Source organism: Trinickia mobilis (assembly GCF_017315705.1).
Taxonomy (GTDB): Bacteria; Pseudomonadota; Gammaproteobacteria; order Burkholderiales; family Burkholderiaceae; genus Trinickia_A; species Trinickia_A mobilis.
Map to the genome: position 1 here is coordinate 246303 of NZ_JAFLRF010000005.1, position 55072 is coordinate 301374.

The following is a 55072-nucleotide window of genomic DNA, read 5'->3' on the forward strand; positions in this document are numbered from 1 at the left end:
AGTGCGGGGCTTGCAATCTTGCGGGCAAGCTAAACCGCCCACGAGACCGGCAGCCGTTCCTAACCGATAACGCCGGTTCGATTCGTCAGCTGCGGGAAGATGCGGGTCCCGCGCCGGGGTCTGAGGTTGGAAAACGAACCACAAACCGTCGAACTCGAACCCTGAAGACGGAAACGCGAGCCCCCGACCGTGGAGTTCGAATGTTTGAAGGCGGAACGCGAGCCTCAGACCGGCGCATTCGACTGTTGGAGGGCCGAAGTCCGAGCCTCAGATCGACGACTTCGACGCTTTGAGGGCGGAACGTCAGCCTCCGACCTCGGAGTTCGACTGTTTGACGGCGGAACGCGGGCCTCAGACCGTGGAGTTGTCCACGCTTTGAGAGTGGAATGCGAGGCTCAGACCTCGGAGTTCGACTGTTTGAGGGCGAAGCGCGAGCGTCAGACCTCGGAGTTCGACTGTTTGAGGGTCGAGCGCGAGCCTCAGACCTCGGAGTTCGACTGTTTGAGGGTCGAGCGCGAGCCTCAGACCTCGGAGTTCGACTGTTTGAGGGTGGAGCTCACGCCTCACACCGCGGAATTCCGCTGTCCGATAGCGATGGGCGGGCGTTTGAAAGACGGATCGTGGAGGTGCGCTCGGCCGCTTGAGGAGAGGTGCCGAGTGCCGCTTGAGCATTGATCGAACGACCATTTCGAATATTGAGAAAGGGTTGGACGCTGTTGAAGTAGGATAGGAGTCCATTCTTTCTGCGCTCGTTCGATCGAATATGAATAACACCTATCGGTACGGCATACATCAAAATCTCACTCCCCAAGAACTTTTCTTCATCGTCCTGCTTGACGAAACCTGCAAGCAACTCGGGATTGATGATCTAGTGGGCATTTCAATGGTGCTGGTAGGGCAGCCTTTCATTCCCACACGCGGAAAATTCAACGGCGCAGTGAAAGGAACATCGATTGCCTCGGTGGTGTCGAGACGAGTGCTTCCTTTCGAGCTTAAACATAAAGTCTTGCCCACAGTAACCTCGTTCACAAGCCTTGCTTTGCTAAGAATCAAGTTCACGAATAATCTCGGCGCTTTTGTTGGGCGAACGATTCCGGGCGTAGGCTGGGTTCTTCTCGCATCTGATGTTTCGATTATTATTTTTCGATCGGTTGCTGCTTATCAAAAGATGGTGAAGCCTGAGGATCGTATCTAATGGCCGAAAGAGATGACGAGTGGACGGCCCTCAGCCGCTTTTTTGAGCCGAGAGTAGGAAGCAGGCGGGCTTTTGGGCCGAATGTGCTGTCTAGAGACATGGACCTTTATCACGATTTGGACATGCAGCCCAAGGCAATCGGAACAGCACTAAACGATTGGGCGGAGCAGTTCGGCATCGATATGTCCGAATTTAATTTGGATTTCTATTATCCAACGTACAAGCTCACTCGTTGGCAGTTCCTGATAACGGTGGGAAAAAGTCTTTATAGCAAGAAGGCGCGTGAAGTGCTCGGTGGCCGTTTGCTCACCTTGGGAATGCTTGAGGAAGCGATGATCAAACGAAAATGGTCAATCTGATTCGTTGATGAGCGCTTGCCGCTATCCACCGAGGCGCGGACGCCGCATGCAAGCCGTGAAATTGCTCCGGGTGTTGCTATTTGCGGGGGCAGCTTTGGCAAATGCTGCCATTGCATCCGACCATCCAATTACCGGAACGGGAGAATTCGTCGGGCACGGTCGACAATGCGACGGCAGGCTTCGCGTCAACGCAAAGACGATCGAATGGCGTACCCCTTTTGCAAGTTGCGGAAAGCGGCCCTATGCGGTCATCGAACGCGACTTGCAAGCGGCCAAGCCGTCAATCGTGTTTCAGCTGAAAGGCCGAGCATGCGGCTTCGGGATCATCTCTCTTCACTGGGACCCGGAATATCCCGACTACTGGATCGCAAAGGGGTATCGGAATTTGGAAGCCTACAAGAGCAATAGCACCGACTTCTTAGGCTGCAGCCTGGAGAAGCAGGGCAAGTGATCGATGAGACAGGGCCGCCGGCCCTGCTTTCGCATGCGGACTTATCGGTGACTCCCGGCCTTTCCGCCCACGCGCGTTTCAGCCTCGCCCTCCAACGCCGCCCGCGCACAAACCTCGTCCGTCACCAGCCCCGACAGCCACCCGCCTTTGAGCGCCGCCATCACCGCGCCGCGTTTTCTCTCCCCGCCTGCAAACCCGATCGTCGGCCGCTTCGGCGGCGAGTCGAGCGGAATGCTCGTGACGCGCCGCCCGGTCGGCGATTCGACGCGCTTGCCGTCGGCATCGATCGGCAGCCCGAGCATCTCCGCCACGGCGCCCAGTTCCATCAGCTCGTTCAATTCGCCGGTCGTAATGAAGCCGTCTTCATGCAGCGGACAGTGCAGCCCGATATTGCCGATCCCGACAAACGCGACATCCGCTTCGCCCGTCAGCGCCTCCACGATCCGATACAACCGGTGGTTGCACCACTGTGCGCGTTCGGCTTCGTTATCCGCGATCAGTGGCGCAGGCAGCAAGAAATGCTTGCCGCCGGTCTTCTCGGAGATATGCAGCGCGACGTCGTAGCGGTTCGACGAGCCGTCCTGAGCAATCGCCCCGACCATCGACACCAGCCGGTGCTGCGGGCGCTCGAGCTGCGCGATCTGATCGACCGCGCCCTTCAGCGTCCGGCCGCTGCTGACGGCGATCACCATCGGCTTCTCTTCGATCAGGTAGCGCTCCATCACCTGCGCGCCCGCTACGGCGAGCTTGCGATCGACGGCTTCGGCGCTGTCGTCGTCGATCGGCACGACTTCGCACATCGACAAGCCATAGCGCGCCGACAATTGTTCGGCGAGCGCAAGGCAATCGGCGAGCCGGTGGTCGACGCGCACGCGGATCAGGTTCTTCTCGACCGCGAACGCGACCAGCCGCTGCGCGACCGGGCGCGACACCTGGAGCTTTTCGGCGATCTCGTTCTGGGTGTTGCCGGCGACGTAGTAGAGCCACGCCGCGCGTGTTGCGAGATCGAGTTTTTCGTTGGATTTGGGCACGATGCCGCCGGAGTGTGAGAGGTTAGGCGAGCCGCTTGCGAGAGGGCTCGAAAAGCGGCTGCACGTGGCGATACAGCTCGCGATAGGCCGTGAGGCGCTCGCGCAGTTGCGCGTGACGCTCCGCGTTCGGCGTGAACTCCGCCTGGACCGGCGGCTTCGTCAGCACCCGTGAGGGGTCGCCGCCGGCCGCGAGCCAGCCCAGGCGCGCGGCCCCGAGCGCGGCGCCCGTCTCGCCGCCGCCGTGCTGGCGGGTTTTCGTGGCGAGCGCGTCGGCGAGCAATTGCGCCCAATACGCGCTGCGCGCGCCGCCGCCGATCATCGACAGCGCGCTCACTTCGGTGCCGGCCGCCGCGAGCGCGTCGAGGCCGTCGGCGAGCGCGAGCGTCACGCCTTCGAGGACCGAATAGCCGAGCAGCGCGCGGTCGGTCGCGTGCGTCATGCCGAAGAAAACGCCTTGCGCGTAGGGGTCGTTGTGCGGCGTGCGCTCGCCCGAGAGATACGGCAGAAAGAGCGGCGCGCTCGGAAGCGTCTCGCCGTCGAGCGCTTCGACTTCCGCGAGCAGCGTCGGCTCGTCGGTGCCGGTGAGCTTGCAGACCCAGCGCAGGCAGCTCGCCGCCGACAAGACCACGCTCATCTGATGCCAGCGGTCCGGAATCGCGTGGCAGAACGCGTGCACGGCGGACGCCGGATTCGGCCGGAAGCGGTCGCCGACGACGCACAGCACGCCCGACGTGCCGAGCGACACAAATCCGTCGCCGGGCTGCGTGGCGCCGATGCCGATCGCGCTCGTGGCGTTATCGCCGCCGCCTGCAGCGACGACGACTTCGCCGCTCAGGCCCCATTCGCGCGCGAGTTCGGCGCGCAGCATGCCGGAGGGCTCGCTGCCTTCGGCAAGACGCGGCATCTGCGAGCGGCTCATGCCGCAGGCTGCGAGCAACGTATCGGACCAGTCGCGGCGCGCAACGTCGAGCCACAGCGTGCCGGCTGCGTCGGACGGATCGGAGACCTTGCCGCCCGTCAGTTGCAGCCGCAGATAGTCCTTGGGCAGCAGCACGCACGCGGTGTGCCGGAACAATTCGGGTTCATGGCGCGCGACCCACAAGAGCTTCGGCGCCGTGAAGCCAGGCATCGCGAGGTTGCCCGCGATGCGGTGCAGATCGGGCGCGCGCTCGGTCAGTTCCGCGCATTCGTCGACGCTGCGCATGTCGTTCCAGAGGATCGCGGGGCGAAGCACGCGGTCGACGCTGTCGAGCAGCACCGCGCCGTGCATCTGGCCCGACAGGCCGATGCCGCAAATCTGCGCGAACTCGGCGGGGCGGGCTTCGCGCAATGCGGCGATCGCGGCGCGCGTGCCGTTCCACCAGTCGGCGGGATTCTGTTCGGCCCAGCGCGGATGCGGACGGGAAACCGTGAACGGCGCGCCCGCCGTGCCGATCACGCTTCCGTTGGGGGCGAGCAGCAGCACTTTCACTTCGGACGTGCCGAGGTCGATGCCGAGATACATGGGCAGGGATCGGGTCGTTGGGGATGCGCTACTTTAGCCGCGCGGCGCGCGATGCGCCAATGGGCGCTGGACCTGAGAGGGCCGCCTCATTTGCCTCGTTTCGCCAGCCATTCGTCGACGCGCCGGAGCGCCGCGCGCACTGCGTTCTCGAGTTGCGCGCCTTGCGCCATGCCGCCCCACAGCAGGCGATCGGCACAGAACGCCGCGAGCGGGTCCGGTGCCGCGAAGACCGCGCGTGCAGCGCGTTCGTCCATCACGCCATCCTGATACGCGTACGGCAGCAGGCCTCGCTGCCAGCGGTCGAGAAAGCGGAAGAACAACGCGGGCAGCACCGCCGTTGCCGCCGGTTCGGCGCCGCGCCTGAAGCATTCGACGAGCGTCGGCGCGATGAAGCCGGGGAGCTTCGAGAAGCCGTCCGCCGCGACGCGCTGGTTCGTGTCCTGGATATACGGATTGCTGAAGCGGTCGAGCACGACGTCGCGATACCGCGCGAGATCGAGCGGGCTCGGCGCGAGGCACGGGATCACGTCTTCGGTCACGTAGTCGTATGCGAAGCGGCGGATGTCGGCGTCGAGCGTGCCTTCGTGGATGTAGTCGAGGCCGACGAGCGTGCCTGCCCACGCGATGCAACTGTGCGTCGCGTTGAGGATGCGGATCTTCGCCTCCTCGTACGGCAGCACCGATTCGACGAGCTCCGCGCCGACCCGCTCCCATGCCGGGCGCCCCGCGCAGAACCGGTCTTCGATCACCCATTGGATGAACGCTTCGCCCATCACGGGGCACGCGTCGGCGAAGCCGGTCGCGGCGAGCACGCGTTCGCGCACGTCGTCGGTCGGGCGCGGCGTGATGCGGTCGACCATCGAGTTCGGACACGCCGTATTCGCATCGAACCAGGCCAGCAGTGCCGCTTGTCCGCGCTGTTCGAGAAACGCGCGCATCCCGGCGTGGAAGCGCTCGCCGTTGCTGCGCAGGTTGTCGCAGCTTTGCAGCGTCACCGGCCCCGCGTCGCGCTGCATCCGCGCTTCGAGCATGGCGGCGAGCGCGCCGTAGATCGTGGTGCGCGCACCGCCCAGATCGGCGGCGAGATCGGGGTTCTTCGCGTCGAGCCGGTCGTGCTCGTCGAGGTAATAGCCGCCTTCGGTGACGGTGAACGACACGATCTTGCATGCAGGATCGGCGCCGGCGTCGACGAGCTCGGCGAGCGACGGCGACCACGGCACGACGCGCTTGATCGAGCGGATCGTCTCGCAGGCGCGCTCGCCTTGCGGCGTCACGGTTTCGAGCGTGTAGACGCCGTGCTGGGCGGCGAGCGCTTCGAGCACCGCGTTCATGTCGCCGCGGATGTTGCCGACGGTGAGCGACCATTGCGGTTCGTGCGGCCCCGACGCCTCGTTCAGCCGGTGCAGGTACCACGCCTGATGCGCGCGGTGAAACGATCCCGCGCCGATGTGCAGGATCACGTTCGTGCCGGCGCCGTTTGCGTTGTTCATGGGGTGTCTCCTGCTGGATGGGGCGTGCCGCGTCTTCGGTCCGCGCCTTTTTGTATGACGACGATTGTCGAACAGTGCCGAGCATTTGCTCGTTTAATGAACGAATGATCGTATTCGGGTTGTCGAAAGTCAAGGCGACGGCGAGGAGATTTCAATGGCGCATTGCGGCGCGCGGGGAGGGTTCGTGCGGGTTTCGACGGAGTTCGGGCCTTGTGGTGCCGCATCGGGCGGCCGATGTTGCATCGCACAAACCGCACCGCGGCCGAGCATGCACCGTCAGCGCCCATGACGTCGGCTGCTCTATCATCGGCGGCACGGCAAAACGCACGTAACGCGGTTACCCGCAGCCTTGCATGGGACCAGAGTTAGCGCTAAAGCGCTAACTCTGGTCGACAGGAGACACGCACATGGACTACGTCATCGGCGTCGATATCGGCACGCAGAGCACGAAGGCGCTCGTCGTCGACACGCACGGCGCGATCGTCGCGCAGCACGCCAGCAGCTATCAGCCGGACACGCCGAAGCCGCTGTGGGCCGAGCAATGGCCGTCGGTCTGGTTTGACGCGGTGACCGAATGCATCGCGCGATGCGTCGAGCGGGCGCGGGCGGCGGGCGTGGCGCCGGCGTCGATCAAGGCGGTCTGCGTGAGCAGCCTGTACGGCGGCTCGGGCATTCCGGTCGACCGCGATATCGAGCCGCTCCATCCGTGCCTGATCTGGATGGACCGCCGCGCGACCGCGCAAGTGCAATGGGTGCAGGAGAACGTCGATGTCGCGCGGCTGCAGGCGATCACCGGTAACGGCGTCGACAGTTACTACGGCTTTACGAAAATGCTGTGGCTGAAGCAGAACGCGCCCGAGGTGTGGGCGAAGACGCGCTACTTCCTGCCGCCGAATGCCTACATGATTTACCGCCTGACCGGCGAGATCGCAGTCGATCACAGCTCGGCCTGCAATATCGGCGGTGTCTACGACATCGCGCGCCGTGACTGGTCGGGCGAAGCGCTCGATATGCTCGGCATTCCGGCCGGGCTGATGCCGCCTCGGCTCGTCGCGTCTTCGGACGTGGTCGGCAGGCTGCTGCCGCAGTGGTCCGCGCAGCTCGGGCTCGAAGCGGGGACGCCGATCGTCGCGGGCGGCGTCGATGCGGCCGTCGCCACGTTTGCCGCCGGTGCCGCTCGCACCGGGCAGCACGTCGCAATGATCGGCACGAGCATGTGCTGGGGCTACATCAATCAGAGTGTCGACGCGCGGCACGGGCTCGTCAGCATGCCGCATGTCTTCAACGGTGCGCACGACTTATACGTGTTCGGCGGCGCGATTGCCGCGGGTGCCTCGATCACGTGGTTTCGCGAGCAGTTCTGTCACGAGGAGACCGAAGCGGCGCGCGCGACGCCTCTCGGCGATCCTCATCGCCTGCTCGAAGAAGCGGCCGCGCGCATTCCCGCCGGCGCGGACGGCGTGATGTTCCTGCCGTATCTGATGGGCGAGCGCAGCCCCGTCTGGGATGCGAAGGCGAGCGGGGCGCTGGTCGGCTTGAGCCTCTTTCACACGCGCGCGCATTGTTATCGCGCGGTGCTCGAAGGCGTGTCGTTCGCGCTCAAGCACAACATCGAGGCGGGACGCCAAGGCGCGCAGACGCTCGACGACCGGCTGATCGTCGTCGGCGGCGCCGCGCATTCGGACCTGTGGATGCAGATCATCGCAGACGTGACGGGCTATCCGGTCTACACGATCGAGCAGGATGTCGAGGCCGCGATGGGCGCGGCCCTGCTGGCGGCGCTCGGCGCGGGGCTCGTGTCGGAAGAGGATGCCGCGCGCGGCTGGGTCACGCTCGCCGAGCGCGCGCAGCCCGATGCCCGGCGGCAGGCGCTCTACGCGCAGCGCTTTGGCATCTACGCGGATTTGTATCCGGCGCTCAAGCCGTTGATGCACCGCTTGCGGGCGACGTGAGCGGCGAGCGCAGCGGGCTTCGTGACGCGCGGCGGCCCGGTTGCCGCCGGGCCGCCGCGCCGCTCAAAGCACGGTCCGTACGTGCCACAGTTCCGGAAACAGCACGACGTCGAGCATCTTGCGCAGATACGGCGCGCCGCTCGTGCCGCCCGTGCCCTGCTTGAAGCCGATGATCCGCTCGACCGTGGTCACATGGCGGAAGCGCCATTGACGGAACGCGTCTTCGAGATCGACCAGTTCCTCGGCCATCTCATACAGCGCCCAATGTTGCGTCGGATTGCGATAGACCTCGAGCCACGCCGCTTCGACCGACGCGTCGTGCGTGGTCGGCTGGGTCCAGTCGCGCTCGAGCCGTTCGGGCGCGATCGGAAAGCCGCGCCGCGCGAGCAGGCGCACGACTTCGTCGTAGAACGACGGCGCTTCGAGCGACGCCTTCACTTCGGCGAAGATCTCCGGACGATGCGCGTGCGGCTTCAGCATCTGCTCGTTCTTGTTGCCGAGCAGGAACTCGATCTGCCGGTACTGATACGACTGAAACCCGGACGACTGCCCGAGATACGGACGCATCGCCGTGTACTCGGACGGCGTCATCGTCGCGAGCACGTTCCACGCCTGCACGAGCTGTTCGAGGATGCGCGATACGCGCGCGAGCATCTTGAACGCGGGCGCCAGGTCGTCGCGATGCACGCACGCGAGCGCCGCGCGAAGCTCGTAGAGCGCGAGCTTCATCCATAGCTCGCTCGTCTGATGCTGAATGATGAACAGCATCTCGTTGTGATCGGGCGAGAGCGGGTGCTGCGCCGACAGGATGGACCCAAGCGACAGGTAATCGTCGTAGCTCATCGACTTCGAGAAATCGAGCTGCGCGTCGTGCCAGCCTTCGTCGCCTTCCGGCACGTGCGAACCGGGCGCCGGAGCGTGCGGCACGCTCTCGCCGCCGTGTCCGAACGGGCAGCCTTGCGCGCGGCTGTCCGTCTTTGCCGCGGCCGCCTCTGCGGCGTCCGCTGGCGCATCCTCAGGCAGTTGCATATGGTCGGTCATCGCCGCTCTCCTTACGTCACCGAGCCGCGCGCGGCAAACTCGGGCGCGCGCCATGCCTCGCTCGCGAGCACGTCGCGCAGCGTCTCGACGGCGTCCCACACGTCGACGAAGCGCGTATAGAGCGGCGTGAAGCCGAAGCGCAGCACGTGCGGCTCGCGATAGTCGCCGATCACGCCGCGCGCGATCAATGCCTGCATCACCTCGTACCCGTGCGGATGCTCGAAGCTCGCGTGCGAGCCGCGCTGCACATGCGCTCGCGGGGTGACGAGCTTGAGCGACATCCCCGCGCAACGCGTTTCGACGAGTTCGATGAAGCGGTCGGTCAGCGCGAGCGACTTGCGGCGGATCGCATGCATGTCGGTCTGCAGGAACACGTCGAGCCCGGTTTCGACGAGCGCCATCGACACCATCGGCTGCGTGCCGCACAGGAAGCGGCCGATGCCGTCGTCGGGGCGGTAGCTCGGGTCCATCTCGAACGGCGCACGATGGCCCCACCAGCCGGAGAGCGGCTGCGGGAACGCATTCTGATGCCGGTGCGGCACCCAGACGAACGCAGGCGAACCCGGACCGCCGTTCAGATACTTATACGTGCAACCGACGGCGTAGTCGGCGCCGACGCCGTTCAAGTCGACCGGCACCGCGCCCGCCGAATGCGCGAGGTCCCAGAGCGCGAGCGCGCCCGCGTCGTGGATCATCTTCGTGAGCGCGGCCATGTCGTGCATGTAGCCGGTGCGGTAATTCACATGCGTGATCATCGCGACGGCCGTATCGCTGCCGATTGCCTCGGGCAGCTCGGACGGATCGTCGACCAGGTGCAGCTCGTAGCCCCGGTCGAGCTGCTCGATGAGCCCCTGCGCGATATAGAGATCGGTCGGGAAATTCGAGCGCTCGGAGACGATCACGCGCCGTTTCGGATCGCGCTCGTTCGCGAGCTTGAGCGCCGCCGACAGCACCTTGAACAGATTGATCGAAATCGTATCGGTGACGACGACTTCGTTTTCCGCGGCGCCGATCAGCGGCGCGAGCTTGTTGCCGAGACGCCGCGGCAGCGCGAACCAGCCAGCGGTATTCCAGCTTCGGATCAGGCCCTCGCCCCATTCGCTGCCGATCACGGCTTGCGCGCGCGCGGCAGCCGCGGCGGGCGGCGCGCCGAGCGAGTTGCCGTCCAGGTAGATAACGCCGGGGTGCAGCGCGAACTGGCCGCGCAAAGCGGCGAGGGGATCGTTGCGGTCGAGCGCGAGGGCTTCTTCACGGGTTTTCATGGCGGGGTTGCGACAGTGAGTCGTGCTCAGTGGGTTGGGCTATGGCGCCGGTATGGCTTCGACGCGCGGATCAGACGGCCGGCAGTGCGCGCAGCACCGCGCGCACCGGGCTCGCGTCGAGCGTCGCGAATTTGAGGGGCAGGGCGATCAGCTCGTAGTCGCCGGGCGCGATCGCGTCGAGCACGACGCCTTCGAGGATCGCCATCCGATGCGCGCGGACCCGGCGGTGCGCGTCCATCGTCTTCGAATCCTGAGGGTCGAGCGACGGCGTATCGATGCCGACGAGCGCAACGCCTCGTGCCGCGAGCAGGTCGATCGTTTCGGGGGCGACCGCGCAGAACGCGCTGTCCCAGGCGGCGAGCGGCGCGCGCTCGTAGGTGCGCAACAGCACGCGCGGCGGCACGCCGGCAAGGCTCGCGGCGACCTGCTCGGGCGTCACGACGGGCGACGCGCCGATGCAGTGAATCACGCGGCAGCGTCCGAGATACGCATCAAGCGGCACGGCGCCGATCGCGGCGCCTTGTTCGTCGTAGTGAAGCGGTGCGTCGGTGTGCGCGCCGGTGTGCGGCGACAGCGTCACGCGCGCCACATTGACCGGCGAGCCGGCCTCCATCTTCCAGACCCGCTCGATGCCGACCGGCGTGTCGCCGGGCCAGACGGGCGTCGCGGTGTCGATCGCGGGGGTGATGTCCCAGAGCGTTTCCATATCTCTCCTGTGTCGATCGGAGTCGGTGCTTTAGCGCCTGCTCCGATCCCATACCGCACAGCCCCAAGTTAGCGCTTCAGCGCTTACTTGGGGCTGTGCGTGTGCGGCGATCGATATCTCGATTTGCCGATGCTTCGGATGATAGGCAAGACCGAGTAGAAAGTGCTTGCGAAATAGTCGTCCACAGACGCCCCGACTAGAACATAATTCGAGATAAGACGAAAAGGGAGACCAAAAATGAATGCGATCTCACTTGACGCCACCGATTGCCGTATCCTCACGGTCCTCCAGAACGAGGGGCGGATCAGCAACCTCGATCTGGCCGAACGGATCGCGCTGTCGCCGTCGGCGTGCCTGCGCCGGTTGCGGCTGCTCGAAGACCAGGGGGTGATCGAGCGCTATCGGGCGTGCCTGAACAAGGAGGCGCTCGGCTTCGAGCTGGAGGCGTTCGTGCAGGTTTCGATGCGCAACGACCAGGAGAACTGGCACGAGCACTTTGCCGAGGCCGTGCGCGAATGGCCCGAGGTGGTGGGCGCGTTCGTGGTGACCGGGGAGAGCCACTACGTGCTGCGCGTGCTCGCGCACAACCTCAAGCACTACTCGGACTTCGTGATTTCGAAGCTCTACAAGGCACCGGGCGTGATGGACATCCGCTCGAACATCGTGCTGCAGACGCTCAAGGAAGATACCGGCGTGCCCGTGGGCCTGACGCCGGAAGCGGGGAAATAGCGGCCGGCGCGCGGCCGCGTTTTCACGAAAGAGAGGGGAGGCCTGCCGCTGGCGCGGCCGAGCCCTGACTTCACAGCGGATCGAGCCCGTGGAATTCGCCGCCCTGGAACACGAGCGGCTTCAAGTCGGCGGCGTTCTCGCGCACCCCGCAGCGCTCGACTTCGCCGACGAAGATCACATGATCCCCTTCCTCATAGCGGCTGCGATTGTGGCATTCGAACCAGGCGAGCGCGCCTTCGAGCACCGGCATCCCCGTAGTGCCCGTCGCGTGCGGGACGCCCGCGAAGCGGTCGCCCTTGAGCGTCGCGAAGCGCTGGCAGAGGTCGAGTTGCGACGCCGCCAGCACGTTGACCACATAGTGGCTGTTCGACTGGAACGCGGGCATCGACGCCGATTTGGTCGCAAGACTCCACAGCACGAGCGGCGGATCGAGCGAGACCGAGTTGAACGAGCTCGCGGTGATGCCGACCAGCTGGCCGGACGGCGCGCGCGTCGTGATGACGGTGACACCGGTGGCGAACTGGCCGAGCGCCGCTTTGAACGCGCGGGTATCGAAGTTCGGCGGACTGGCGCGCTTCATCGGGCGGGACCTATGGAGAGGCGCGTGACGGCGGCGCGCTGCCGGGGAATCGGAAAAGCTGAATCGAAAGTCATGTAAAGGATCGGCAAGTTGTTCGAATTTTAACGGAATCTCCCACGTGTTCGGTGCGCAGGCGGAGGCGGTGCGGGGGCATTGCGCCGGCCAGCGGAAAAACCGCTAAGCTGGTCGGCGCAGCGGCAATCAACAAGGAGCACGCATGACTCAAGCAAGCGATACCGCCACGCTGGGCGGCGGTTGTTTCTGGTGTCTCGAGGCGGTGTATCTGGGCGTCGACGGGGTCACCGCGGTCGAATCCGGCTACGCGGGCGGCACGGTCGAGCATCCGACCTACGAGCGCGTTTGCGACGGCCGCACCGGCCACGCCGAAGTCGTGAAGGTCGATTTCGATCCGGCGAAGATCGGCTACCAGGACATTCTCGAGATCTTCTTTGCGATCCACGATCCGACGCAATTGAACCGGCAAGGCAACGACGTCGGCACGCAGTACCGGTCGGTGATCTTCACGCACTCCGATGCGCAGCGCGAGACCGCGCTGCAGGTGATTCGAGCGATCGCGGCCGAGGGGCTCTACGACGGGCAGATCGTCACGCAGGTCGTGCCGCTCGACGGCAACTATTGGCCCGCGGAGGCCTATCACCAGAACTATTTCGCGCAGCATCCCGATCAAGGATATTGCGCGTTCGTCGTCGCGCCGAAGGTCGCGAAATTCCGCAAGAAATTCGCCCACCGGATGAAGCCGGGTGCGTGAGCGCGGGTGAGGCGGGCGGCGGCGCGCGCCGTGAGCCGCGCGCGAGTTTCGTCTAACGATTACTACGGTTCGTCCGCCTTGCCCGCTTCGTCGCGCAACTGCGCAAACGCTGCCGCGATCTCGCGTCCCAGCTCGACGCACGACAGCGGTGCCGACCCTTCAGCTTTGTTGTTGATCGTGATCAGCACGGGCTGCCCCGCCAGCGCATAGCGCGCCGCCAGTTCGGCGAGCGCCGAACGCGTGTTGGGATCCTCGTCGACGAGGCGGTCGAACGGGTCGTACTTCGCCTTCGCCTGCTCGTACTTGAAGCCTTGATGCAGGCTCCAGCGCACGATGAGCGGGCCGCTCGGCGTGTCGCCGTCCAACAGCGCGAGCGCCGCCGCCTGGCGCAGCGGATCGGGCATGCGCGCATGCAGACCGACGCAATAGCGCACGCCGCACGCGCGCAGCATGCGAATGAAGCGCGGCGTCAGCAAGCAGGCGTCGCGGATCTCTACCGCGTAGCACGGCCCCCCTGGCCCATCCGGCCCCGCCTGCAGTGGCGGCAGCGCCGCGAAGAACTGCGCGAGGCGCTCGATGAACTCGGCGGGCTCCGCGAGCATCGCATCGGGCAGCGGCGAGAACTGGAAGACCAAAGTGCCCGCTTTCGAGCCGAGCCCGTCGAGACAAGGCCGCACGAATTCGCCGGCGGCGATCTGCGCATCGAGAAAGCAGGGATTCGGCGCGACCGGCTCGCCGCGCTCTGCGCGCACGGTCGCGTCGGTCACGGACGCGGGCGCCTTCACGATGAAGCGGAAATGATCGGGTACCTGCTGGGCGTAGCGCAGATAGTCGGTCAGCGTGAGCGGTGCGTAGAACGAGCGGTCGATGCTAACCGTTCGCAGCAGCGGATGCGCGCCGTATGCCGTGAGGCCGTCGCGAGCGAGCTTCGTGTTGCTGTAGCCGTCGCCGTAGACAATGTTCTGCCAGCCGGGGAACGACCACGACGATGGGCCGAGGCGCACTTGCGGCGGCAGTGCGTTGGCGGCGTCGAGCACGTCGGGGGAGGGCAGAGCGGGCAGCACCTCGCGAGCACGGCGTTTGGGTTTGGGGTCGGCCGGAAAAGAAGAAGGCGCGGCGGCCTTGGCGCTACCGCCGCGCTTCGATGGCGAGCCGGCCGCTTCCGGTGACGGAACCGGCGCACCGAACAGATCGAATTGCTCGCCTTCGGTTTCGCCGGTACCTGCTTCGTTGCTCGCTTGTCGTGTAGCGTCGCGCGGCCTGCCTTCGTCCATCGATCGCTTGTGCTTGACCCGCGCGACGCGCGGGGCGCATCACAGCGGCTTTTCGTACATATAGCGCCGCGACCACGGCAGCGTTTGCGCGCTGCGGCCGGCCTTGCGGCACACCACTTGGTAAAGCGACACGTCGTCGTGCTGGAACGCGTAGGCGCAACCCGCCAGATACACGCGCCAGATGCGGAATTTCTCGTCGTCGACGAGCTTTTTCGCTTCTGCCGCTTTCGCTTCGAAATTCTCCGCCCAGATGTCGAGGGTGTGCGCATAGTGCCGACGCAGGCTCTCGACGTCAACTGCCTCCAGCCCGCCCCTTTGCATCGATTCGAGCGCGAGGCTGATGTGCGGCAGCTCGCCGTCGGGGAACACGTAGCGGTCGATGAATTCGCCGCCGCCGAGCGCCGTTTCGCCGCTGTTGTAATCGGTCGACGTGATGCCGTGGTTCATCGCGACACCGTCGTCGACGAGCAGATCGCGGATCTTGCGGAAGTAGTCGGGCAGGTTCTTGCGGCCGACGTGCTCGAACATGCCGACGCTCGTGATGCGGTCGAACTGGCCGGGCACATCGCGGTAATCCTGCAGACGAATCTCGATCTTGTCTTGCAAGCCGGCTGCCTTCACGCGCTCGGTGGCGAGATCGAACTGGTTCTGCGAGAGCGTCACGCCGACGCACTGCGCGCCGTACTTGCTCGCCGCGCGCAGCACGAGCGCGCCCCAGCCGCAGCCGATGTCGAGCAGGCGCTGGCCCGGCTGCACCTGGATCTTGGTGAGGATGTGGTCGATCTTCTTCAACTGCGCGGTGGCGAGGTCTTCGTTGCCGTTCTCGAAGTACGCGCACGAATAGACCATGTTCTCATCGAGCCACAGCTTGTAGAACTCGTTCGAGACGTCGTAGTGATACTGGATCGCCTTCTTGTCCGACGCTTTCGTGTGATTGAAATAGCGGCGCACGCGGGCCAGCTTGCTTGCGCTCGTCACCGTGCTCCTGGCGAGCGAATAGCCGATGTTGATGATGTCGGAGAGCTTGCCTTCGATATCGATCTTGCCCTTGACGTAGGCTTCGCCCAGATTGTCGAGGCTCGGCTCGAGCAACAGCGGCAGCGCCGACGCGCTATTGACCTTCAACGTGACCTGCGGCGCCGAGAAACGGCCGAAGTCGAGTTGCTGGCCGTCCCACAACACCAGGCGCGCAGGAAGGTTTGCCTTCTCCCGCACGTCCTCTACCCATTGCGCCAGCTTTTTCTCCCAGAACATGTTCATTCTCCGTGTCCGATGATATGAAAGGCAAAGCAACCAATCGACCGTTGCGCAAGCTCGCTGCGGAGACCGGCGGAACGGCTAAATCAGGCAGGGCGTCGCGGAGCAAAAGACTGTCCGCGGGGCCGCGCTTAAATCGGTTCGTGACGCTGTGCGCCGTGTTCGCGCAGCGCGGCGCCGAAACGAACGAGCGTCAAGGCGAAAGCCGCGAAATGCGCCAGCTGCCGCCGGCCTCGCGCGCGTACAGCACGCGGTCGTGCAGGCGCGACGGGCGTCCTTGCCAGAATTCGATCGTGTCGGGGACGAGCCGGTAGCCGCCCCAATGCGGCGGACGCGGCGGGTTCTCGCCGTAGCGCTCACTGATTTCGCGCTCGCGCGCTTCGAGCACCGCGCGGTTTGCGATCACCTGGCTCTGCTCCGACGCCCAGGCGCCGACGCGCGAGCCGAGCGGCCGCGACGTGAAATACGCGTCGCTTTCTTCGGCGCTCGTTTTGACGACGGCGCCCTCGATGCGGACTTGCCGCTCGAGTTCGATCCAGTAGAAAAGCAGGCTGGCGTGCGGGTTATGCGCGAGATCGCGGCCCTTGCGGCTTTCGTAGTTCGTGAAGAACACGAAGCCGCGTTCGTCGACGCCTTTGATGAGCACAATGCGTGCCGACGGGCGGCCACGCTCGTCGACGGTGGCGAGCGTCATGGTGTTCGGTTCCGGCAGCTTGGCGTCGACCGCCTGCTTGAACCACGCGTCGAATTGACGGATCGGATCGCGATCGACCTCGGCTTCGTCGAGCGACCCGAGTGCGTAGTTTTTGCGGAGTTCTGCAAGTGTGCTCATCTTCTTATGCGAACGCTTCAATTTATTCAGTATAGCGAAGGCGTAAAAATCTTGCGTCGCTGCGGCACGGTCTGCCGGCGCGGGCAAGCCGCCCGAGCCGATGCTGCGCCCCGGCAGCCCATCAATCGGCCCCGATCAGGCAAAATATCGGCTTCGAATCTTGCCTGTTTGCCACCATCGCCATGTCCAGCCCCCGCGCTACCGCGACGAGCCCCGATCTTACTACCAGCCGCGCCGCCGAGTTTGATGCGGATCGCGCGCGCCGCTTCGGCGGCGTGTCGCGCCTCTACGGCGCGCCGGCGCTTGCGGCGTTCGAGCGTTCGCACGTGGCGGTGATCGGGATTGGCGGGGTCGGCTCATGGGCCGTCGAGGCGCTCACGCGCAACGCGGTCGGCACGTTGACGCTGATCGATCTCGACAACGTCGCCGAAAGCAACACGAACCGGCAGATCCACGCGCTCGACGGCAACTTCGGCAAGCCTAAGGTCGAGGCGATGGCCGAGCGCATCGCGCTGATCAATCCGGCGTGCGAAGTGCGCCTCGTCGAGGACTTCGTCGAGCCCGACAATTTCGCCGCTGTGCTCGGCGGCGGCTTCGACTACGTGATTGACGCGATCGACAGCGTGCGCACGAAGACGGCACTGATCGCATGGTGCGTCGAGCGCGGGCAGCCGCTCGTGACGGCGGGCGGCGCGGGCGGACAGCTCGACCCGACGCGCATCCGCATCGACGATCTCGCGCTGACGATCCAGGACCCGCTGCTATCGAAAGTGCGTGCCCAACTGCGCAAGCAGCACGGCTTTCCGCGCGGCCCGAAGGCGAAATTCAAGGTGAGCGCCGTCTATTCCGACGAGCCGCTGATCTATCCGGAGGCAGCCGTGTGCGATATCGACGAAGAAGCGCAGCATGTGAGCACGTCGCCGGGCCACACGGGGCCGGTCGGGCTGAACTGCGCGGGTTTTGGCTCGAGCGTGTGCGTGACGGCGAGCTTCGGGTTCGCGGCCGCCGCCCACGTGCTGCGCGCGCTGGCGAAGGCGGCCGCTTGAGGTGCGCTTGATTCGCGCTTGATGCGAACGCTCAGTTCAGCGCCGAACTGAGCTTGCGGCGCCACTGCGACACCACTTCCGGCTGGTGCGCCGCCAGATCGAAAACCGAGAGCATCGTCTTGCGCCCGATATCGTCGCGGAACGACCGGTCGCGCTGGACGATTTCCAGCAAGTGCCCAAGCGCTCCGCCATAATCGTGCCGCGCGATCAGCGCGCTGGCCAGATCGAAGCGCGCCTCGAGATCGCCGGGGTTCGCGGCGACCTGGGCTTCGAGCGCATCGGTGGGCGGCAGGTCGGCGGCGACATCGAGCGCGTCGAGCCGTGTCTTGAGCGCGTTGTAGCGCGGGTCGATCCCTTGCGTGACCTTCGGCGACAGCAATTCGGCTTCCGCGCGCGCATCCGCGACGCGGTTTTGCGCAATCAGCAGCTCGATCAGGTCGAGGCGCGCGTCGTCGTAGCCCGGATCGAGGGCGAGCGCCGCCTGCAGGTGGTCGAACGCTTCATCAGTTCGGCCTTCTTCGAGCGCAAGCTGCGCGGCGCGCCGTTCGGCTTGGGCCGGGTCGGGCACGAGGCGATCGATGAATTCGCGCAACTGCCCTTCGGGCAGCACGCCGATGAATTGATCGACGGCCTGCCCTTCGGCGAACGCGATCACGTGCGGAATGCTGCGCACCTGGAAGTGAGCCGCGAGCTGCTGGTTCTCGTCGACGTTCACTTTCACGAGCTTCCACTTGCCTTCGTGCTCCTGCTCGAGCTTTTCGAGCATCGGGCCGAGCGACTTGCACGGGCCGCACCACGGCGCCCAGAAATCGACCAGCACCGGCTGGAGCAGTGACGCCTCGATGACGTCTTTTTCGAAAGTGGCTAGGGTGGTGTCCATTGCATCCTCGTCAAATAGTGTCCGGTGAGCGCTCCGGGAGCCGCTTTTCGCGTTGGGTATCCGGCGGGAAGCAGGAAAACCCGCGGCGGCTCGACCTTGTATTGCGAGATGGGGGCGGAGCAAGGTCTTTCAATGGCGCTTTTCAACGACATGTTTCATTCACCGTGCCGCACGCTCCGGCAGCGGAATCCATTCCGTCTCGCCCGGGATTTTGCCCATCTCCTGACGCGTCCACGCCTCCTTCGCGTGCGCAATCTTCTCGCGCGAACTCGCGACGAAATTCCATTCGATGAAACGCTCGCCCGCGAGCTTCGCGCCGCCGAGCAGCATCACGGTCGCGCCCGCTTGGCTCGCGAGCGTGGCCGTCTCGCCCGGCGTGAGCAGGGCCATTTGCTCGGTGGCGAGCGGTTCGCCGTCTATCGTCAGGTCGCCGTCGACAAGATAGACGCCGCGTTCGTCATGCTCCGGCTCGAGCGCGAACGCGCTGCCTGGCGCGAAATGCGCAGCCACGTAGAGCGTGCCCGAGAACGTCGTGACCGGCGCAGTTTCGCCGAACGCGGTGCCCGCGATCACGCGCAGCGTCACGCCGTTGCGCTCGATTTGCGGCAGGGTCGCGGCGGCGTGATGCTCGAAGGACGGCGCATCGTCCTCGTGTTCGAGCGGCAGCGCGACCCAGGTCTGGATGCCGTGCATCGTGAGGCCTTGCCCGCGGTCTTCGTCGGGTGTGCGCTCCGAATGGACGATGCCGCGACCGGCCGTCATCCAGTTCACGTCGCCAGGGACGATCTTCTGGACCGACCCGATGCTGTCACGATGCATGATCGAGCCTTCGAACAGATAGGTGACGGTGGCGAGCCCGATATGCGGATGCGGGCGCACGTCGAGGCCGGTACCAGGCTTGAGCGTGGCGGGCCCCATGTGATCGAAGAAGATGAACGGGCCGATCAGGCGCACGGCCATGGCCGGGAGGACACGCCGCACGGCGATGCTGCCGACGTCGCGGATATGCGGCTTGAGAATGGCTTTGATCGAGGCGGGCATGGAGGTTTCCTGGACGCGCTGCGCATTGAGGAACGGGGAGTGCCCATTCTACTGCGCGCGGGGCGGCGGGTTTGGCCGCCGCCCGCGGCGTTAGCCGTTCGGACGATGCCCGGGAGCCGCTACGCCATGCGATTCTTCGCAAGCGGCGGATTCGCTGCGAAATAGCGCTTGATGCCCCTTAGGATCGCGTCGGCCATCTTGTCGCGGTAGGCCTCGTCGTTGAGCTTCTGCTCTTCTTCCGGGTTGCTGATGAAGGCGGTTTCGACCAGGATCGACGGGATATCGGGCGCTTTCAGCACCGCGAAGCCGGCTTGTTCGACCGAGCCCTTGTGCAGCTTGTTGATTTCGCCGACCTCGTCGAGCACGAAGCCGCCATAGCGCAGCGAGTCGCGAATCTGCGCGGTCGTCGACATGTCGAAGAGCGCGCGGTTCACCGATTCGTCCTGCGTCTTCACGTTGATGCCGCCGATCATGTCCGACGAGTTTTCCTTGTTCGCCATCCAGCGCGCCGCCGCACTCGACGCGCCGTGCTCCGACAGCGCGAACACCGACGAGCCGCGCGCCGCCGGCGTCGTGAACGCGTCCGCGTGGATCGAGACGAACAGGTCGGCGCCCACACGCCGCGCCTTTTGCACGCGGACGTTGAGCGGCACGAAGAAATCGGCGTCGCGCGTCATCATCGAGCGCATGTTCGGCTGCGCGTCGATCTTGGCGCGCAGACGCTTCGCGACATCGAGCGCGATGTGCTTTTCGTAGGTTCCCGCGCTGCCGATCGCGCCCGGGTCTTCGCCGCCGTGGCCCGGATCGATCGCTACCGTGAGCAGCCGGATCGTGTTGCCGGTGCCGGGTTTCGACGGCGTCGTGAAGCCGTAGGCATCGCTGCTGTCGGCGTCGTCGCTGTTGTTGCGCGCGAGCGCGGGCGGGGCGGCAGGCGGCGCAACGGCGGGTGCCGCGGGCTTGGCTGCCGCACGCGGTGCGGGTGCGGGCGCGGCGCGCACCGGCGAGCGCGGCACGTCCGGCCCTGGCGTGTTCTGCGCATATTGCTGGAAGAACGCCTCGCTGTTGTCGGCCGTGGCCGCGGGCGGCGCGGCGGGGCCCCCGAGCGGGGCGGGCGTGAACGCTTGGTTGCCTTGGTTCAGGCGCTGCTCCTTGTGCTCGGTCTGCGCGAGGAGGTCCATCAGCGGGTCGGGCGCGACGGCGGGATACAGGTCGAACACGAGCCGGAACTTGTAGCTGCCTACTGGCTGCAGTGAGAACACCTGCGGCTTCACCTGCCCTTTGAGGTCGAACACCATCCGCACCACGTGCGGCTGATATTGGCCGACGCGCACCGCTTGAATCTGCGGATCGTTCGGCGTGATCTTCGAGACGAGATCCTTGAGTTCCTGATCGAGATCGAGACCGTTCAAGTCGACGACGAGACGATCCGGCGCGGCGAGCAGCGTCTGTGTGTTTTGCAGCGGCTGATCCGATTCGATCGTCACGCGCGTGTAGTCGCGCGCGGGCCACACGCGCACGCCGAGCACCGAGCTCGCCCATGCCATGCGCGGCGCGATGAACGGCGCGGCGAGCCCGAGCACGAGCGTCGATGCGCTCGCGCGCAGCACCTGCCGGCGGCGCCAGTTGTGTGTCGCGGTCGCGGCCGATTCGATCGAGCGGAACGGCTTGATTAACATCTTTCTAGGCATGCTTTTCCTGATTCGCTGTACGCGCGTGCTTCGAGCGTGCGGCCGTCGCCAGCCACGTCGAGCGAGAAAACGAGATCCGGAATGCCGAGCAGGTCCCCTGCCTGCTGCGGCCATTCGACGAGGCAGATCGCAGCCGAATTGAAATACTCGCGAAAGCCCGCGTCGGCCCATTCGGCCGGATCGCTAAAGCGGTAGAGATCGAAATGGTAGAGCTCGAGTTCCCCATCGGGGCGTTCGAGCGCATAGGGCTCGACGAGCGTGTAGGTCGGGCTGCGCACGCGGCCCGGGTGGCCGAGCCCGCGCAGAGTCGCGCGCACGAGGGTCGTCTTGCCCGCGCCGAGCTCGCCGATCAGCTGCACATGCAGCCCGTTGAAAGGACGATCGCTGCGCTTTTCGCTTCGCACGCTCTCGATGGCAGATCCGAAGCGCGCGCCGAATGCATCGGTGGCGGCTTCGTCCGCGAGCGTGAAATGGCGCTCAAGCATCGGGCTCGCGCAAAGGTGAGTCGAGAGATCGGGCTTGACGGGCATTCTCGTAAAATAGCGTGATGAACCGATATCCGGACCATTCCGTGTCCCGCGCGCCTTTGTCCGATGACGACTGCCGTGCACCGCGCTGCTTCGACGAAGCCGCGTTGGCGGCGCTCGCGCAGCGCATCAAGGAGTGGGGGCGCGAGTTGGGTTTCGGTGCGGTCGGTATCAGCGATATCGACCTCAAGGATGCCGAGGCGGGCTTGGCCGCGTGGCTCGAAGCGGGCTGCCACGGCGAGATGGATTATATGGCCAAACATGGCCTGAAACGCGCGCGTCCGGCCGAGCTTGTGGCCGGCACGCTACGCGTGATTACAGCGCGCATCGCCTATTTGCCGGCTTCGACGCTCGCGGGAAAGGCGGGCGAAAGCGCGGCGTCAGGCGCCGGCTCGGCGACGTTGCCGGGCGCACCGGCAGCGTCGCCGAACGACGCATCGGGCGGCGCGCCGAGCGCCAGGGGCGGCGGCTGGCGCGCGCAAGAAATGGCGCGCCTTACCGATCCGTCCTCGGCCGTCATCTCGGTCTACGCTCGCGGACGCGACTATCACAAGGTCATGCGCAACCGGCTGCAACAGCTCGCAGAGCGCGTCGAGGACGAGATCGGCGCGTACGGCTATCGCGTGTTCACCGATTCGGCGCCGGTGCTCGAAATCGAACTCGCGCAGAAGGCCGGCATCGGCTGGCGCGGCAAGCACACGTTGCTGCTGCAGCGCGAGGCGGGTTCGTTCTTCTTCATCGGCGAGATCTATGTCGACGTGCCGCTGCCGACCGACGCCGAGACGTCCCCGGAGCACGCGCCGCAAGCGCCGGGCGCCCACTGCGGGCAATGCACGCGCTGCATCGACGCATGTCCGACCGGCGCGATCGTCGCGCCGTATCGAGTCGACGCGCGGCGCTGCATTTCGTACCTCACGATCGAATTGAAAGGCAGCATTCCGGAAGACTTGCGGCCGCTGATCGGCAATCGTGTCTACGGGTGCGACGATTGCCAGCTCGTGTGTCCGTGGAACAAGTTTGCGCAGGCCGCGCCCGTCGGCGATTTCGACGTGCGGCACGGCCTGGATCGTACGACGCTGGTCGATTTGTTCGGCTGGAGCGCGGATGAATTCGATACGCGGATGCAGGGCAGCGCGATCCGGCGCATCGGATACGAGCGGTGGCTGCGCAACATTGCGGTCGCGATGGGCAATGCGCTGCGCGCAGAGGCGTCGTCCATCGACGATGCGGCGCGCGCGGATATCGTTGCCGCGCTGACGCGCCGCGCCGACGACGCGTCGCCGCTCGTCCGCGAGCATGTGCAGTGGGCGCTCGCGGCTGCGTGATGTCGGTTTCGAACTCGCGGGAAGCGCCTGAACAGTCATTGCGCGCGACGCATGATGAAAGGTCGCACGTACAACAGGAGCAGGAGGCATCATGTTCAATGCTGTGATCGACGCGCCGTTCGGCAAAGTCGGCATTCGCACCGACGGCGTGACAGTGCGCGAAATCGTCTATTTGCCGGACACGGCGGCGAGCGTCGAGCCGGATTCGCCGCTTGCGGCGCGCGCGGTGCAGCAGATCGAGCGCTACTTGGAAGATGCGCGCGCGACCTTCGATTTGCCGCTCGCTCTGGCCGGCACGGAATTTCAGCGTCGCGTGTGGCGGGGTATCTGCGCGATTGCGCCGGGCGAAGTGCTGACCTACGGGCAACTGGCGAAGGAAGTCGGCAGCGTGGCGCGCGCGGTCGGCCAGGCTTGCGGCGACAACCGGTTTCCGATTGTGATTCCGTGTCATCGCGTCGTGGCGGCAAGCGGCATCGGCGGCTTTGCGCATGAGGCGGAGGAAGGCTATTTGCGCCGCACGAAGCGCTGGCTGCTCGCACACGAAGGCCTGCTTCAATACGCGTGAGCCGCAATATGACCGACGCAACCGCTGCCGCCGAAGCGGCGCCGCCGCCATCGCCCTCGTTGGCGGCGAGCACCGATTCCATCGACGCATTCTGCGACGCGCTGTGGCTCGAACACGGCCTGTCGCGCAACACGCTCGACGCCTATCGCCGCGACTTGCGCCTCTTTGCCGAATGGCTCGCCGGCACGCATTCGGCGTCGATCGACGGCGCGAGCGAACTCCATCTGAACGGCTACATCGCCGCGCGCCGCGCCGACAAGGCAACCTCGGCGAACCGGCGGCTCTCGGTGTTTCGGCGCTTCTACGTGTGGGCCGTGCGCGAGCACCGCGCCGCAGCCGACCCGACGCTCAAGATCCGCTCCGCAAAACAGCCGCCGCGCTTTCCGTCGACGCTCACCGAAGCGCAAGTCGAGGCGTTGCTCGGCGCGCCCGATATCGACACGCCGCTCGGCCTGCGCGACCGCACGATGCTCGAGCTGATGTACGCGAGCGGCTTGCGCGTCACTGAGCTCGTCACGCTGAAGACGGTCGAAGTCGGCCTGAACGACGGCGTCGTGCGCGTGCTGGGCAAGGGCTCGAAGGAGCGGCTGATTCCGTTCGGCGAGGAAGCGCACGGCTGGATCGAGCGCTATCTGCGCGAGGCGCGGCCCGCGCTGCTCGGCGCGCGCGCGGCGGACGCGCTCTTCGTGACGAACCGCGGCGACGGCATGACGCGTCAGCAGTTCTGGAACATCATCAAGCGCCATGCGCGCGCGGCCGACGTCCGTGCGCCGCTGTCGCCGCACACGCTGCGGCACGCATTCGCGACGCACTTGCTCAATCACGGCGCGGATTTACGCGTCGTCCAACTGCTGCTCGGCCATACGGATATCTCGACGACGCAGATCTACACCCACGTCGCGCGCGAGCGGCTGAAGTCGCTGCACGCGGCGCATCATCCGCGGGGGTGAGGTTAGAATTCCGCGATGAGCAAATCGAAGCACGTTTCCGAAACCCTCGCCACGCAGTTCCTGCGCCGACACGGGGTGAGCTTCGGCGAGCATCCCTATGACTATGTGGAGCACGGCGGCACATCCGAGTCCGCGCGGCAGCTTGGCGTCGATGAACATTTCGTCGTCAAGACGCTCGTCATGGAAGACGAGCACGCGAAGCCGCTGATCGTGCTGATGCATGGCGACCGCACCGTCTCCACGAAGAACCTCGCACGCCAGATTGGCGCAAAGCGCGTCGAGCCGTGCAAGCCCGAAGTGGCGAGCCGCCATTCCGGCTACCTCGTCGGCGGCACGTCGCCGTTCGGCACGAAAAAGACGATGCCGGTGTACGTCGAATCGAGCATCCTCGAACTCGACACGATCTATCTGAACGGCGGCAAGCGCGGCTATCTCGTGAGCCTCGCGCCCGGCGTTCTGACGGCGCTGCTCGCGGCGAAGCCCGTGCAGTGCGCGAGCGTCGATTGATCAAAGAGGGGCCTGCCGCGAAGGGACGGCGCGGCCGGCAGGCAGGGAAAGCAAGGATCATCGCCGCTACGGCGGTTCGGTAGAATGAGCGCCGGTCCGCCACCGGCCCCGTCCTCGATAACTCGATAACGATACGTTGAAAGAGTCCCTTACATGGAAATCCTGATCGCCGCCGTTGCTGCCTACCTGATCGGATCGGTGTCGTTTGCCGTGGTCGTCAGCGCCGCGATGGGGCTGGCCGACCCGCGCTCGTACGGCTCGAAGAACCCCGGCGCGACCAACGTGCTCAGAAGCGGCAACAAGAAAGCGGCAATTATCACGCTGATCGGCGATGCGTTCAAAGGCTGGCTCGCGGTGTGGCTCGTCGCGCGGTTCGGTCCGCGCTACGGCCTCGAAGATGGCGCGATTGCGCTCGCGGCAATCGCCGTTTTCCTCGGCCACCTGTATCCGATTTTCTTCAAGTTCAAGGGCGGCAAGGGTGTGGCGACGGCAGCGGGCGTGCTGCTCGCGATCCACCCCGTGCTCGGTCTGGCGACCGCGCTCACATGGCTCATCATCGCGTTCTTCTTCCGCTATTCGTCGCTGGCTGCGTTGGCGGCCGCGGTGTTCGCGCCGCTCTTCGACATCTTCCTGTTCGGCGAAAACCGTATTGCCTGGGCAGTCTTCGCGATGAGCGCGCTGCTCATCTGGCGCCATCGCGCGAATATCTCGAAGCTGATTGCCGGGCAGGAAAGCCGGATCGGGGAAAAGAAGCGCGATGCCGGCGGTGCGCCGGCGCGCAAGCATTGAGGGCTGCGGCCGGGCTGCGAGCCGGCCGCTTTGCTTGGCGGTCGAATCAATCGCGGAAGTTGTTGAAGTCGAGCGGCGTATCGGTCACGTCCTTGCGCAGCATCGCGATCACGCTTTGCAGGTCGTCGCGCTTGGCTCCCGTGACGCGCACCGCATCGCCCTGGATGCTTGCTTGCACCTTGATCTTGCTGTCCTTCACGAGCTTGACGATCTTTTTCGCGAGATCGCCCGACACACCCTTCTTCACGGTCACGACCTGCTTCACCTTGTCGCCGCCGATCTTCTCGATCTTGCCGTAGTCGAGGAAGCGCACGTCCACATTGCGCTTCGCCATCTTCGACAGCAGCACGTCTTTCACCTGGCCGAGCTTGAAGTCGTCGTCGGCGAACAGCGTCAGTTCGCCTTCCTTCTGCTCGACCCGCGCGTCGGACCCCTTGAAGTCGAAGCGCGTCGAGATCTCCTTGTTGGACTGCTCGATCGCGTTCTTCACTTCGATCATGTTGGCTTCGCAAACGACGTCGAACGATGGCATTGCTTTCTCCCTTTTGAGCGGCGGTGCCTGGCGCCCTTGGCGCCGCGCCGCGGCCGGGCGGCAGGCACTCGCTATAATCACGAACCGAACGCCATTCTACCGACCCCTTCATCTTTTGCCCAAGGCCGCCGCGCTTCGCGACGCGGCGGTTTTGCGGCATGAAAGCGATTTCCGATGTCTTTGCCTGATTGTTCACCTGATTCCGTCTCGTTCGTTTCCGACGCGCCGCTGCGCCCGTACAACACGTTCGGTATCGACGTGCGCGCGCGCCTGCTGTGCAGGATCGAGCGCGAAGACCAGTTGATCGGCATCGCGCACGACTCGCGTGTGACAGGCCTTCGGCGGCTCGTGCTGGGCGGCGGCAGCAACGTCGTGCTGACGCGGGATTTCGATGGTCTGGTGCTGCTGATCGAGTTGCACGGCAAGCGCATCGCGCGCCAGGACGGCGATGCCTGGTACGTCGAGGCGGCGGCGGGCGAGAACTGGCACGACTTCGTCGCATGGACGCTCGCGGTGGGGCTGCCGGGCCTCGAAAACCTTGCGCTGATTCCCGGCACGGTGGGCGCGGCACCGATTCAGAACATCGGTGCATACGGGCTCGAAATGTGCGAGCGTTTCGCGTCGCTGCGCGCGATCGAACTGGCGACCGGCGAGATCGCCGAGTTCGACGCGGCCGCGTGCCGCTTCGGCTATCGCGACAGCTACTTCAAGCGGGAAGGACGGGACCGTTTTGCCGTCGTTTCGGTCACGTTCAAGCTGCCGAAGGCGTGGACGCCGCACGCCGACTATGCGGACGTCGCCCGCGAGCTGGCGGTGCGCGGCGTGGCGGCGAGCCCGCAGGCGATTTTCGATGCGGTCGTCGCGGTACGGCGCGCCAAGCTGCCCGATCCGCTCGTGCTCGGCAACGCGGGCAGCTTCTTCAAGAACCCGGTCGTCGACGCGGCGCAGTTCGCCGCATTGAAGGCACGAGAGCCGGAGCTGGTGTCGTATCGGCAGCCGGACGGTCGGGTCAAGCTTGCAGCGGGCTGGCTGATCGACCAGTGCGGCTGGAAAGGGCGCGCGATGGGCGCGGCGGCCGTGCACGAGCGTCAGGCGCTCGTACTCGTCAATCGCGGCGGCGCGACCGGTGCGCAAGTGCTGGCGCTCGCGCGCGCGATTCAGAAGGATGTGTTCGAGCGCTTTGGGGTCCAGCTGGAGGCGGAGCCTGTCTGTCTATAGACGTTGGCAGTCGCGCCTAGGTTGAAAAAAATGCCCCGCTGAGTTGAATTGGCGGGGCATTTTTTTGTTTGGGCGCAGTTGAAGTCAGTGATTCAACTTGCCGAGCATCAGGAACTCCATCAGCGCCTTTTGCACGTGAAGACGGTTCTCGGCTTCATCCCACACGACGCTTTGCGGACCGTCGATCACTTCGGCGCTCACTTCCTCGCCGCGGTGCGCGGGCAGGCAGTGCATGAAAAGCGCGTCCGCCTTCGCGCGGGCCATCATCTTCGCGTCGACGCACCAGTCGGCGAACGCGGCCTTGCGGGCCTCGTTCTCGGCCTCGAAGCCCATGCTGGTCCAGACGTCGGTGGTGACGAGGTCGGCGTCCGCGCACGCTTCGTGCGGATCGTCGAGCGCTTCGTAGAACGGTGCGCTTTCCTTGGCGACGAGCGCATGGTCGAGCTTGTAGCCCGGCGGCGTCGAAATGCGGAGCTTGAAGCCGAGAATCTGCGCGGCCTCGATCCAGGTGTAGAGCATGTTGTTTGCGTCGCCGACCCACGCGACAGTTTTGCCGCGAATCGGGCCGCGGTGCTCGTAGTACGTGAAGATGTCGGCCAGCACCTGGCACGGGTGGTACTCGTTGGTCAGGCCGTTGATGACCGGCACGCGCGAATTCTCGGCGAAGCGGCGGATGATGTCCTGGCCGAACGTGCGGATCATGATGATGTCGACCATGCGCGAAATCACCTGCGCGGCGTCTTCGATCGGCTCGCCGCGGCCGAGTTGCGTATCGCGCGTGCTCATGAAGACCGCATGGCCGCCGAGCTGGAAAATGCCGGCTTCGAACGAGAGGCGCGTGCGCGTCGAATTCTTCTCGAAGATCATCGCCAGCGTGCGGTCATGCAGCGGGTGATAGGTCTCGTAGTTCTTGAACTTGCGTTTCAGGATGCGCGCGCGTTCGAGCACGTACTCGTATTCATCCAGCGAGAAATCGTTGAACTGCAGGTAGTGGCGAATTTTCTTGGCGGTCATGAAACGAAATACGGCGGTTTCACCCGGCCGGAAAAGCCGGACGGCGCCGCCGTCAGATGTGGTAACTCGAAGCAGCATAAAGGATTTTTACCTGTTTGACGAGTCAGTCCAAAGACCGCGGATAGCCCGGGCGGGCCCGTTCGTACGTGTTCGTCACCGTCTTTGGAGGTGCTGGGAAACGTCCTGTGTGCAGTGCGGAAAGAAGTTCGCTGCGGTATAATTCTCGGGATTTTTCACGCCCGGCAGGCCGGTTTTGTGCTTGCGGGACACCGGTGCCGCAACGGGGGCTCGATCCCTGTCATCCGCACCGCGCAGATTGCGATCGCGGCCCTTTTCAGGTGCTGGTTCGCCCTCAATGCTTCGCGTTCATCGTGTTCAGGCGGTCTCGTTCGCCGGCACTTCGCTGGGCTAGATACTTGGGTATTCCTACATGGCCGAAGCCCCCTTTACCGAATATTTCATTCAAGGCATCACGAAGGACGGAAGAAAGTTTCGGCCGAGCGATTGGTCGGAGCGCCTGGCTGGCGTGATGTCGTGCTTCGGGCCCGGCGCGCATGGTCCCAATGCCCGCTTGCAGTACTCGCTTTACGTGCGGCCGACGCTGCTCGGCGACCTCAAGTGCGTGATCCTCGACTCGCGGCTGCGCGAGATCGAGCCCATGGCATTCGATTTCGTCCTGAACTTCGCAAAGGACAACAATCTCCTGGTGACGGAAGCGTGCGAGCTTCCCGCGTATCACGGCACGCAGCAGCGCGCCACCGGATGAGATCGAGCGCTGGTCAGCGGCGCTGTCTGGCGACGCTGGAGGGCAGCGCGCTAACGGCGCCGGTCGTCAGCAGATCAGGATGGATCGAATAGACGAAGAAAAGCCCGCGAAGGCAATGCCAGCGCGGGCTTTTTTACGTCGCAGCGGAAACAGGAGGTGGCCCGCCGGTGGGCGGGCCGACCAGATTTACTGCGCGGGCGCTTGCAGGCCCTTGATGGCTGCAGCGAGGCGGCTCTTGTGACGAGCGGCCTTGTTCTTGTGAACGATCTTCTTGTCGGCGATGATGTCGAGCGTCTTTGCCGACAGCTTGAAGACTTCAGCGGCCTTTGCTTGATCGCCGGCTTCGATCGCCTTGCGAACGGCCTTGACTGCGGTGCGGTACTTCGAACGCAGCGCGGAGTTGTGCGAGTTGGCCTTTGCGGCCTGGCGGGCGCGCTTGCGTGCTTGTGCGGAGTTAGCCATGAGGGTTCCTTATCCTGTTCCTGTTTCCAGTGCCTGACCGGATGGGCTGAAAGCGTGAGGCTGCGGGCCGATCGCCTTCTCCTTCTATCCGTCCGGTTAAACGCTGCTTTTCGATCCAAACCCCTGGAAGCGATTGCCCAGGAGCGCAAAAAATGTGAATCACATTGGCGAAGCCGGCTCAAAAACGGCTTAAAAAGGCACGGCCGAGCTTCGAAACGGGCGATTATAGCAACAAAATCAGACACGTGGCAACCGTTGAGGCGCCTTCGAGGAATCGCCCGGCGGCGCGCGCCGATACCATGAAAATGCGTGCAATCGGCGAACTTGGCGGCGGGGCGGCGAACAAATAACGGGCAATCGGGAGTCGAGCGGGTCCGTGACTCATCTCGGCCCGTATAATAGGCGCCCCATGAATCTATTCCGAGCCCTGCTGACGGTCAGCGGCTTCACGCTGCTGTCGCGCGTGACCGGACTGGCCCGCGAAACGCTGATCGCCCGCGCGTTCGGCGCAAGCCAATACACCGACGCGTTCTACGTCGCGTTCCGTATCCCCAATCTGCTGCGGCGGCTGTCGGCCGAAGGCGCGTTCTCGCAGGCCTTCGTGCCGATCCTCGCCGAGTTCAAGAATCAGCAAGGCCATAGCGCAACGAAGGCGCTCGTCGACGCAATGTCGACCGTGCTCGCGTGGTCGCTTGCGGTCCTCTCGCTCGTCGGGGTCGCGGGCGCGTCGTGGGTGGTGTTCGCGGTCGCGTCGGGCCTGCGCGCCGACGGCCAGGCATTCCCGCTGGCCGTTGCGATGACGCGGATCATGTTCCCGTACATCATCTTCATTTCGCTGACGACGCTCGCGTCCGGCGTGCTCAACACTTACAAGAGCTTTTCATTGCCGGCATTCGCGCCGGTGCTGCTCAACGTCGCGTTCATCGCGGCGGCCGTGTTCGTCGCCCCGCATCTGAAGGTGCCGGTCTATGCGCTTGCGTGGGCGGTGATCGTCGGCGGCTTGCTGCAGTTTCTCGTGCAGTTGCCGGGCTTGAAGAAGATCGACATGGCGCCCCGCATCGGGCTCAATCCGCTTGGCGCGCTCGCGCACCGCGGCGTGAAGCGCGTGCTCCTGAAGATGGTGCCGGCGACGTTCGCGGTCTCCGTCGCGCAGCTGAGCCTCATCATCAATACGAACATTGCGTCGCGGCTGGGGCCGGGCGCGGTGTCGTGGATCAACTACGCGGACCGGCTGATGGAGTTTCCGACCGCGCTGCTCGGCGTCGCACTCGGGACGATCCTGCTGCCGAGCCTGTCGAAGGCCCACGTCGACGCCGATGCCCACGAGTACTCGTCGCTGCTCGATTGGGGCTTGCGCGTCACGTTCCTGCTCGCCGCGCCGAGCGCGCTCGCGCTTTTCTTTTTCGCCGAGCCGCTGACGGCGACGCTCTTTCACTACGGCCGCTTCGACGCGCGCTCGGTCGTGATGGTCGGCCGCGCGCTCGCGGCGTACGGCGTCGGTCTGATCGGCCTCATTCTCATCAAGATCCTCGCGCCGGGCTTCTACGCGAAGCAGGACATCAAGACGCCGGTGAAGATCGGCATCGGCGTGCTGGTCGTGACGCAGCTCTCGAACTACGTGTTCGTGCCGATCTTCGCGCACGCGGGGCTCACGCTCTCTGTCGGGCTCGGCGCGTGCGTGAATGCGCTTCTTCTGTTCCTCGGCTTGCGCAAGCGCGGCATCTATACTCCATCGAGCGGGTGGACGCGTTTCTTCGTGCAGTTGCTGGGCGCGTCGCTCGTGCTGGCGGGCACGATGCACTGGTTTGCCGTGAACTTCGACTGGATCGGCATGCATAGCCGTCCGGTGGAACGGATCGTGCTGCTGGGGGCTTGTCTTGTCCTGTTCGCTGCACTTTACTTCGGTATGTTGTGGTTGATGGGTTTCAAATACGCCTATTTCAGAAGACGAGTGAAGTGACCACGATGACACGCGTTCTCGACTACTTCAGCACGCTCGTCGCCGACGACGACAGCCTCCCGCTCACCGAGGCAGCGCTTTCGCTCGCGCAAGATGCGTATCCCGATGTCGATCTGCAAGGCGCGCTGGCGGAAATCGACGAGCTGGTGTTGCGCCTGAAGCGGCGCCTGCCCGACGATGCCGACCTTCGCGAAAAGGTCAGTACGCTGAACCGCTTCTTCTTCCGCGAACTCGGCTTTTCGAGCAATCTGAACGACTATTACGATCCCGACAACAGCCATCTGAGCATCGTGCTCAAGCGCCGTCGCGGCATTCCGATTTCGCTTGCGGTGCTGTACCTCGAAATGGGCGAGCAGATCGGCGTGCCGGTGAAAGGCGTGTCGTTTCCCGGGCATTTCCTGTTGCGCGTGAGCCTGCCCGAGGGCGACGTGATGCTCGATCCGACGACCGGGCAATCGCTCTCCGAAGCGCAGATGGTCGATATGCTGGAGCCGTATATCACGCGTTGGGGCGAATCGATCGCCAGTGCGCTGCGCGTGCTGCTGCAGCCGGCGACGCGCCGCGAGATCATCGAGCGCATGCTGCGCAACCTGAAGGCGGTGTATTTGCAGACGGAGCGCTGGCAGCGCCTCCTGGCGGTGCAGCAGCGGCTCGTGATCCTGCTGCCGGAGAACATCGAGGAAGTGCGCGACCGCGGCTTCGCGTATGCGCGGCTCGATTACCTGCGGCCGGCGCTCGAGGATCTCGAGCGCTACCTTGGCGATCGTCCCGATGCGGACGATGCGACTGTCGTCGAATCGCAGTTGCATGAATTGCGGCAGCGCACGCATCACAACGACGACTGATTTTCTTCGCGTGAACGGCACCGGCGCGCACTGCAGGCTTTTTTTGTCGACCCGAGTTAGCGCTTCAGCACTTACTCGGGTCCCATGCAACGCTGTCGTGCCGCAGTCGAATCGGCGAGTTACTTCGGCTGCATCCGAATCGCGCCATCCAGGCGAATGACCTCGCCGTTCAGCATCGTGTTGTCGAAGATCTGCTTGACGAGCATCGCGTACTCGACCGGTTTGCCGAGGCGCGGCGGAAACGGCACCATCGCGCCGAGCGCGTCCTGCACTTCTTGCGGCATGCCGAGCAGCATCGGCGTCTCGAAAATGCCCGGTGCAATCGTCATCACGCGGATCGCGCTGCGCGACAGGTCGCGTGCGATCGGCAGCGTCATGCCGGCCACGCCGCTCTTCGAAGCGGCATAGGCGGCTTGGCCGATCTGTCCGTCGAATGCTGCAACCGACGCGGTGTTGATGATCACGCCGCGCTCGCCGCTCGCGTTCGGCTCGTTCTTCGCCATCGCAGCGGCGGCCAGGCGCAGTACGTTGAACGTGCCGATCAGGTTGATCGAGATGGTTTTTGCGAACGCGTCGAGCGGGTGCGGGCCGTCCTTGCCGACGGTCTTGATCGCGGGCGCCACGCCCGCGCAGTTCACGAGCCCGGCGAGCGTGCCGAGCTGCGTCGCCGCCGCGACCGCTTGCGTCGCGTCCTCTTCGCGCGTCACGTCGCATTTGACGAACACGCCGCCGAGTTCCTTCGCCAGCGCCGTGCCCACACTCTCGTTCAGGTCGGCGATCACGACCTTGCCGCCGTGCTCTGCCAACAGGCGCGCGGTGGCTGCGCCGAGGCCGGATGCGCCGCCGGTAATCAGAAATGCGTTGCCGCGAATCTCCATCTTGCTGCTCCTTTTCCTGGGTAAAGAATGCGTTTCGCCATTATCGTTGTTAGCACGTAAGCGACGATTGTAATGGCTCGGTGCGCCCGGGCATAGGATGGTTGCCGCCAGGCGCGACGCTTTGGGGCTTGGGTTCGCGCTACGTGACATCGAGCATGGTCATTGTCGCTTGCAGCTTTGCATGGGCGCCGAGTAACCGCTAAAGCGCTAACTCGGGTCGACATAAAAAAACCCGCCGGTTCAGGGCGGGTTTGAGTGCGGCAGCTTGTGTCTTGGCCGATGTGAAAGAGGTGCGATCACTTCAGCACATCGAACACGCGCTGGCGAATCTCGTCGACCGAACCGAGGCCCGAGATGCGGCGGTAGGCCGGCGCCTTCAGGCCGTTCTCGACGCCGCGCTGCGCCCACTGGTTGTAGTAGTCGATCAGCGGCTTCGTTTGCGCAACGTATACGTCGAGGCGCTTCTTTACCGTCTCTTCTTTGTCGTCGTCGCGCTGGATCAGCGGTTCGCCCGTCACGTCGTCTTTGCCCTCGACCTTCGGCGGATTGAACTTCACGTGGTACGTGCGGCCCGACGCCGGGTGCATGCGGCGGCCGCTCATGCGGACGATGATCTCGTCGAACGGCACATCGATTTCCAGTACGTAATCGATCGGCACGCCCGCTTCCTTCATCGCTTCCGCTTGCGGCAGAGTGCGCGGAAAGCCGTCGAACAGGTAGCCGTTCGCGCAATCCTGCGCTTGCAGGCGTTCCTTGACGAGATTGATGATGAGTTCGTCAGTGACGAGCTCGCCCGCGTCCATGTAGCGTTTCGCTTCGAGGCCGAGCGGCGTGCCCGCCTTGACCGCTGCGCGCAGCATGTCGCCGGTGGAAATCTGTGGAATCCCGAATTTTTCCTTGATGAAGTTTGCCTGGGTGCCCTTGCCCGCGCCGGGCGCGCCCAACAGGATCAAACGCATGGTGATATCTCCGAATCGTATGTGAATTCTGCATCGCGAGGCACTATGGCGTCCGCAAGACTCGATGCTCCATTCACGCAAAAAAAAGCGGCCCGCCGAGCAGCAGCACATCCGTGGGACGGCGCTCGAAGACGGGGGGCAGGGCAAACGAGAGGGAAACCTAGTGGCCGAATGTTTCGGATGGCTCGCGCAATCGAGACTGATTATGCCATGGGTTTTTAGCTTTCCGACCGAAAAAGGGACCTTACGCGTTCCAGGTCGGCCGGCGTGTCGACGCCGGGGGCGGGCGCCTCATGCGTGACGAGCACCGCGATGCGCTCGCCGTGCCACATCGCGCGCAGCTGTTCGAGCACTTCGGTGTGCTCGATCGGGGCTTGCGCGAGCGTCGGATAGGAGCGCAGAAAGCGCGCGCGATAGGCGTAGAGCCCGATGTGGCGGTGCACCGTGCCGGCGGGCGGCGCGGGCATCGCGAGGAGGTTCGGCGCAGTCGCGGACCAATGCGGCTGGTACGCATCGCGCATCCAGGGGATCGGCGCGCGAGAGAAGTACAGCGCGACGCCTCGCTTGTCGAGCACGACCTTCACCACGTTCGGGCTGAAGATTTCGGCCGGATTGGAGATCGGGTGCGCTGCCGTCGCGATCGCGCAATCGGCGTTGGCGGCAAGGTGCGACGCTACGCCGCGCACGAGGGACGGGTCGATCAGCGGTTCGTCGCCCTGCACGTTGACGACGATCGTGTCGTCGCTCCAGCCGAAATGCGCGGCGACTTCGGCGAGGCGGTCGGTGCCCGACGGGTGGTCGGCGCGCGTCAAGAGCGCGTCGATGCCATGCGCGCGGGCGGCGTCGAGCACGCTCGGCGCGTCCGTTGCGATCAGCACTTGCCCAGCGCCCGATTCGCGCGCGCGTTCGGCGACCCGCACGACCATCGGCTTGCCGCCGATGTCGGCGAGCGGTTTCTCAGGCAGGCGCGTGGATGCGAGGCGGGCCGGCACGACGGCCACGAACGGCGGTACGCCGGAGCGAACGGAATCGGTCATCGAAGAGGCAGGCGGCGAAGAGAGTCAGGTTCCGGACGACGGATTGAGCGGCTCGACCGGCGTGCCTTCGACAGTCTGGCGCGCCTCGTCGACCAGCATCACCGGAATGCCGTCGCGGATCGGATACGCGAGCTTGTCGGCGTTGCAGATGAGTTCCTGCGTGGCGCGGTCGTAGCTGAGCGGCCCCTTGCAAATGGGGCAAACGAGGATTTCAAGCAGGCGAGCGTCCACGGAGTTTCTCCACAACTAGGGCGATGAGGCGGGGGTCAAGCGCGGCTTCGACGGGAACGACCCAGATCCGGGCGTCGCGCCGAGCCCCTAATTTTACCGCATCCTTTTCGGTTATCAGGATGGCGTCGGCGTCGGCATCGACGAATGGATTGTCATGGAACGCGTAGTGGTCGGGCAGGGCTCGCGTGGCCGGCGAGAGGCCCGCCGCGCGCAGCGTCGCGAAAAAACGTTCGGGCGAGCCGATGCCCGCCGCGGCGAGCACGCGCTGGTTCGCGAACTGCGAAAGCGGGCGCCGCAGGGTCGGGTTGGCGAGGTGCCACGCATCGCCGGGCGTCAGATTCAGCGCGTAGGTGTTCGGCCACGCGGGCAGCGTGCGCTGGTACGGGCTGTTCACGAGCGTCGCGTCGCGCCGGCGCGAGAGCGGTTCGCGCAGCGGCCCGGCCGGCAGCAGGAAGCCATTGCCGCCGAGGCGCTGATCGAACACGACGAGCTCGACGTCGCGCGCGAGACGGTAGTGCTGGAGGCCGTCGTCGCTGACGATCACGTCGACTTCGCGATGAGCGGCGAGCAGCGCCAGCGCTGCCGCGACGCGATTCGGGCACACGAACACCGGCGCGCCGGTGCGGCGCGCGATCAGCAGCGGCTCGTCGCCGGCTTGATCCGGGGGCGACGTCGGCGTGACGGCAGCGGGGCTCGTGACCTTTGCGCGGTAGCCGCGCGATACGACGCCCGGTGTGAAGCCGGCGGAGCGCAAGGCTTCGACGAGGGCGATGACCGTCGGCGTCTTGCCGGTTCCGCCGACGGTCACGTTGCCGACGATCACGACCGGCACGCCGATCCGCACGGTCTTTTTCCAGCCTAGCGCAAAGCTCATGCGGCGCAGCGCAGCGACGATGCCGAACACGCACGCGAACGGGAGAAGTGCCCACGCGAGCGCGCCGCGGCGTTGCCACTCGCGCGTGATGCGGGCTTCGAGGCGGGAGGCGAGACGGTTCATTGCGCTCATCGGTGAGACGGCGGCGTGGCACGCCATGCGGCGGCGCGACTCAAGGGAAACCCCAAGGGAAACATCAATGTGGTTCTCCGGGCGAACGGCAAGATCGGGGCGTGCGGCAAGCGGCGACGGGGACGTGCCCGATCGAGGCGCCGCCGTGTGCTGCATGCTGGATTCAAAGAAGGCGGTCGTCGGTCTTCCGGCACTCAAAACGGCCCAGGAAGCCGGCACTCTAGCGCGGCTGGCTTTGATCGGGCAAGTCGCCGGGCGGCTCGCCCGCCGCCGGCCAGGCGATGGTGAACGCGCTTGCGTGCCTGTGGATAACTCTGTGAAGAACTTTATCCGGAAAAGGCCGGGAGGCTGGAAAATCAAGCCTTTCATCGGTAACTGCTTTGGTCCTACAAATATTAAATCGTTGTATATCAATGACTTGCGACGAGCGCGCTAGCTGCGGCGGTGGATCGCGCGGGTTTGCTGTTGCCCCGCATCAATGTGGAAACCTCCCATCATTTGCTCCGCCGCTCTGGACGCGGCTGAGCCGCCGGTCTATTGTCTGTCCGGTCAAGAAATTCATCGCTCCCCATGCAATCGGATACCCCTTTTTCTTCCTCCGGGCAAGGCGCCGGAAGCTCGGCCGGCCCCTTCGGGGGCGACGCCGTCGTGCCGGTGTCGGCGCTCAATCGCGCAATCAGCACGATGCTCGAACGGACGTTCCCGCTCGTCTGGGTCTCGGGCGAGGTGTCGAATTTCACGCGCGCCGCGAGCGGTCACTGGTATTTCTCGATCAAGGACGCGCAGGCGCAGATGCGCTGCGTGATGTTCCGCGGCCGCGCGCAATACGCCGAATTCACGCCGCGCGAGGGCGACAAGATCGAAGTCCGCGCGCTCGTCACGATGTACGAGCCGCGCGGCGAGCTTCAACTGAACGTCGAGGCGGTGCGGCGCACCGGGCAGGGGCGATTGTATGAAGCGTTCCTGCGGCTGAAGGCGCAGCTCGAAGCCGAAGGGCTCTTCGCCGCCGAACGCAAGCGCGCGCTGCCGGCGCACCCGCGCGTAATCGGCGTCGTGACGTCGCTGCAGGCAGCCGCATTGCGCGACGTGCTGACGACGCTCGCGCGCCGTGCCCCGCATATTCCCGTGATCGTCTATCCGGCGCCGGTGCAGGGCGCGGGCGCGAGCGAGAAAGTCGCGGCGATGGTCGAGACCGCGAATGCGCGGCGCGAGGCGGACGTGCTGATCGTCTGCCGCGGCGGCGGCTCGATCGAGGACTTGTGGGCGTTCAACGAAGAAGTGCTGGCGCGCGCGATTGCTGCGAGCGAGTTGCCGGTCGTGAGCGGTGTCGGCCATGAGACCGATTTCACGATCGCCGATTTCGCCGCGGACGTGCGCGCGCCGACGCCGACCGGCGCCGCCGAGCTCGTCAGCCCGCAGCGTGCGCTCCTGCTGCGCGATCTCGATCATCGTCACGCGATGATCGCCCGCAGCTTCGGCCGCATGATGGAGCGCCGCGCGCAACAGCTCGACTGGCTCGCGCGCCGGCTCGTGAGTCCGGCCGAGCGTCTCGAGCGGCAGCGCACGCATTTGCAGCAACTGCAGGTGCGCCTGGCGTCGGCGGGGGCGCGTCCGGTGCGCGATGCGCGTGCGCGCTTCGCGCTCGTGCAGTTGCGCTGGCAGCGCTGCCGGCCGGATCTCGCAGTGCATCGCAGTGCGTTGGCGGGTCTCGCGCAGCGGCTCGACGCAGCCCTGCTGCGGCATCACGAGCGGCAGACTTCGCGTGTCGAAGCGCTCGCCGCAAGGCTCGAAGTGCTGAGCCCGAAACGCACGCTCGAACGCGGCTATGCGGCGCTGCTCGATGCGCAAAATGGCCGCGCGGTGCGCTCGCCGTCGGCGCTGAAACTCAACCGGCGTCTGACGGTCCATCTCGCAGAAGGGTCCGCCGATATCGCGCTCGCCGACATTCAGCCGCGCCTTTCCGATAGCTTTTAACGCAGCCGTTTTTGCATTGTCCCGTCTGCTCAATGAGCACTATTTACGCTTGATCCCCAGTGGCTGCGGGCAATGCTTCCCATAAAAGACCACTGGTTTGCGGGGTCTTTCCAAGTCGCCTACAATCCAGTGCTCCAAAGCGTCAGTCGCCAATCCCCACAAACTCGAAACAAGGAACAGCATCATGGAACATACGCTCCCGCCGCTGCCGTACGCGAAAAACGCACTCGCACCGCACATGTCGGAAGAGACGCTCGAGTTTCACTACGGCAAGCATCATCAGACTTATGTGACCAACCTGAACAAGCTGATTCCGGGCACCGAGTTCGAGAACCTGTCGCTCGAAGAGATCGTGAAGAAGTCGTCGGGCGGCGTCTTCAACAACGCAGCGCAAATCTGGAATCACACGTTCTTCTGGAACAGCCTCTCCCCGAAAGGCGGCGGCGCACCGGCAGGCGCGCTCGGCGACGCGATCAACGCGAAGTGGGGCTCCTACGACAAGTTCAAGGAAGCGTTCACGGCAACGGCAGTCGGCACGTTCGGCTCGGGCTGGGCATGGCTCGTGAAGAAGGCGGACGGCTCGCTCGACCTGGTCTCGACCAGCAACGCCGCCACGCCGCTCACGACCGATGCGAAGCCGCTCCTCACGATCGACGTGTGGGAACACGCTTACTACATCGACTATCGCAATGCGCGTCCGAAGTTCGTCGAAGCGTTCTGGAACATCGTGAACTGGGACTTCGCCGCAAAGAATTTCGGCGCGTAAGCCCAGTCTTCTCAAGGCAGTAAAAGCAGAAAGCCCTCGAATTCGAGGGCTTTCTGCTTTTTGCGCGCCAGTTCTTTGCGCGTGCGAGGGTCTTTCACAATCCGCTCACCACAGCACGCCTTGCTCCGCCTGCACCGGCTTCAATTCGTGCGCATCGCCCAGGCTGTCGCGCAAGTCGATTTCGATCGTGCGCGTGATCGCGGTGAGCGGCACGTCGTTCACGGTGTTCGAGAACGGGTGCTCCATATCGTTGCCGATCTGCAGCAGCGCCAGAAACAGAAAGCCGACGGCGGTCGAACCGAGCGGCGTGAAGATGCCGAGCGATTCGACGAGCCCCAGCGGCAACAGGATGCAGAACACGTGCGTGAATAGCGCAGGGTACGACGCATATTGCCGAGGAAACGGCGTGTTCCGGATGCGCTCCATGCCGCCTTGCGCGTTCAGCAGCTCGCGCATCGTGTGTTCGACGGTCGTCAGCCGGATGCTGTCGAGCGACGCTTCGCGAGCGATGATTTTCGCCGTCTCGTTGAGAATCGCGTTCGGCACGTTCGCGACCTGCTGCAGGCGCGCGATTTCATCTTCCGGCAGGCGGGCCGCGAGTTCGTCCCATGGCGTTTGGCGGCGCAGATGCAGGCGCAACGCGTGGACGTAGGCGATGTGCCGAAGAATCAAGGGCCGCTGCAACGCGGTCGCCTCGATCGGAAGCAGCGTCTGCATTTCACGTCCGAAGCTGCGCGAGTAGTTGATCATCGCGCCCCACAGCGTGCGCGCTTCCCACCAGCGCGCGTAGGCCGCGTTATTGCGAAAGGTCAGGTAGATTGCGATCGCCGAGCCGAGCAGGGGCAACGGCAAATGCGGAAACGAGATGTACCGGTTATCGATGCCTTTGATGAAATACGCGACGGTGACGAGCACGTCCCAGGCGAACAGCAAAGCCAGCGGGCGCCCGACATAGATAACGACTTGTCCGAGGCGAACGCGGCCCGGAATGATCACGGCGCGGCCTTGGGCTGCAGACGTTCGCGCGCCTCGGCAAGCGTCAGGAACTGGCTGCCCTGTTCGTCGAACACGGAGATCTTGCCGTGCCCGATGTCGTACACCCAGCCCTGCACGGCGAGCCTTCCCTCGGCAAGACGCGCCGCGACTGCGGGGTGGGTGCGCAGATGCGTCAATTGCAGGCGCACGTTTTCCTCGACCATGGCCTGCACCACGTGATCGTGTTCGATCTTGCGCGTCAGCACGACGCTGCGCGCGGCTTCGGCGTTGCGCAGCCACGCATGGACGGTCGGCATCTCGTCGGCCATCGATACGCCTGCCGCCAAGCCCTTCATCGCGCCGCAATCGGTATGGCCGCACACGACGACTTGCCGGACATCGAGCGCGAGCACCGCATACTCCACGACCGCCGATACGCCGCCGAGCATCTCGCCGTACGCAGGCACGATATTGCCGATATTGCGGCACACGAACAGCTCGCCGGGACGGGTCTGCGTGATCATTTCCGGCGACACGCGCGAATCGGCGCAGGTGATGAAGAGCGTGTGAGGGGCCTGCCCGTGCGCGAGGCTCTTGAACAGGTCTTCGTTGCCGGGGAAGACGTCGCGGCTGAACGCGTCGACGCCTGCCAGCAGGTAGAGCAAATCCGGCGTGTCGGAGCCCGCACGCGCGTCGTTGCCAGGGGAGTTGCTTGACATGGCGGGCCTCCGCCTATCAGAGGGGAATGGAGCGCCGGCGCGGCTTAAAGCAAGTTGCGGCTCGCGGCCGGCGGCAACGTGGTGCGCTCGGTGAGCACGTCGTCGATCAGGCCATATTCCTTGGCGGCGCCCGCCGACATGAAGTTGTCGCGATCGGTATCCTTCGCGATCTGCTCGACGCTTTGGCCGGTGCGCTCGGCGAGCACCTTGTTCAGGCGCTCGCGCAGGAACAGCACTTCCTTCGCCTGGATCTCGATGTCGGCGGCGGTGCCCTGGCTGCCGCCCGACGGCTGGTGAATCATGATGCGCGCGTTCGGCAGCGCGAAGCGCTTGCCCTTTTGCCCGGCGGCGAGGAGGAACGTGCCCATGCTCGCGGCGAAGCCCGTGCATAGCGTCGACACGTCGGGCTTGATGAACTGCATCGTGTCGTAGATCGCGAGGCCGTCGTACACCGAGCCGCCCGGCGAGTTGATGTAGAAGTAAATGTCCTTGTCGGGGTTCTCCGATTCGAGGAACAGCATCTGCGCGACGATCAGGCTCGCGGTCTGTTCTTCGACGGGTCCGACCAGGAACACGATGCGTTCGCGCAAGAGGCGCGAATAGATGTCGTAGGCGCGCTCGCCGCGCCCCGACTGTTCGATGACGGTCGGTACGAGCTGGTTGAATGGCTGCATGACGATCCTCGCAATCCCGCAAATCCAGTGCTCAAGATAGTCCTTTTTCGCCCCGCCTGTCTCAAACGCGATGCAAGGCCGCTTCCCAATTGATGTCGGCGCATAGCACCTGCAGGCCGCGCGCGGTCTGCGCCGCGATCGACGCCGTCACGCACAAGTGCGCCTCATTGATCGACAGATAGGGCGCGGTCAAATGCGCGAACCCTGGCGCGCGCATCGCCTCGATGAAATAGGGCCGGCGTTCCCAGCTCGCGCCTTCCGAATGCAGGAGCGGCGAGAAGCGCTTCGCGCGCCGCGACACGCGCCCCGGGGGCACGACGTTGTCGCCGATCTGCCGGCCCGACGCGTCGAGCAGGAAGCAGCGCGCGGTCTCGGGCAGTGCGAGCAGCGCCGCCGCGGCCTGCGCGACGTCGTTGCCGGCGATGATGCGCGAGCTCGCTTCTTCCAGCGCGCGGACGTAGGGCGCGAGCCGCGCGCTTTGCGCCCGCTCGCGCGCGGCTTGCGCCACGCGCAGCGCGGCCGACAGCGTGTCCATCACGCCGGCCGCCGTCTCCGGCCTGACCGGCTCGACGCTCGGCCCGGCGAAGAACGTGCCTTGCACGAAGTCGACGTCGCATTCGAGCGCGATCAGCGCGTCGCGCTCGGTCGCGAGGCCGCCCATCAGCACCAATTGCCCCGACTCGTGCAGCAGCGACACGAGGCCGGGCAGCACGCGCTCGATATGCGAGTGCTCGCTCGCTTGCGCAAGGATGCAACGGTCGAGCGTGACGATATCCGGATGCAGGTGCCAGACGCGGTCGATATTCGAATGTTTCGCGCCGAAGCCGCCGAGCGCGATAAGAAAGCCGGACTTGCGCAGCCCGTCGATGATTTCGGCGAAGCGCGTGGTTTCGCCGCCTGCCTGCTCGGGCACCTCCAGCACCACGCGCTGCGGGGACAGGCCGAGCGCTTTGAGGCCGGCGAGCAGCGCGTCGCCGTAGCTCGTGTCCATCAGCGCGGCCGGGTGCAGGCTCAGGAAGAGCCACTCGTCGTGGCTGTCGAACGCGTTGAAGTTGCCCAGATGCAGCGATTCGGCGAGCCGCCCCAGTTCCAGCAGGTCGCCGCGCCGCGCGGCCTGCGTGAACACTTCGTGCGACGGCGCGTGCACGCCTTGCTCATCGCGCGCGCGCAGCGACGCGTGGTAGCCGATCGCGCGCCGGTGCGACACCGAAAACACCGGCTGGAACACGCTGAACACGGTGTAGCCGCCATACAGGATGGTGCGCTGGGCGCCTTCGTCGCCGGCCATCGGCCGCGGCGGCTGGAAGCCGGGTGGGTCGAGATCGATCATGCTCATGTCGGTCATGGGGTGGGTTCGGCGCTGCTGAAAGGGCACAGATTCGAAGTTTATCGGATCGGAACGCAAGAAGCATGCGCGGGGCATAGGGCGTTTCGGCCACCGCAGGACACGTTTTAGCGCCTTTCCGCGCACAGCCTTAGTGCGCCGCGTGCCCCGTTGCGGGTCGAGGCGGTGCCTGCGCGCCGCGGCCGGCCGTGCCCCGAGGCAGTGTCGGCGTAGTCAAGTCCGCTCGGACGGATCCGTCTTCCTGGCCGTGCCCCGGATATCCGGCGCCAGTTGCGCGAAGATCCACGCCGACCCCGACGTGATGATCCCGACGCAGAGGAACGTCGCGTGAAACGCCGGCAGCGGGTTGGCCGTGCCCGCATGCGGGATCAGCTCGGTGAACGTCGTGAGCAGCGCGCCGGCGACGGTCACGCCGAGGCTCATCGACAGCATCTGCACCAGCGAAAACAGGCTGTTGCCGCTGCTCGCGCCGCCGGTGCCGAGGTCTTTCAGCGTGAGCGTGTTCATCGCCGTGAATTGCATCGAGTTGACGCTGCCGAAGATCGCGAGCTGCACGAGCCGCAGCCACATCGGCTGACGGAGGCTCGTCAACAGGAAGCTCGCCATCGCGAGGCCCACCAGCACCGTGTTCACGACGAGCACCTTGCGATAGCCGTGCTTCATGATGAGGTTCGTGACGAGCCGCTTCGAGAACATGCCTGCCGCCGCGACGGGCAGCATCATCAGGCCCGCTTCGAACGCGCTGTAGCCGAGGCTCACTTGCAAGAGGAGCGGGATCAGGTACGGCATCGCGCCGCTGCCGATCCGCGCGAACAGGTTGCCGAGCAGGCCCACGCTGAACGTATGGATCTTGAACAGATCGAGCGAGAAGATCGGCCGCTCGGCGCGCACCGCATGCAGGCCGTATGCGACGAAGCACGCGAGGCTCAGGATCAGCAGCACGAGCACGGTCGCGTGCTGCAGGCCGAGCTCGGCCAAGCCGTCGAGCGAGAACGTGATCGCGACCATGCCGAGCGCGAGCAGCAGGTAGCCCTTGAGATCGAAGCGGGCGGTTTCGGGATTCCTCGCGTCGGGCATGTAGATGAAGGTGGCGATGCAGCCGAGCACGCCGACCGGCACGTTGATCAGGAAGATCCAGTGCCATGAGGCGATCTTGACGAGCCAGCCGCCGAGCGTCGGGCCGATGAGCGGGCCGATCAGTCCGGGGACCGCGACGAACGCGAGCGCGGACAGATAGCGTTCGGCCGGGAAGACGCGCAGCACGGCGAGACGTCCGACCGGCAGCAGCATCGCGCCGCCGACACCCTGCATCACGCGCCAGGCGACGAGCTGCGACAGCGAATGCGCGTTCGCGCACAGGAGCGAGCCGAGCGTGAAGATCAGGATCGCGCTGAAGAAGACGCGCCGGACGCCGAGCTTGTCCGCGAGCCAGCCGGAGACGGGGATCATCACCGCCATCGTCAGCGAGTAGGCGATCACGACGGACTGCATTCTGAGCGGCGATTCGCCGAGGCTCCTCGCCATCGACGGCAGCGCCGTGTTGACGATCGTCGAGTCGAGCGTCTGCATGAAGAAGCCGGTGGCGACGAGCCACAACAGCACGTTCAGCGACTGCTTGGAATAGGTGCGGGCGGGGGCGGCGGCAGTGGTCGGCGGATTGGACATGGGCTGGGCGTCACGCCTCTTCGCTATCGCATTCGCGCGCCGGCTCCATCTCGACGGCGCGGGCGAAGAACGCGCGGGCGCGCGGATCGTTCGCGTACGCGGTATTGATGCGGATCCACGGGGACGTTTCGGAATGCGGCCGGAAATAGCTCCCCGGCACCACGGTGACACTGCATGCCGCGCCGCATTCGACGAGTTGCCGCGAATCGTCGATGTGCGGCACGCGCGCCCACGCGAACTTGCCGCCCGCCGGCTTCGCGAACAGCTCCCATCCGTACGCTTCGAGCGTTTGCACGGCGGCGCCGAGCGCGTCGTTGATGCGCCGGCGCAGGCGGTCGAGGTACTTGCGGTACGCGCCGCGCTCGAGCAGCGCGAGCGCCACGCTCTCCGCAAAGAGCGAGCCGCTGATGCACGTGAGCGCCTTGATGTCGGCGAGATCCTTGATGACTTTGGGGTTCGCCGCGATGAAGCCGATCCGCAGCGACGACGACATCGTCTTCGACAGCCCGCCGATATAGATCACCTGTTCGAGCTGGTCGAGCGTCGCGAGCCGGTCGGTCGGCTCGGCCTGGAAGTCGGCGTAGATATCGTCTTCGAGGATCGTGAAGCCGTACTCGCGCGCGAGTTGCAAGAGGCGGAACGCGACGGGCGGCGTGACCGTCGTGCCGGTCGGATTGTGAAACACGGTGTTGATGAAGAAGACACGCGGGCGGTGACGCTTCAGTTGCTCCTGCAGCACGTCGAGATCGGGGCCGTTCACCGTGCGCGGAATGCCGACCAGGTTCACGCCGTGCAGCTTCAGCAGCCCGAACAGGTTGTAGTAGCCAGGATCTTCGACAAACATCGTATCGCCGGCTTTGAGCAGGTAGCGGATCACGAGGTCGAGCGCCTGGCTCGCGCCGTTCGTGATCAGGATTTGCGACGTGGCCGTCTCGATGCCGACGAGCGCGGCGCGTGCGTTCAGGTGCTCACGCAAGGCGGGGTGGCCGAGCGGGCTCGCGTAGTCGATCATGCTCAGCGGCTCGGTGCGCGACACCTGACGGACCGCCTGCGCGAGGCCGTCCACGTCGCGCCACGCTTCGGGGATGGAACCGCCGCCGAGCTTCAGGTGCTCGCCGGGGTAGTTGAACTGCTGGAGGATGTGGATCGACTCTTCCTCGGCGCGGCGCGGGTCCGATGCGCCCTGACAGTCGTTGCCGGCAAGCGCGCGCCGCGACACGTAAAAGCCCGAGCCGTGCCGCGAGTCGACGTAGCCCAGCGAGACGAGCCGGTCGTACGCCTCGATGACGGGGAAGCGGCTCACGCCGTAGTCGGCTGCGAACTGGCGGATCGACGGCAATTTCGTGCCCGCGTGGAGGTCCCGCGAACGAATCCAGCCCTGCACGCCGGCCACGATTTGCTCGGTGAGCGGCACGCCGCTTTCGCGGTCGAGTTCGAGATCGGGTTTCATGCGGCGCCACCTCACTGTTCGATAATTCGCCTGAACAGTTTCAGTGAAACTGTTCGGAACTGTGCATGTGATTTTAGCAGCGGCGTCTCAATAATGAGGCTACGTAATTCCCCTAGGACGCCTCTTCAAGGAGCACAGCGATGCGCGAAATCCGGACTTTCGAACTCGAGTACAGCGAACCGGCTGCCGCTTGGCAGATCGACCGGCCGGCCGTGCTCACGGTGACCGACGGGGAAATCTGGCTGACGGTCGAAGGCGATTCCGAGGACTACTGGCTCAAGGCGGGCGAACCGTTCGTGTTGCCGCAAGGCGCGAGGACCTGGGTCAGCGCCGGGCGCGGCGGGGCGAAGTTTTCGCTGGCGTTTGCGAGTGCGGGCCGCGGCGTGATGGCAACGTCGGCGCCGGCGTCGCGAAGCTGGATGCCGCGCTGGCTGAACGTGGCTTGAGCACCCGTTGAGCGGGTCGATGCGGTGCGTGGTTCACGCTGCGCGGCGGCGCGTGGCGAGTCGGCCGCGGTGCAAACCGGCATCAAACGTCACGCCGTCTCCGGATGCGCGCCGATATAACGTGCGCGCGGCCGGATCAGGCAGCGCAGGTGTCGGCCGAGAAACCAAACAAATCGATATATGTTGATTATTGGGATCAAGATTGATCGCAGTGCGGGCCGATTCTAGACTCGTCTCAACGCCTCAGCCGCCGCTTCTCGTCGATCATGACTCCGCTTATCGCCCTGGAACATCTCTGGTCGGTCGCCGAATGCGACCCCGCAGCGCTCGAATCGGTTGTCATCGACGGCAACGACCCGGGGCTGCCTTCCGTCTACCGCGTCGGCACGCTCGCGGCGGCGGCGATCGGCGCGATGGCGCTCGCCGCAGCCGAGTGCTTTCGTCTGCGCACGGGGCGCCGGCAGCGCGTCGAAGTCGAGATGCGCCGTGCGCTCGCGTCGTTTCGCAGCGAACGCTATTTGCGCGTGAACGACGGTCCGGCGCCCGAATTGCGCGGTCCGCTCACCGGCTTCTACGAGACGCGCGACGGACGCTGGATTCAACTGCACACGAATTTCGAGCATCACCGCGACGGCGTGCTCAAGGTGCTCGGCTGTGCGAACGACCGCGCGGCGGTCGTCGAGGCGATTCGCGGCTGGAACGGCGCGGCGCTCGATCAGACGCTCGCCGACGCGGGCCTGTGCGCCGCGCTGATCCGCACGCCGCGCGAATGGACCGCGCTCGAGCAGGCAGCCGCGATTGCCGACTTGCCGCTCTTTCAGATCGAGCGAATCGGCGATGCGCCGCCCGAGCCCGTGGGCAGCGGCGTCGAGCGGCCGCTTGCAGGCACGCGCGTGCTGGACCTCTCGCGCATCATCGCGGGGCCGGTGGCGGGGCGCGCGCTCGCGCAGCACGGCGCCGAGGTGCTGCTCGTGAGCGGCCCCCATCTGCCGAACATCCCGCCGCTCGTCATCGACAACGGACGCGGCAAGCGTTCGGCTGTCGTCGATCTGCGCCACGCCGACGGTTGCGCGGCGCTCGCCTCGTTGACCGCCGAGGCCGACGTGTTTCTCCAGGCGTACCGTCCGGGGGCGCTCGCGGCGCGCGGCTTCTCGCCGGAAGACGCAGCTCGCATGCGGCCGGGCATCGTCTACGTATCGATCTGCGCATACGGTCACACGGGGCCTTGGGCGAACCGGCGCGGCTTCGACAGCCTCGTACAGTCGGCAAGCGGGATCGCCTGGAACGAGACGCAGGCGGCGCAAGCGGCGAGCCCGCAGCATCTGCCGTGTCAGGCGCTCGACCACGGCACCGGCTATCTCGCCGCGTTCGGCGCGATGGTTGCGCTCGCGCGGCGCGCGACCGAAGGCGGCAGCTGGCACGTGCGGCTGTCGCTCGCGCAAACCGGGCGGTGGCTGCAATCGCTTGGGCAGATCGAAGGCGGCCGGCGTGCGCCGGACGTCACGCTCGACGACCTGCGCGATTGCCTGGAGACCGTCGAATCGCCGTTCGGCAAGGTGCTCGGGACGTCGCCCGCCGAGTTGCTCTCGGAAACGCAGCCGTTCTTCGGGCGCCCGCCGGTGCCGATCGGCACCGACGAGGCTCGCTGGATCGCCTAGGCTCGTGCGATTCATCGGGTTTGACGGAGGCCCTGGCGGCGGAGGGCGGCGAGACTCTGGCGGCTGGCGGGGGAGGTGTCGGACATGCTGACCTCGCGCGCGCGGCGTATCATTTTTTTATAAGAACAGCGGGACCGGCGCAATCGTTGCAGCGGCAGGTGATGCGGCCGTTTCCGCTTTTTCGCGTTCGTGGCGTTTGAGGGTTTTCCGTCCTCAACTTTTGCCCGGCGCGGTCGTTAAACCTGCGTAGCTGTCCAATCCGGATTCGTCAGGAGCTACGCATGAAAATCCATCCTTTGGCTGCCGCCGTGTGCTCGTTTGCCATCGGCGTGTTGCCCGCGCTCGCGGCGGGGCAGGCGACTTCGTCCGATCCGGACCTGACTGCCGTCTTCGGCTCGGTCAAGCTGACTTCGACGCAGACGGTCGGCGGATTGGCCATCGTCTCGTCTTCCTCCTCCGCCAAGGGCGCTTCGTTCGACGCCTCGATCGGCGCCAACGCGCTGAAGAACGTGAGCGGCAACGCCGGCGTCAATGTCGCGGCCGGCGCGCTCAACGTGCAAGCCAATCAGATCGCGCTCATCGACACCCCCGCCGCCGATATCTCGTCGACCCAGACGGTGGCGGCCGCCGCGCGTCTCTCCGGCAGCGGCAGGGGCAGTGCGTCGCTCGGGTCGGGCGCGCTCTCGGGCGTGTCGGGCAACGTGGGCGTGAATCTCGCCGCTGGCGTGGGTAACGCGCAATACAACGGCTTTATCGTTCACTGAGATGAAACGACCCCCACGCGCACTGACATGTTCGAACACTTCTGGTCGTTTGCTGCTTGGTTGACCGCTTGCATCGTCTATGGTGCGCCGTGCATCGCCCTTGTCGTCAGACAGCGCGCGGCGGCGCGGGTGCGCCGCCGTCATCGCGCCTACTTGCGCAGCTCCGCGACGAAGTCGTAGTAGTCGTTGCGGCAGTAAGTGTCGGTGAGTTCGATCGCGCGCTGCTCGGCGGTGTAGCCTACGCGCGTGATCAGCAAGAGCGCGTCGTGCGGCGCGATGCCCATCTGATGCGCGATCTCTTCGCTCGCGTTCACCGCGCGAAAGTGCTGCAACGCCCGCACGATCGCGAGACCGCGCTGTTCGAGGTACGTGTACAGCGAATCGCCGATCGCCTGCGGATCGGGCACCACCGACGAAGGCAGCGTCGAATTCTCGACCGCCATCACGATGCCGTTGGCGAGGCGCAGACGTTTCAAACGCGTGACCGCCGCGGCCGGCGACAGCCCCAGTTGAATCACTTCCTCTCGATTGGCCGGCTGAATCTCGCGCGAGATCCACTGCGAGCTCGGCGTGAAGCCGCGCCGCCGCAGCATTTCGCTGAAGCTCGACAGCCGCGACAGCGGATCGTCGTAGCGCGGCGTGATGAAGCTGCCCGCGCCTTGCGTGCGGCGGATGAGCCCTTGTTCCACCAAGAGCGCGATCGCCTTGCGCGCCGTGATGCGCGACACGCCAAGCGCCTCCGACAGCACGCGTTCGGACGGCAGCGCCTCGCCTGCGTTCCAGCGGTTTTCGTGGATCGCGTTGCCGAGCTTGCGGGCGAGTTGCAGATAAAGCGGTGTGTCGTTGTCCGGGTCCGGGCGCAGATCGCGCCAGCGGTTTTCCGTGGTTGAGCTCATGAAGTGAACGCGACGAAGGCCAAGCGGCAATTTTATGTCATTGGCGCGCTGCGTTATAGCGGGGTTTTGCCGTTCGTTACGATTGTTGGTTCGGCAAGGGGCTACACTCGGTCCAATCCATCGCGCGAATCTTGCGCGCTTTGTTCGCGCGTGCACACCGCAAAGCACAAAGGAAATGTATGAACCACCCCCACGCTCACCTACGTTCGCTGCCCCCTACCCCAATGCCCCAATCCCCCAAGGGGACTTCCTGCGAGGCGGGGGACTTCCTGCGGGGCGGGGGTCAGGAGGCATCATGACCGCCAACCCAGCCTACGTCGGCTTGCCGGACGGCGAGCGCATCGCGAAGCTCGGACAGGGCACCTGGGAAATGGGCGAGCGCGCTTCGCGCCGCGCATCGGAGATCGCCGCGTTGCGCGCGGGCATCGAGCTCGGCATGACCGTGATCGACACCGCCGAGATGCACGGCGACGGCGCGACGGAGACGCTCGTCGGCGAAGCGCTCGCAGGCCTGCGCGAGCAAGTGTTCCTCGTGAGCAAGGTCTATCCGCACAATGCGAGCCGGCGCGGCGTGGTCGCGGCGTGCGAGGCGAGCCTCAAGCGCCTGAAGACCGACCGGCTCGATTTATACCTGCTGCACTGGCGCGGCGGCGTGCCGCTCGCGGAGACGATCGAAGGCTTCGAGGCGTTGCGCAGCGCGGGCAAGATCCGCCATTGGGGCGTGAGCAATTTCGACACCGACGATATGGAAGAACTCGTCTCGGCGCGCGGCGGGCAAGCATGCGTGACGAACCAGATCCTCTATAACGTCGCGCGGCGCGGACCGGAGTTCGATCTGCTGCCCTGGCTCGAAGCGCGCAAGATGCCGGCGATGGCCTATAGCCCGGTCGATCATGCGCGCCTGCCGAAACGCACGCCGCTCGACGAGATCGCGCATGCGCGCGGCGTGTCGGTGGTTCATGTTGCGCTTGCGTGGGTGCTGAGCCAGCCGAACGTGTTTGCGATTCCGAAGGCGGGCAGCGTCGAGCATGTGCGCGAGAATCGCCGCGCGCTCGATCTGCGGTTCACCGAAGACGAACTCACGGCGATCGACGCGTGTTTCAAGCCGCCGCGCGGCAAGCGTCCGCTCGAAATGCTGTGAACGGCGCGAGGGCGCGTGGTGTCACGCGCGCCCTCGCGTTATGAAACGCGCGTCAATCGCACGCGTGATGCATGTGGACTGAGCCGAGCACGGCGACTTCGGCGGGCGTGCGCTTGAGCGCCTCGTCGTCGACTTGGTGGGTATCGGCGACGAACTCGTCGACGATCGTCGCGACCGGCGTGCCGGAGAGGCACAGCGCGACGCGCTGCACGGCTTCGTTGGGCACGGTGGCGCGCTGGCCGAGAAACAGCACGCCGTACTGATAGCCGTGGATGATCCCGCGCACGGCGCCCACGCATTGGCCTTGGGCGACGTTGTCGGTTTTTTGCTGGCAAAGCTGGGAAAGCGAGTAGGCGGAGAACGACGGATCGGTGTGGGGAGGCTCGGCGTTGGCAACGGTTTGCTGCGCATGCGCTTGTGAAGCCAGCGCGAGCGCCGCGGCGGCGAGCAGGGCGCTCGCGGCGCCTGCTGCCTGGGCGGAGAGGTTTCGCTTCATCTTGATCTCCTCTGCTCGAATGTCGAATTCGATAGAGGACTGCGCGCCGGTTTGGTTCCTGCGCGCGGGTTCGCTAGCGCACGGATGCCGGCGCGCGATGCCGGAGCCGCTCGCGAAACTCCGGCTCCGCGCCCCGGGCGGTGACGTTCGACCGGGGGATCGATACGTCACCGCCACATGACGCTCGGAAGAGCATGGCCACTCGCGCTTGCGCTCCCGACACCACCTCTACCGCCCGAACCTGTCCCGCTGCTCGATGTCCCCGCCGGATCGCCTCGGCCCAAACCGCTCGAACCGACCGCGCCGTTCGCGGCCCGACCGCCGTCTCCGCTCGCGTGCTTATTGCAAGCGCCGCGATTCGGATCGTCCCGGCAGGGCCTGACAAGGAAGACCCAGGTCACGTCGTCGGCGCTTGTTGCCGCCACCGTTAGGCGCTGCACGTCGGGCGCCGGCGCCGCAGCGGCCGGTTCCGAGGCGGCCTCCGCGTCGACGAGCCACCTCGGGATCACCTCGCCGGAGGAAGCCGCGTGCGCGCAGTTCGCCATTTGCATGACCGTGATGCCGGCGCACAGCACTGTCGCGCCACGCGCGATTACATAGCAATACTGAATAAATGATCTGATTTTCATGATGCTATTACCGAGGAAACGGCCAGTCGCCTGTTTTTGTCGTACCGTTTGCCCATTCACGCGCACGGCTCGCGCAAGCGCTAACCTGGCCGTCCCTCGGACCGGTGGTGCAAGGCTGGCACACGCTTCCGGTTCGTAGTGCAAACGGCGAAAGCGGCGCCCGCGCGGCCGGTGTGTTGTTGACTGCCCGTCGATCGAACGGCTATGCGTCTGCGCGATCGGCGGCCCGGCCGTATGCGCCGTTTATAGCGATTAGCGTGCCACTGGCCTGAAACCCCCGCCGCCTATAAGGCGGGCGCGGCGTGCTTTGCGCAGCATCGAGCGAAATCCGTGAAAACGTTTCGAGCGTGAAACGGACGGGAGAATTTGCGCAGGCCCGCGTTACATCGGCGATCGCACGGCGCAATGCCTGCCAGTCGATGCGGGCCGCGAGGATTGTGCGAGGAGGTCGCGCTATGCGCGCTGCGGTTTGCGCTGCAGCTGCCGCAATTCGTCGACAGGAATATGGCAGCGAATGCGATGCTCGCCGCCAGCCTCGACGAAAGGCGGGTCCTGCTGTTCGCAGATTGCGCCGAGCTTGCGCGGGCAGCGCGTCTGGAACATGCAGCCAGAGGGCGGCGCTGCCGGGCTCGGCAAGTCGCCGGAAAGACGGATGCGCGCGAGCTCGGCGCCGTTGCCGTCGAGCGTCGGCACCGAAGAGAGCAGCGCTTCGGTGTACGGATGGTGCGGGCCGTCGAACACCGCGCCGGCCGGACCGATTTCCATCAGCCGGCCGACGTACAGCACCGCGATCCGGTCTGACACATAGCGCACGACGTGCAGGTCGTGCGAAATGAACACGTAGCTCACGCCGCGCTCGCGCTGCAAGTCGGCGAGCAGATTCAGGATCGCCGCTTGCACCGAGACGTCGAGCGCGGAGGTCGGTTCGTCGCACACCACGACGCGCGGGTCGCCGGCGAAGGCGCGCGCAATCGCGACGCGCTGCTTGAGGCCGCCCGACAACTGCCGCGTGCGCACGCCGAGATAGCGTTCGGGCAGGCGCACCGCGGCGGTCAGCGCGGCAAGCCGCGCATCGTGCGCAGGGCCGCGCAGCGCGCCGAGCTTCGACAGCGCGCGCCCGATCAGCCGCTTCACCGAATGCGCGCGATTGAGCGCCGAATCCGGGTTCTGAAACACGATTTGCAGCGATTTGACCTGGTCGTCGTTGCGTCCTGTTACGCGCGGCGGCAAGGGCGTGCCGTCCAGTTCGAGCACGCCGCCTTCGTCGGGAGCGAGGAGGCCGAGCAGCAGTTTCGCGAGCGTGGTCTTGCCGCTGCCCGATTCGCCGACGAGGCCGAGCGTTTCGCCGGCGGCGAGTTCGAGCGAGACGTCGTCGACGGCGCGCAACGGGCCGCCCGATACGTGGAAGGTCTTCGACAGATGCGCCGCGCGCAATGCGAGCGGGCTGCCGTTCATCTTGGCCGCGGCAATCGCGGGGCTTGCGCCGTTGGCGGCAGCGCCGCTCGCTATGCGCGGCAATTCGATCGCGCGCTCGTGGTAATGGCAGCGCGACATCTGATCGCCGTGCGCGGCGTTCACGCGATAGGGCGGCGGCGCTTCGCGCCGGCAGCGTTCGTCGGCGAGCCGGCAGCGTTCCGCGTACACGCAACCCTGCGTCACGGACCCCGGCAGCGGCAGGCTGCCCGCGATGGTGTCGAGCCGGTCGATGTCCTTGCTGCGTCCCGGGCTCGGCAGGCAGCGCAACAGGCCGACCGTGTACGGATGCCGCGGCTGCGCGAACACGTCCTGCGTCGCGCCTTCTTCGACGAGCTTACCCGCGTACAGCACGCCGACGCGGTCGCACATGCGCCCGATCACGGCAAGGTTGTGACTGATGAAGAGCACGGCGGTGCCGAGTTCGCGGCGCAATTGCGCGACGAGATCGAGCACTTCCGCTTCGACCGTGGCGTCGAGTCCGGTGGTCGGCTCGTCGAGAATCAGAAGCTCGGGATTCGACGCGAGCGCCATCGCAATCACGACGCGCTGCTGCATGCCGCCCGACAACTGATGAGGATAACTATCCATCACCCGCTCCGGCGCCGCGATGCGCACGCGCCGCAGCATCTCGAGCGTGCGCGCGAGCGCATCGGCGCGCGTCGCACCTGCCGCTTCGAACGCTTCGGTGACTTGCCGCGCGATCGTCAGCGACGGATTGAGCGCGCGCGACGGGTCCTGGTAGACCATCGAAATCGCGTTTGCGCGCAGGCGCCGCAGTGCATCGGCGTCGAGCGTGGCGATGTCTTGCCCGGCGATCGAAATGCGCCCGGCTTTGACCTTGCCGTTTCGCGGCAGATAGCGGAGCGTCGCCATCGCGACCGTCGACTTGCCGCAGCCCGATTCGCCTACGAGCCCGTACGCCTCGCCGCGCCGCACGCGGAACGACACGTCCTGCAGCACTTCGCGATCGCGTCCGCGCATCCGGTACGTGACGGTGAGGCCGACGACGGTCAACGCGTCGGTCTTATCGCTCTTCGAAACGTCGAATGCCGGAAAGGAGGAGGGCGGCGGACCGTTCATCGGTCGAGCACTCCCTGGACGCTGTCGGCGATCAGGTTCACGCCCACCACGAGCGTGGCGATCGCGAGCGCGTCGAACACGACGGTCCACCACGCGCCGCCCGCCATCAGCGTGTACGACTCGGAGAGCGCGAGCCCCCAGTCGGCCGAGGGCGGCTGGATGCCGAAGCCGAGGAACGAGAGCGTCGCGACCGCGAAGATCGCGTAGCCGAGCCGCACGTTCGCCTCGACGGCGATCGGCGGCAGCACGTTCGGCAGGAT

56 protein-coding genes (1 of these 56 running past the window's edge) are annotated in these 55072 nt (G+C 65.5%); 23 read left to right on the forward strand and 33 right to left on the reverse strand.

Annotated features, from left to right (window positions below; all coding sequences use genetic code 11):
- Window positions 1-763: 763 nt before the first annotated feature.
- The 3 genes from J3489_RS09605 to J3489_RS09615 are packed head-to-tail and all read left to right on the forward strand — an operon-like array spanning window position 764 to window position 2005.
- Window positions 764-1195, forward strand: a complete 432-nt coding sequence (locus J3489_RS09605; protein ID WP_206997482.1) for an STM2901 family protein — start codon at window positions 764-766, stop codon at window positions 1193-1195.
- Complete coding sequence (locus J3489_RS09610; RefSeq protein ID WP_206997483.1) at window positions 1195-1554, forward strand: DUF1493 family protein; 360 nt, start codon at window positions 1195-1197, stop codon at window positions 1552-1554. Before J3489_RS09605 ends, J3489_RS09610 begins: the two co-directional genes overlap by 1 nt.
- A gap of 46 nt (window positions 1555-1600) precedes the next feature.
- On the forward strand, window positions 1601-2005 hold the full coding sequence (locus J3489_RS09615; protein ID WP_206997484.1) for a hypothetical protein: 405 nt from the start codon (window positions 1601-1603) through the stop codon (window positions 2003-2005).
- 41 nt (window positions 2006-2046) lie between these two features.
- Here the strand turns inward: J3489_RS09615 and J3489_RS09620 are convergent, their stop codons facing one another.
- From J3489_RS09620 to dalD, 3 genes are all read right to left on the reverse strand, one after another.
- Window positions 2047-3036 (reverse strand): sugar-binding transcriptional regulator, encoded by a 990-nt coding sequence (locus tag J3489_RS09620; protein WP_206997485.1) that lies wholly within the window; start codon window positions 3034-3036, stop codon window positions 2047-2049.
- 22 nt (window positions 3037-3058) lie between these two features.
- On the reverse strand, window positions 3059-4540 hold the full coding sequence (gene xylB / locus J3489_RS09625) for a xylulokinase (protein ID WP_206997486.1): 1482 nt from the start codon (window positions 4538-4540) through the stop codon (window positions 3059-3061).
- Window positions 4541-4626: 86 nt separating this feature from the next.
- Window positions 4627-6030: a D-arabinitol 4-dehydrogenase gene (gene dalD / locus J3489_RS09630; RefSeq protein WP_206997487.1), complete on the reverse strand. Its 1404-nt coding sequence runs from the start codon at window positions 6028-6030 to the stop codon at window positions 4627-4629.
- A gap of 407 nt (window positions 6031-6437) precedes the next feature.
- Between dalD and J3489_RS09635 the strand changes: the two genes are divergently transcribed.
- The gene (locus tag J3489_RS09635) at window positions 6438-7982 is read left to right on the forward strand and encodes an FGGY-family carbohydrate kinase (protein ID WP_206997488.1); all 1545 of its coding nucleotides are present in this window, start codon (window positions 6438-6440) and stop codon (window positions 7980-7982) included.
- A gap of 63 nt (window positions 7983-8045) precedes the next feature.
- Here J3489_RS09635 and kynA read toward each other — a convergent pair whose 3' ends face one another.
- The 3 genes from kynA to kynB form a co-directional block, all read right to left on the reverse strand.
- Entirely contained in the window at window positions 8046-9023 is a 978-nt protein-coding gene (gene kynA, locus J3489_RS09640; RefSeq protein ID WP_206997489.1) for a tryptophan 2,3-dioxygenase, read from the reverse strand.
- 11 nt (window positions 9024-9034) lie between these two features.
- Complete coding sequence (gene kynU, locus J3489_RS09645; RefSeq protein WP_206997490.1) at window positions 9035-10285, reverse strand: kynureninase; 1251 nt, start codon at window positions 10283-10285, stop codon at window positions 9035-9037.
- Window positions 10286-10355: 70 nt separating this feature from the next.
- On the reverse strand, window positions 10356-10991 hold the full coding sequence (gene kynB, locus J3489_RS09650; RefSeq protein WP_206997491.1) for an arylformamidase: 636 nt from the start codon (window positions 10989-10991) through the stop codon (window positions 10356-10358).
- Between the two features lie 237 nt (window positions 10992-11228).
- Here kynB and J3489_RS09655 point away from each other — a divergent pair, with 237 nt between their 5' ends.
- Window positions 11229-11720, forward strand: a complete 492-nt coding sequence (locus tag J3489_RS09655) for an Lrp/AsnC family transcriptional regulator (protein ID WP_206997492.1) — start codon at window positions 11229-11231, stop codon at window positions 11718-11720.
- Window positions 11721-11790: 70 nt separating this feature from the next.
- Here J3489_RS09655 and J3489_RS09660 read toward each other — a convergent pair whose 3' ends face one another.
- The gene (locus tag J3489_RS09660; RefSeq protein WP_206997493.1) at window positions 11791-12300 is read right to left on the reverse strand and encodes a flavin reductase family protein; all 510 of its coding nucleotides are present in this window, start codon (window positions 12298-12300) and stop codon (window positions 11791-11793) included.
- A gap of 217 nt (window positions 12301-12517) precedes the next feature.
- On the opposite strand from J3489_RS09660, the gene msrA reads away from it, so the two are divergent.
- Complete coding sequence (gene msrA, locus J3489_RS09665) at window positions 12518-13069, forward strand: peptide-methionine (S)-S-oxide reductase MsrA (RefSeq protein WP_206997494.1); 552 nt, start codon at window positions 12518-12520, stop codon at window positions 13067-13069.
- Window positions 13070-13131: 62 nt separating this feature from the next.
- On the opposite strand, the gene J3489_RS09670 is transcribed toward msrA, so the two are convergent.
- The 3 genes from J3489_RS09670 to pdxH form a co-directional block, all read right to left on the reverse strand.
- A complete protein-coding gene (locus J3489_RS09670) occupies window positions 13132-14343 on the reverse strand; it encodes a DUF72 domain-containing protein (protein WP_206997495.1) in 1212 nt (403 codons plus the stop codon).
- A 39-nt stretch (window positions 14344-14382) separates the two neighbouring features.
- Entirely contained in the window at window positions 14383-15597 is a 1215-nt protein-coding gene (locus J3489_RS09675; RefSeq protein WP_206997496.1) for a class I SAM-dependent methyltransferase, read from the reverse strand.
- Between the two features lie 196 nt (window positions 15598-15793).
- Complete coding sequence (gene pdxH, locus J3489_RS09680; protein ID WP_206997497.1) at window positions 15794-16432, reverse strand: pyridoxamine 5'-phosphate oxidase; 639 nt, start codon at window positions 16430-16432, stop codon at window positions 15794-15796.
- Window positions 16433-16614: 182 nt separating this feature from the next.
- On the opposite strand from pdxH, the gene tcdA reads away from it, so the two are divergent.
- Window positions 16615-17478, forward strand: coding sequence for a tRNA cyclic N6-threonylcarbamoyladenosine(37) synthase TcdA (gene tcdA, locus J3489_RS09685; protein ID WP_206997498.1), 864 nt, complete (start codon window positions 16615-16617; stop codon window positions 17476-17478).
- Between the two features lie 31 nt (window positions 17479-17509).
- On the opposite strand, the gene trxA is transcribed toward tcdA, so the two are convergent.
- The 4 genes from trxA to tsaE all read right to left on the reverse strand — a co-directional run bounded on the left by trxA (window position 17510) and on the right by tsaE (window position 21617).
- Window positions 17510-18358 (reverse strand): thioredoxin, encoded by an 849-nt coding sequence (trxA, locus tag J3489_RS09690; RefSeq protein ID WP_206997499.1) that lies wholly within the window; start codon window positions 18356-18358, stop codon window positions 17510-17512.
- A gap of 159 nt (window positions 18359-18517) precedes the next feature.
- Window positions 18518-19399, reverse strand: a complete 882-nt coding sequence (locus J3489_RS09695; RefSeq protein ID WP_206997500.1) for a pirin family protein — start codon at window positions 19397-19399, stop codon at window positions 18518-18520.
- A 119-nt stretch (window positions 19400-19518) separates the two neighbouring features.
- Complete coding sequence (locus tag J3489_RS09700; RefSeq protein WP_206997501.1) at window positions 19519-21087, reverse strand: N-acetylmuramoyl-L-alanine amidase; 1569 nt, start codon at window positions 21085-21087, stop codon at window positions 19519-19521.
- Entirely contained in the window at window positions 21069-21617 is a 549-nt protein-coding gene (tsaE, locus tag J3489_RS09705) for a tRNA (adenosine(37)-N6)-threonylcarbamoyltransferase complex ATPase subunit type 1 TsaE (protein ID WP_206997502.1), read from the reverse strand. The genes J3489_RS09700 and tsaE overlap by 19 nt, the downstream gene beginning before the upstream one ends.
- 17 nt (window positions 21618-21634) lie before the next feature.
- Here tsaE and queG point away from each other — a divergent pair, with 17 nt between their 5' ends.
- The 5 genes from queG (at window position 21635) to plsY (ending at window position 25750) form a co-directional block, all read left to right on the forward strand.
- The gene (gene queG, locus J3489_RS09710) at window positions 21635-22939 is read left to right on the forward strand and encodes a tRNA epoxyqueuosine(34) reductase QueG (RefSeq protein ID WP_206997503.1); all 1305 of its coding nucleotides are present in this window, start codon (window positions 21635-21637) and stop codon (window positions 22937-22939) included.
- 91 nt (window positions 22940-23030) lie between these two features.
- Window positions 23031-23504 (forward strand): methylated-DNA--[protein]-cysteine S-methyltransferase, encoded by a 474-nt coding sequence (locus J3489_RS09715; RefSeq protein ID WP_206997504.1) that lies wholly within the window; start codon window positions 23031-23033, stop codon window positions 23502-23504.
- An 8-nt stretch (window positions 23505-23512) separates the two neighbouring features.
- A complete protein-coding gene (gene xerD, locus J3489_RS09720) occupies window positions 23513-24454 on the forward strand; it encodes a site-specific tyrosine recombinase XerD (protein ID WP_206997505.1) in 942 nt (313 codons plus the stop codon).
- Window positions 24455-24469: 15 nt separating this feature from the next.
- On the forward strand, window positions 24470-24961 hold the full coding sequence (gene ybaK / locus J3489_RS09725; protein ID WP_206997506.1) for a Cys-tRNA(Pro) deacylase: 492 nt from the start codon (window positions 24470-24472) through the stop codon (window positions 24959-24961).
- Window positions 24962-25114: 153 nt separating this feature from the next.
- Window positions 25115-25750 (forward strand): glycerol-3-phosphate 1-O-acyltransferase PlsY, encoded by a 636-nt coding sequence (gene plsY / locus J3489_RS09730; protein WP_206997507.1) that lies wholly within the window; start codon window positions 25115-25117, stop codon window positions 25748-25750.
- Between the two features lie 46 nt (window positions 25751-25796).
- Here the strand turns inward: plsY and J3489_RS09735 are convergent, their stop codons facing one another.
- A complete protein-coding gene (locus J3489_RS09735; protein WP_206997508.1) occupies window positions 25797-26282 on the reverse strand; it encodes a YajQ family cyclic di-GMP-binding protein in 486 nt (161 codons plus the stop codon).
- 174 nt (window positions 26283-26456) lie between these two features.
- On the opposite strand from J3489_RS09735, the gene murB reads away from it, so the two are divergent.
- Window positions 26457-27500, forward strand: a complete 1044-nt coding sequence (gene murB, locus J3489_RS09740) for a UDP-N-acetylmuramate dehydrogenase (protein WP_206997509.1) — start codon at window positions 26457-26459, stop codon at window positions 27498-27500.
- A gap of 84 nt (window positions 27501-27584) precedes the next feature.
- Here murB and argF read toward each other — a convergent pair whose 3' ends face one another.
- Window positions 27585-28514, reverse strand: coding sequence for an ornithine carbamoyltransferase (argF, locus tag J3489_RS09745; RefSeq protein ID WP_206997510.1), 930 nt, complete (start codon window positions 28512-28514; stop codon window positions 27585-27587).
- 430 nt (window positions 28515-28944) lie between these two features.
- On the opposite strand from argF, the gene J3489_RS09750 reads away from it, so the two are divergent.
- Window positions 28945-29280, forward strand: a complete 336-nt coding sequence (locus J3489_RS09750) for a DUF3579 domain-containing protein (RefSeq protein WP_206997511.1) — start codon at window positions 28945-28947, stop codon at window positions 29278-29280.
- A 186-nt stretch (window positions 29281-29466) separates the two neighbouring features.
- Here the strand turns inward: J3489_RS09750 and rpsT are convergent, their stop codons facing one another.
- Window positions 29467-29742 (reverse strand): 30S ribosomal protein S20, encoded by a 276-nt coding sequence (gene rpsT, locus J3489_RS09755; RefSeq protein WP_137331265.1) that lies wholly within the window; start codon window positions 29740-29742, stop codon window positions 29467-29469.
- 346 nt (window positions 29743-30088) lie between these two features.
- Between rpsT and murJ the strand changes: the two genes are divergently transcribed.
- Both murJ and J3489_RS09765 read left to right on the forward strand, forming a co-directional pair.
- Window positions 30089-31702 carry a murein biosynthesis integral membrane protein MurJ gene (murJ, locus tag J3489_RS09760; protein ID WP_309491354.1) on the forward strand — a complete coding sequence of 538 codons (1614 nt, stop codon included), beginning with the start codon at window positions 30089-30091 and terminating at the stop codon, window positions 31700-31702.
- 5 nt (window positions 31703-31707) lie between these two features.
- Window positions 31708-32547 carry a SirB1 family protein gene (locus J3489_RS09765; protein WP_206997592.1) on the forward strand — a complete coding sequence of 280 codons (840 nt, stop codon included), beginning with the start codon at window positions 31708-31710 and terminating at the stop codon, window positions 32545-32547.
- Between the two features lie 119 nt (window positions 32548-32666).
- Here J3489_RS09765 and J3489_RS09770 read toward each other — a convergent pair whose 3' ends face one another.
- The 5 genes from J3489_RS09770 to lpxK all read right to left on the reverse strand — a co-directional run bounded on the left by J3489_RS09770 (window position 32667) and on the right by lpxK (window position 36649).
- Window positions 32667-33425 carry a 3-hydroxyacyl-CoA dehydrogenase gene (locus tag J3489_RS09770; protein ID WP_206997513.1) on the reverse strand — a complete coding sequence of 253 codons (759 nt, stop codon included), beginning with the start codon at window positions 33423-33425 and terminating at the stop codon, window positions 32667-32669.
- 296 nt (window positions 33426-33721) lie between these two features.
- Window positions 33722-34384, reverse strand: coding sequence for an adenylate kinase (gene adk, locus J3489_RS09775; protein ID WP_206997514.1), 663 nt, complete (start codon window positions 34382-34384; stop codon window positions 33722-33724).
- Window positions 34385-34602: 218 nt separating this feature from the next.
- Complete coding sequence (kdsB, locus tag J3489_RS09780; protein ID WP_206997515.1) at window positions 34603-35421, reverse strand: 3-deoxy-manno-octulosonate cytidylyltransferase; 819 nt, start codon at window positions 35419-35421, stop codon at window positions 34603-34605.
- A 24-nt stretch (window positions 35422-35445) separates the two neighbouring features.
- Complete coding sequence (locus J3489_RS09785; RefSeq protein WP_206997516.1) at window positions 35446-35652, reverse strand: Trm112 family protein; 207 nt, start codon at window positions 35650-35652, stop codon at window positions 35446-35448.
- On the reverse strand, window positions 35633-36649 hold the full coding sequence (gene lpxK, locus J3489_RS09790; protein WP_206997517.1) for a tetraacyldisaccharide 4'-kinase: 1017 nt from the start codon (window positions 36647-36649) through the stop codon (window positions 35633-35635). The genes J3489_RS09785 and lpxK overlap by 20 nt, the downstream gene beginning before the upstream one ends.
- A 163-nt stretch (window positions 36650-36812) precedes the next feature.
- Between lpxK and J3489_RS09795 the strand changes: the two genes are divergently transcribed.
- The 3 genes from J3489_RS09795 to sodB all read left to right on the forward strand — a co-directional run bounded on the left by J3489_RS09795 (window position 36813) and on the right by sodB (window position 39398).
- Window positions 36813-37094 carry a hypothetical protein gene (locus J3489_RS09795; RefSeq protein ID WP_206997518.1) on the forward strand — a complete coding sequence of 94 codons (282 nt, stop codon included), beginning with the start codon at window positions 36813-36815 and terminating at the stop codon, window positions 37092-37094.
- 134 nt (window positions 37095-37228) lie between these two features.
- Window positions 37229-38632 (forward strand): exodeoxyribonuclease VII large subunit, encoded by a 1404-nt coding sequence (gene xseA / locus J3489_RS09800; protein ID WP_206997519.1) that lies wholly within the window; start codon window positions 37229-37231, stop codon window positions 38630-38632.
- A 184-nt stretch (window positions 38633-38816) separates the two neighbouring features.
- Window positions 38817-39398, forward strand: coding sequence for a superoxide dismutase (sodB, locus tag J3489_RS09805; RefSeq protein WP_206997520.1), 582 nt, complete (start codon window positions 38817-38819; stop codon window positions 39396-39398).
- Window positions 39399-39503: 105 nt separating this feature from the next.
- Here sodB and J3489_RS09810 read toward each other — a convergent pair whose 3' ends face one another.
- The 6 genes from J3489_RS09810 to J3489_RS09835 form a co-directional block, all read right to left on the reverse strand.
- Window positions 39504-40394 carry a bestrophin family protein gene (locus tag J3489_RS09810; protein ID WP_206997521.1) on the reverse strand — a complete coding sequence of 297 codons (891 nt, stop codon included), beginning with the start codon at window positions 40392-40394 and terminating at the stop codon, window positions 39504-39506.
- Complete coding sequence (locus J3489_RS09815) at window positions 40391-41092, reverse strand: carbonic anhydrase (RefSeq protein WP_206997522.1); 702 nt, start codon at window positions 41090-41092, stop codon at window positions 40391-40393. Before J3489_RS09815 ends, J3489_RS09810 begins: the two co-directional genes overlap by 4 nt.
- 44 nt (window positions 41093-41136) lie before the next feature.
- Window positions 41137-41766, reverse strand: coding sequence for an ATP-dependent Clp endopeptidase proteolytic subunit ClpP (clpP, locus tag J3489_RS09820; protein WP_206997523.1), 630 nt, complete (start codon window positions 41764-41766; stop codon window positions 41137-41139).
- A gap of 61 nt (window positions 41767-41827) precedes the next feature.
- A complete protein-coding gene (locus tag J3489_RS09825) occupies window positions 41828-43102 on the reverse strand; it encodes an EAL domain-containing protein (RefSeq protein WP_206997593.1) in 1275 nt (424 codons plus the stop codon).
- Between the two features lie 222 nt (window positions 43103-43324).
- Window positions 43325-44776 carry a multidrug transporter subunit MdtD gene (gene mdtD / locus J3489_RS09830; RefSeq protein WP_206997524.1) on the reverse strand — a complete coding sequence of 484 codons (1452 nt, stop codon included), beginning with the start codon at window positions 44774-44776 and terminating at the stop codon, window positions 43325-43327.
- A gap of 10 nt (window positions 44777-44786) precedes the next feature.
- Window positions 44787-46226 (reverse strand): aminotransferase-like domain-containing protein, encoded by a 1440-nt coding sequence (locus tag J3489_RS09835; RefSeq protein ID WP_206997525.1) that lies wholly within the window; start codon window positions 46224-46226, stop codon window positions 44787-44789.
- A 140-nt stretch (window positions 46227-46366) separates the two neighbouring features.
- On the opposite strand from J3489_RS09835, the gene J3489_RS09840 reads away from it, so the two are divergent.
- From J3489_RS09840 to J3489_RS09850, 3 genes are all read left to right on the forward strand, one after another.
- Window positions 46367-46672: a DUF2917 domain-containing protein gene (locus J3489_RS09840; RefSeq protein WP_206997526.1), complete on the forward strand. Its 306-nt coding sequence runs from the start codon at window positions 46367-46369 to the stop codon at window positions 46670-46672.
- A 266-nt stretch (window positions 46673-46938) separates the two neighbouring features.
- Complete coding sequence (locus tag J3489_RS09845) at window positions 46939-48330, forward strand: CoA transferase (RefSeq protein ID WP_206997527.1); 1392 nt, start codon at window positions 46939-46941, stop codon at window positions 48328-48330.
- Window positions 48331-48611: 281 nt separating this feature from the next.
- Entirely contained in the window at window positions 48612-49094 is a 483-nt protein-coding gene (locus tag J3489_RS09850) for a FapB/FapC family functional amyloid domain-containing protein (protein ID WP_206997528.1), read from the forward strand.
- Between the two features lie 149 nt (window positions 49095-49243).
- On the opposite strand, the gene J3489_RS09855 is transcribed toward J3489_RS09850, so the two are convergent.
- Complete coding sequence (locus J3489_RS09855; protein WP_206997529.1) at window positions 49244-49990, reverse strand: GntR family transcriptional regulator; 747 nt, start codon at window positions 49988-49990, stop codon at window positions 49244-49246.
- Between the two features lie 295 nt (window positions 49991-50285).
- On the opposite strand from J3489_RS09855, the gene J3489_RS09860 reads away from it, so the two are divergent.
- Window positions 50286-51131, forward strand: coding sequence for an aldo/keto reductase (locus tag J3489_RS09860; protein ID WP_206997530.1), 846 nt, complete (start codon window positions 50286-50288; stop codon window positions 51129-51131).
- 52 nt (window positions 51132-51183) lie between these two features.
- Here the strand turns inward: J3489_RS09860 and J3489_RS09865 are convergent, their stop codons facing one another.
- The 4 genes from J3489_RS09865 to J3489_RS09880 all read right to left on the reverse strand — a co-directional run.
- The gene (locus tag J3489_RS09865; RefSeq protein ID WP_206997531.1) at window positions 51184-51627 is read right to left on the reverse strand and encodes a hypothetical protein; all 444 of its coding nucleotides are present in this window, start codon (window positions 51625-51627) and stop codon (window positions 51184-51186) included.
- Window positions 51628-51794: 167 nt separating this feature from the next.
- Window positions 51795-52256, reverse strand: a complete 462-nt coding sequence (locus J3489_RS09870) for a hypothetical protein (protein ID WP_206997532.1) — start codon at window positions 52254-52256, stop codon at window positions 51795-51797.
- Window positions 52257-52709: 453 nt separating this feature from the next.
- Complete coding sequence (locus tag J3489_RS09875) at window positions 52710-54812, reverse strand: dipeptide ABC transporter ATP-binding protein (RefSeq protein WP_206997533.1); 2103 nt, start codon at window positions 54810-54812, stop codon at window positions 52710-52712.
- Window positions 54809-55072, reverse strand: the final stretch of a protein-coding gene (locus tag J3489_RS09880) for an ABC transporter permease (protein WP_206997534.1). It continues 600 nt past the right edge of the window; only the last 264 of its 864 coding nucleotides appear in the window; its start codon lies off the right edge, out of view — the gene reads right to left on this strand; the stop codon is at window positions 54809-54811. The genes J3489_RS09875 and J3489_RS09880 overlap by 4 nt, the downstream gene beginning before the upstream one ends.

Coding starts and splice junctions, on each gene's coding strand:
- J3489_RS09605 (WP_206997482.1), top strand. CDS start 764: ATGAATAACACCTATCGGTACGGCATACATCAAAATCTCACTCCCCAA.
- J3489_RS09610 (WP_206997483.1), top strand. CDS start 1,195: ATGGCCGAAAGAGATGACGAGTGGACGGCCCTCAGCCGCTTTTTTGAG.
- J3489_RS09615 (WP_206997484.1), top strand. CDS start 1,601: ATGCAAGCCGTGAAATTGCTCCGGGTGTTGCTATTTGCGGGGGCAGCT.
- xylB (WP_206997486.1), bottom strand. CDS start 4,540: ATGTATCTCGGCATCGACCTCGGCACGTCCGAAGTGAAAGTGCTGCTG.
- dalD (WP_206997487.1), bottom strand. CDS start 6,030: ATGAACAACGCAAACGGCGCCGGCACGAACGTGATCCTGCACATCGGC.
- J3489_RS09635 (WP_206997488.1), top strand. CDS start 6,438: ATGGACTACGTCATCGGCGTCGATATCGGCACGCAGAGCACGAAGGCG.
- kynA (WP_206997489.1), bottom strand. CDS start 9,023: ATGACCGACCATATGCAACTGCCTGAGGATGCGCCAGCGGACGCCGCA.
- kynU (WP_206997490.1), bottom strand. CDS start 10,285: ATGAAAACCCGTGAAGAAGCCCTCGCGCTCGACCGCAACGATCCCCTC.
- kynB (WP_206997491.1), bottom strand. CDS start 10,991: ATGGAAACGCTCTGGGACATCACCCCCGCGATCGACACCGCGACGCCC.
- J3489_RS09655 (WP_206997492.1), top strand. CDS start 11,229: ATGAATGCGATCTCACTTGACGCCACCGATTGCCGTATCCTCACGGTC.
- J3489_RS09660 (WP_206997493.1), bottom strand. CDS start 12,300: ATGAAGCGCGCCAGTCCGCCGAACTTCGATACCCGCGCGTTCAAAGCG.
- msrA (WP_206997494.1), top strand. CDS start 12,518: ATGACTCAAGCAAGCGATACCGCCACGCTGGGCGGCGGTTGTTTCTGG.
- J3489_RS09670 (WP_206997495.1), bottom strand. CDS start 14,343: ATGGACGAAGGCAGGCCGCGCGACGCTACACGACAAGCGAGCAACGAA.
- J3489_RS09675 (WP_206997496.1), bottom strand. CDS start 15,597: ATGTTCTGGGAGAAAAAGCTGGCGCAATGGGTAGAGGACGTGCGGGAG.
- pdxH (WP_206997497.1), bottom strand. CDS start 16,432: ATGAGCACACTTGCAGAACTCCGCAAAAACTACGCACTCGGGTCGCTC.
- tcdA (WP_206997498.1), top strand. CDS start 16,615: ATGTCCAGCCCCCGCGCTACCGCGACGAGCCCCGATCTTACTACCAGC.
- trxA (WP_206997499.1), bottom strand. CDS start 18,358: ATGGACACCACCCTAGCCACTTTCGAAAAAGACGTCATCGAGGCGTCA.
- J3489_RS09695 (WP_206997500.1), bottom strand. CDS start 19,399: ATGCCCGCCTCGATCAAAGCCATTCTCAAGCCGCATATCCGCGACGTC.
- J3489_RS09700 (WP_206997501.1), bottom strand. CDS start 21,087: ATGCCTAGAAAGATGTTAATCAAGCCGTTCCGCTCGATCGAATCGGCC.
- tsaE (WP_206997502.1), bottom strand. CDS start 21,617: ATGCCCGTCAAGCCCGATCTCTCGACTCACCTTTGCGCGAGCCCGATG.
- queG (WP_206997503.1), top strand. CDS start 21,635: ATGAACCGATATCCGGACCATTCCGTGTCCCGCGCGCCTTTGTCCGAT.
- J3489_RS09715 (WP_206997504.1), top strand. CDS start 23,031: ATGTTCAATGCTGTGATCGACGCGCCGTTCGGCAAAGTCGGCATTCGC.
- xerD (WP_206997505.1), top strand. CDS start 23,513: ATGACCGACGCAACCGCTGCCGCCGAAGCGGCGCCGCCGCCATCGCCC.
- ybaK (WP_206997506.1), top strand. CDS start 24,470: ATGAGCAAATCGAAGCACGTTTCCGAAACCCTCGCCACGCAGTTCCTG.
- plsY (WP_206997507.1), top strand. CDS start 25,115: ATGGAAATCCTGATCGCCGCCGTTGCTGCCTACCTGATCGGATCGGTG.
- J3489_RS09735 (WP_206997508.1), bottom strand. CDS start 26,282: ATGCCATCGTTCGACGTCGTTTGCGAAGCCAACATGATCGAAGTGAAG.
- murB (WP_206997509.1), top strand. CDS start 26,457: ATGTCTTTGCCTGATTGTTCACCTGATTCCGTCTCGTTCGTTTCCGAC.
- argF (WP_206997510.1), bottom strand. CDS start 28,514: ATGACCGCCAAGAAAATTCGCCACTACCTGCAGTTCAACGATTTCTCG.
- J3489_RS09750 (WP_206997511.1), top strand. CDS start 28,945: ATGGCCGAAGCCCCCTTTACCGAATATTTCATTCAAGGCATCACGAAG.
- rpsT (WP_137331265.1), bottom strand. CDS start 29,742: ATGGCTAACTCCGCACAAGCACGCAAGCGCGCCCGCCAGGCCGCAAAG.
- J3489_RS09765 (WP_206997592.1), top strand. CDS start 31,708: ATGACACGCGTTCTCGACTACTTCAGCACGCTCGTCGCCGACGACGAC.
- J3489_RS09770 (WP_206997513.1), bottom strand. CDS start 33,425: ATGGAGATTCGCGGCAACGCATTTCTGATTACCGGCGGCGCATCCGGC.
- adk (WP_206997514.1), bottom strand. CDS start 34,384: ATGCGTTTGATCCTGTTGGGCGCGCCCGGCGCGGGCAAGGGCACCCAG.
- kdsB (WP_206997515.1), bottom strand. CDS start 35,421: ATGACCGATTCCGTTCGCTCCGGCGTACCGCCGTTCGTGGCCGTCGTG.
- lpxK (WP_206997517.1), bottom strand. CDS start 36,649: ATGAACCGTCTCGCCTCCCGCCTCGAAGCCCGCATCACGCGCGAGTGG.
- J3489_RS09795 (WP_206997518.1), top strand. CDS start 36,813: ATGCTGGATTCAAAGAAGGCGGTCGTCGGTCTTCCGGCACTCAAAACG.
- xseA (WP_206997519.1), top strand. CDS start 37,229: ATGCAATCGGATACCCCTTTTTCTTCCTCCGGGCAAGGCGCCGGAAGC.
- sodB (WP_206997520.1), top strand. CDS start 38,817: ATGGAACATACGCTCCCGCCGCTGCCGTACGCGAAAAACGCACTCGCA.
- J3489_RS09815 (WP_206997522.1), bottom strand. CDS start 41,092: ATGTCAAGCAACTCCCCTGGCAACGACGCGCGTGCGGGCTCCGACACG.
- clpP (WP_206997523.1), bottom strand. CDS start 41,766: ATGCAGCCATTCAACCAGCTCGTACCGACCGTCATCGAACAGTCGGGG.
- J3489_RS09825 (WP_206997593.1), bottom strand. CDS start 43,102: ATGAGCATGATCGATCTCGACCCACCCGGCTTCCAGCCGCCGCGGCCG.
- mdtD (WP_206997524.1), bottom strand. CDS start 44,776: ATGTCCAATCCGCCGACCACTGCCGCCGCCCCCGCCCGCACCTATTCC.
- J3489_RS09835 (WP_206997525.1), bottom strand. CDS start 46,226: ATGAAACCCGATCTCGAACTCGACCGCGAAAGCGGCGTGCCGCTCACC.
- J3489_RS09840 (WP_206997526.1), top strand. CDS start 46,367: ATGCGCGAAATCCGGACTTTCGAACTCGAGTACAGCGAACCGGCTGCC.
- J3489_RS09845 (WP_206997527.1), top strand. CDS start 46,939: ATGACTCCGCTTATCGCCCTGGAACATCTCTGGTCGGTCGCCGAATGC.
- J3489_RS09850 (WP_206997528.1), top strand. CDS start 48,612: ATGAAAATCCATCCTTTGGCTGCCGCCGTGTGCTCGTTTGCCATCGGC.
- J3489_RS09855 (WP_206997529.1), bottom strand. CDS start 49,990: ATGAGCTCAACCACGGAAAACCGCTGGCGCGATCTGCGCCCGGACCCG.
- J3489_RS09860 (WP_206997530.1), top strand. CDS start 50,286: ATGACCGCCAACCCAGCCTACGTCGGCTTGCCGGACGGCGAGCGCATC.
- J3489_RS09865 (WP_206997531.1), bottom strand. CDS start 51,627: ATGAAGCGAAACCTCTCCGCCCAGGCAGCAGGCGCCGCGAGCGCCCTG.
- J3489_RS09870 (WP_206997532.1), bottom strand. CDS start 52,256: ATGAAAATCAGATCATTTATTCAGTATTGCTATGTAATCGCGCGTGGC.
- J3489_RS09875 (WP_206997533.1), bottom strand. CDS start 54,812: ATGAACGGTCCGCCGCCCTCCTCCTTTCCGGCATTCGACGTTTCGAAG.